The following is a 57,671-nucleotide window of genomic DNA, read 5'->3' on the forward strand; positions in this document are numbered from 1 at the left end:
GCCACACCCTTGAGCCTGCCGCCCGACGCAGCACCCGATCCGGCAATCGTCGAGGCAACATGCGTGCCATGACCGTGATGATCGACCGCATCGGGGTCATCGGTGAAGTTCTGCGCCTTCTTCACCCGCCCCGCCACATCCGGGTGGCCGGGATCGATACCGGTGTCGAGGACGGCCACCTTCATGCCGGTGCCGTCATAGCCGGCCGCCCACGCCTCCGGAGCACCGATCTGCCGCACACTCTGGTCCAGAGCGACATGCACCGGCTTGTCGAGCCAGAGCTTCTTGATCCCACCGGAAAGCCTCGGTGCCCTCCCCGCAGCGGCGCTGTCGTCATCGACCGCCTCCCAGAACGTCACCGCCTTCCTCTTGCCCGCGTGCAGCACCACCGCGTTCGCACTGGGCAGCTCGTCCATCTTCACCGAACCGGCCGGCGCAGCCTTCCCCAGCGCCTTACCAGCCCTGCCCGGCACACCCCCGTAAGTCGCGATCAGCGGCACGGCAGGACGGTGCGCGTCGTCGTACCCGTACTCGACCAGCCTGGTGACATTGAACAGCTCGCGGTCGAGCTCATTCGCGGCAAGGTACGGCTGCGCCTTCTCCGGGATGACATAGACCTCGTCACCCACCTTCAGGGTGGTGAACACCACCGGGGTGCCGTCGGCCGCAGGCTCGACCGTCGCAGCCTGCAAGCCGTTCGCATGGCGCTCCAGCGTCACCACCTCACCCGTGACGAGGGTGAGCTTGTGTGTGGCGACGACGGGGCTGTTCTGGTGCGGCCGGGCGGCCTTGGCTGTCGGCGGCTCGGCGGCGGTGGCAGCAGGGAGGGTGCCGAGCGTGCCGGCCACACAGGCCGCGGTGAGAATCCCCAGGGCGGTCCGCACTGGACGACGTGTCAGCCAGAAGGACACGGGGGCGGTCGGGCTGGCTGAGGATCTGTTCGGCCCAGTCGGTTGTGACTGTCTCATTGAGGCGATGACCTTCTCTGAGGGGGAACAAGGGCGCACGAAAGCCACGCGGTCACGGGAGTTCGGAGCCGCGTCGGATCACCGCGTCGAACATGGCGGGTGGTTGTGCCGGCCCTCCTGGGATGCCTTTCCATTCGGGTTCGCCGTGAGAATGACACGGTGGATGCATGAGCTTCTCCTGCTCTTCGTGAGAGCGAAGTACTTGCTGCATTCGGCAGATACTTTCGAGCTCTGCACGGACCGAGACAACCGATCGGCAGTGGCGGATTTCCTCCATGTCGCAGACCCGCCACGAAACTCGACCGGGAGACCGGCAGAGGAACGCCAAAACACCGGCGGGAAAAGATAATTGCCGAAGTTCCGTCCGGGAACGTGGAGCGGATCCCCTCTTCAAATCCGCTCAGGAACGGGGACAGTCCGGGATCCTGGAGAACGGTCTCTACTCGTGAACCGAGGGCGACCACCCTGCCCCCGATTTCGCCGCAGGACCGGACGGCCCCTTGCGGAGCGGTGGGCAGCATGTCTGAGACGCCCAGGCGCTCCGCCAGGACCTTGGTGGCCCCTTCACCCGCGTGAGTAGGAATTTCACCTGTCCCTTTGCGGATTTCGGCGCGGGCCGGGTGAAGACCTTCCGCTCCGCTCGCGTGAGGGGCTCCAGGACCTTGCCGCGGTGCGGGGCCGGATGCTGCTGCTCGTGATCGCTCATGCGGGCAGTCAGTCACGGAACTTCTGTGGAAACAGAGGAGAGCATGTCGGCAGGCGGTGAGGGCGGTCGGTGTCCGTCCGTACGGTGGGAGGCATGACGACGTCTGGGTGCTGCTGTGCCTGGGAACCAGGAGGTTGCCGCGCACGATGACCCCGGCATCAGGTACGCGACAGCTATACGTACGAGGTCGGCCTCCTGGCGAACCGCAACAGCCCTGCGCTCGGTGGAGCCTGACGAATACCGGGTCTGGGGGCACGCCCCTGTGCGAAGAGGCACCGGCCGGAGCGCCGGTGCTGACGCTGGTGCAGGCGCTGATGCAGCCGGGTGTCCGGCTGTGCGGCGCTGCCGCCGAGCTCACCCGGGTCCTCCGCGGCTTCGACTGCGGTTTCGAGGACGGCGAGTAGGCCCGCTCTCACCTGTCCCAGGGGCGCGACCAGCGCAAGGCCGGCGGCACCCCGCTGGGCTCGCATCAACTTCGCCGCCGCCGACTGCGCGGCCTCTCCGCTGAGGGCCGAGTGCACCACGGCCAACGGCAAGCGTGGCCGAAGCCTGCCCCCTCCCGCCCTGCGGCACGGCCCGGAGATCACGTGTGGGCCCTCCGGATCCTCGACGGTTTTGGTGTACTCCGCCGGCAGAAGACGAATTCCACAGATTGATCACGACTCGATACGCGCCCCAGAAGCCGACGCTCATCACTACTACGGCGGCGCTGCGAACTGCTCGGGCGCCGCCGGGTGGTTTCCCAGCGGCGCCCGGGACTGGTGTCAATTGGCGGCTACGGGACTCTCCGCCGACTGGAGGTGGGCTGCCATGGCCGGGTCGCTGATCCCGTCCCTGCCGGATTCCACACGACCCGCGAATCGGCGCTTCAGCGATGAGCCGTCCATGGTGACGGTGAAGTCGTACCAGTGACCGCTCGGGTTCAGCGACCAGCGCCGCTGGATTTCCTTGCGGGGCGGCACATGGACCGTCCGGGGCCCAGCGAAGCGGTAGGCGTGGGGCTCGACGTGCAGCGTGACCGCCTTCGGTCCGGGATTGTGCACGGTGAGGAAGACGGAATTGCCGGGACGGTCGTACCGAACCTGGAGTTCGGGGCCGGCCTCGGGGGCTGTACTCCCGGTGAAGGAACGGAAGAAGCCGCCCGGACCGTGGACCTCGAGGTCGTACGCACCGGAATCGGTCACCATGGTGTCCCACACGTCGGTGAGGTGTTTCCCGGCCTCGACGGTGTAACGCCGCGGGATCCGGTCGAGGTGCAGCCTGTCGTACACGTGGAAGACGGCGCCCTTGTGACCCCTGTTGAGGAATCGGAGGGTGACCGTGCCCGCGCCGTGGTCGGTGGAGGCGTCGGTGTGGAGTTCGTACGGCAGCGCACGGGAGTAGCGCGTCCCGCGCTCCTGGAACAGCGGCTCCGGTGCCGTCGGAGCCTTCGGTGACGGCAGGGTGCGCTGGTGGGCGTCGGAGTCGGCCCAGTCGCTCTGGTCGGGAAGTTCCGGGAACCGCTGCTTGTTGGGGTGCTTGAAGTCGAACGCCGAGGTGAGGTCACCGGAGACGGCGCGGTGCCACGGGCTGATGGCGTCGATCCGGACACCGAAGCGCTGCTCGAGGAACATGCCGACCGAGGTGTGGTCGAACACCTCGGAGTCGACCCAGCCGCCCCGGCTCCACGGGGAGACGACGTAGAGCGGCACGCGCGGGCCCATGCCCCAAGGTCGGGTCGTCCCGGTGACCGTGTCGTCGGCCTTGAGCCACGACGACGGCTTGCCGGACGCGTCGAAGTACTCGCCGTCCACCGGGACCGTCGACTTGCCGGCGAGGGTGCCGTCGAGGTTGTACGACGGAACGGCCGGTGCGGGGACGTGGTCGAAGAGGCCGTCGTTCTCGTCGAAGGTGAGCAGGAAGACGGTCTTGCTCCACACCTCCGGGTTGGCGGTCAGCGCGTCCAGCACATCGGCGGTGAAGTTGCCGCCGTGCGTCGGGCTGGAACCCGCGCCGGGGTGCTCGGAGTTGGAAGCGGTCGTCAGCACCCAGGAGACCTGCGGCAGGGTGCCCTCGAGCACGTCCTGGCGGAGCCGGTCCAGGAAGTCGGGACCACCGGTCATGCCGTGCTCGTACACCGGCGTGCCCGGCTGGGCGTTGCGGAAGCTCTCGAACGCCAGGCAGCCGTTCATCGCACCGGTCCAGTTGTCGTTCATGTCCTGGTAGATGTGCCAGCTGATGCCGGCGTGCTCCAGCACGTCCGGGATGGTGTCCCAGGTGAACGCATTGCTCGCGTACTTGTAGGTCTGCGGCCACGCGTCCGGCACCCACTTGCCGGTGATCCAGCACCGGAGGTTGTTGGGCTCGGACTGGTCGGGGCCGGAGTTGACGCCCTGGCGGCCGAGTTCGGGGTTGAAGTTGGAACCCGACCAGAACGTGATGCGGTTGGGGTCGGTGCCGGTGGTGATGGAGCAGTGGTAGGAGTCGCAGATGGTGAACGCTTCGGCGAGGGCGAACTGGAAGGGGATGTCGTCGCGCCGGTAGTACCCCATGGAGTATTCGGTCTTGTACTTCGGCCAGTGGCCGAGCTTGCCCTGGTTCCACGCGGCCTGCGCGTCGGCGAAAGAGTGCGGCGTCGAAGGGATGAGCAGGGCGCTGGAGCGCTCGGGGTCGAGGTGGTACGGCGGGATCTCCCGCGCGCCGTCGGACTGGTACCAGACCGGCTTGCCGCTCTCGAGCGGGATCGGGAACCGGTCGCCGAAGCCGCGCACGCCGCGCATAGTGCCGAAGTAGTGGTTGAAGCCACGGTTCTCCTGCATCAGGATCACGACATGCTCGATGTCCTTGATGGTTCCCGTGCGGACGGTTGCGTCGACGGCAAGGGCCCGGCTGATGGATCCGGGGACCACGGACGCGGCGGCCGCCGCCCCCAGAGTCGTCGCCGACCTGCGGAGAAAGTCGCGTCGGCTGGTTGGTGAGGGCATGACATATTCCTTCGCTCGGCGGACAGGGCTGCGCCCGGACAAGGACCGTCTCCGGGAATCACGTCGACCTCCAGGGCCGTACGTTTCCCGTACGGTGACGGCCGCGGCCAGCACAACCTAGGAAGGCACGATGAACCCGGGCCGACCGCGCAGAAGATCTGCGTGAACAGCGCCGGACACGACGCCTGGCTCGCGGTGCGTGACCTGCGAAAAGGCGGCGGGGTGCGCAAGCACGGAGACCGGTTGGTGCTCGACTCGGTGCTCTACGTGCTGCGGCCGGGCCGCCAGTGGCGGATCGCGGAGGCGTACTTCGCTGAGCTGCAGGCGTCCGGGAATCCCGCCTCGACATTGCCGTCGTACGGGATGGACCTGCTGCGGTGGTGGCGGCTTCTGTGGGCTCTGGGCATCACCTGGGACCGCGCACCCCAGGCGGAGGGACGTGACTTCGCCCGGCGGATGCAGCTGGCCAACAAGCCGGTGCCGGTGCGCTGGCGCCACCGGCAGGCGGGCCGGGAGGCCGAGCGGCCACCCCCGCCGTGGCCGGCGCCCGGTACACCGAACCCGGTGACCCGCAAAGTACGCGGGAGCCTCCGGTGACCACAATCCGATGCACATCGACCTCGACGTGGAAGGCGATGCGGTTCAGGCGCTGGTGCCACCACTGAAGGCGCTTGTGGTTGACTCGGGGGACCGCGGCACGGTGGTGAGGCGGAACAGCGCCGCGCCCTGCGGGGTGGTCAGGTGCTCGATCAGATCCAGCAGGGTCTGGCGCAGGTCGGTGGCGAAATCGCCGGCGAGCCCGGGCGTCCCTCATCGCCCTGAGGGCGAGGACGGGCGAGGACACCCCCCGTGCCCCTCTCAGCGCCTGCTGCAGGCGGGATGGCCCTCGCCACGCAGACGGTTCGCGCGAGCACCAGCGCTCGTTTAAGGGTTGTCCCGGCACCTCGGGGTGATGACAAGGCCTGGCCCGCCCCGGCAAGCTCCGGCAGGACCAGGCCGTGCGACGGCTGGTGCCGGGCCCTAGGCTGCGACCATGACCGAGATCAAGACCCCGACGCCCCGCGACGCCTTTGAGCTGCTGCTGGCCGGTAACCAGCGCTTCGTCGCAGGCATCCCCGAGCATCCCAACCAGGACGCCACCCGCCGCACCGAGATCGCACCATCCCAACAGCCCTTCGCCGTGCTTTTCGGTTGCTCCGACTCCCGGCTGGCCGCAGAGATCATCTTCGACCGCGGCCTGGGAGACCTGTTCGTGGTGCGCACCGCAGGCCACGTCATGGGCCCGGAGGTGCTGGGGAGCATCGAGTACGGCGTGGACGTCCTGAGCTGCCCGCTGGTCGTGGTCCTCGGCCACGACTCGTGCGGCGCGGTAGGCGCAGCGTGCGCCGCCCTGGAGAACGGTATGACACCGGCCGGATACATCCGGGACGTCGTCGAGCGCGTGACCCCCAGCGTGCTCGCAGCACGGGCCGCCGGACAGGTTGAGCCCGAGGAGATCCTCGCCGAGCACGTGCGGCACACCGTCGACCTGCTACTGGACCGCTCCCGGGTACTCGCCGAGAAGGTCGCCGTCGGACAGGCCGCCGTGGTGGGCCTGTGCTACCGCCTGGCCGACGGCAGTGCACAACTCGTCGCCTCTCGCGGTCTCGATGCACAGGTCCCCGCCGCGTCCTGACAGTCCCGTCCGTATCTGCTCGGCGCGATCTCCCACGGTCGGAGGACCCCGTACGTATTCGTGGATGAGGCGCCCATCGGGTTCACCGCGTGCCCACAGAGCCGGCCGCTGACTGCGAGATGTGTCGGGCATGGTGAACGGTGGTCACCGACGGCTGGCGGCACAAACTGTGCCCGGTGTCCGCCAGACCGGTGGGCACTCAGCCGAGCCATCACGATCCGCCCTGCCTCCGTCTCCGGGAGCAGTAAAGGCACCGCACAGCCTCGGTGCTGGTCACGCGGAGGTCCGGGGCCCCGCGGCGCGGCGGAGCCGGTCGGCGATCGCCAGTCCCAGCCCCTCCTCCACCGGCAAGGAGGCGACGATGAGGTCGCACCCCCGCCGGTCGAGGTCGCGCAGGAACCCGTACAGCCCGCGCGCATAGGCGGCCATCGAACCGGGAACCGTCACCACGGCGTGCGCCTTCACCGGGACGCCGGTGAAGAAGGGGGGAAGAAGGACGCCCACCTGGTGCCCCAGCTCCTGCGCCAGCTCCGCTTCGGATACGACCTTCTCCGCCTCGACGAGCATGACCCGCGCACGCGGCGCGTAGTGCGACGGATGCTGGCCCGGCACGCGAACACTGCTCGTCGAGGGGACCGAGATCGGGCACCCCAGCACCGCTTCGAGGTCCTCGCGCGTCACCCCGCCGGGCCGAAGGATGCTCGGGGTGTCGCCCGTGGCGTCGACGATGGTCGACTCGACGCCGACCTCGCATGAGCCGCCGTCCAGCACGAAGTCGACGGCATCACCCAGCTCCGCACGGACATCGCTCGCGGTTGTGGGGCTGACCGAGCCGAAGCGGTTGGCGGACGGGGCCGTGACACCACCCCCGAAGGCCGACAGCAGCGCGAGTGCGACGGGGTGGTCGGGCACGCGCACGGCCACCGTCTGAAGGCCACCGGTCGCTTCGAGGGGCACCCGGTGACCGCGCCGCAGGACCAGCGTGAGCGGTCCCGGCCAGAAGCGTTCGGCCAGCAGGCGCGCCGTCGCCGGTACATCTTCGACCCAGTCGTCCAGCAGCTCCGCGCTGCCGATGTGGACGATGAGCGGGTGGGAGGGCGGACGTCCCTTGACCTGAAAGATGCGCGAGACAGCAGCAGGATCCTCGGCGTTGGCGCCCAGGCCGTAAACGGTTTCGGTCGGGAGGGCCACCAAGCCGCCGGCACGCAGTACACCTGCCGCCTTCTCGATCTCACTGGTACTTGCCGTCACCCTCGCAATTCTAGGAGCGTGGATCAGTAAACAACTCCTGGAATACCGCGCCTCGTGGTGGAGTGGGGCTTTCGGGCGCTGCTGTTGAAAAGGCGTGGCTGCCCGTCAGCCGTGATGCGACAATCAGTCCGCATCTTGATCCAAATCCGCGTCCCGGAGGTCCGCATGGACATCGCCTCGCTGCTGCCGATGACCACGCCCCGGTTGTCGCTGCGTCTGTTCACTCCCGGCGACGCCGACGACCTTTACGCCTACCAGAGCCTGCCGAGCGTGGCGCGCTACTTGTACCGGCCGGCGCACACGCGGGAGCGCAGCGAGCAGGTTGCGGCCGAGCGCGCGGCGCACTCGGTTTGGTGCGCCGACGGGGACAAGCTGGCGCTTGCTGTGTGCCGACGCGATGAGCCCGGCGTCCTTGGCGAGGTGACGCTCACCCTGGCCAATACCCACGCCGCCCAGGCCGAGATCGGCTGGACTCTCGACCCACGTCACCAGGGACACGGCTATGCGACCGAGGCGGCCGTGGCGCTGGCCGGGTTTGCCTTCGACAGGCTGGGCGTGCACCGGCTCTACGCACGGCTGGATGTGGAGAACACCGGTTCTGTGCGGGTCTGTGAGCGCCTCGGGATGCGTCGGGAGGCGCACCTGGTCGAGAACGACCTCGACGGGGATCGCTGGGGCAGCGAGTACATCTACGCGGCGCTGGCCGCGGACATTGGTGGTCAATCAGGCAGTTGAGCCCGACGCCGCCTCCTGTTCGTGATCTTCCATATGGAAGAGTCCTGGTACGTCCGGTGGGGATGGCCTGTTCGAGGTGGATACGGCGGCGGTGGTGGAGCCGCAGACCGCGCCGACGGTGCCGGTGAAGAAGACGTTCCGGGTGTTCGTCCCCCGATCAGATGATGTTGCTGCCGCCGTCGCTGGATGAGTGGTTGCCGCAGGACCATCTGGCGCGGTTCGTCGCCGAGTTGGTCGACGAGGTCCTGGACCTGGCCCCGATCCTGGGGCGGCCTATACCGAGAAGCGCGGGTTCCCGCCGTATGACCCGCGTCTGACGGTCCGGCTGCTGATCTACGGCTACACAACCGGGATGCGCTCGTCGCGGGCGAGGTGCCGTGGCTGTCGTCGCACGCCCACCAGGGACCACGGGACAGCCCTTAGGCGGTGCCGGGTCCGATCACGCCCATACACAGTCGGACGTTCAGCTCGGGTGACCCTTCCACGGTGAAGTAGTGGTCCCTCTTGTTGTGGGGGACTCGCTCGCAGTCACCCGAAGAGCTCCGGCCCTCGATACGGCTGATGACCACGAGGCCGGAGGGTCGGCACTGCTTCACGGTCCACGCCGTCCCCTCGGGTCCGCTGCCGACGCAATCGCCCCGGTCCGCGTTGTACGCGGCGCCGTCGCTGTGGCGGTACACCAGACAGACCGTCACGTCGGGATCGCGGGCGGAGTAGCGCCACTCGACGCGGTCGACGTAGTTGCACACGCTGCGGTCAGTGGTGTTGTCGAAAGCGCGCAGGACCTCGAACACGTCACCCCCACCGCACTTGGCCGGCTCGAAGTCCATGTCCTGCATGGTCCCGGTGTTGCGAAAGCAGTCGCCTCGAGATACGTCGACGAAGGCGTGGCCGGGTTCAGCCGGGTCACCGGACGGGCCGGCCTGGTGTGTGGCTCCGTCGCCGCCGGTACCGCCCCGGTCGGCCAGCGCGGTCGCGATCCACAAGGCGCCGAACATCACGACCGCTGCGAGGGCGAGGACGGCAAGCCGCACACGCCACGAACGCGAGGGTCGTGCACCTGGTTCCGGTTCTGGTTCCGGACTGTTCGTCGCTCCCGTCGTGAAGATCCGTGTCGGGTCGAGGTCGTGTGGTCCGGGAAGAACGGTGGTGGGTCCGGTCTCGGTGTAGCGGCGTAGTTCGGTGTGTTGTTGTCGGGTCAGCGTGTGGACGGCTTCGGGCCAGAGGGGCGGGGTCGGGGGTGGTGTGCCGATGGTGGTCAGGAGGGTTTGTGCGTCGGGTCGTCGGGCGGGGTCGCGGGCCAGGCAGGATTCGATGACGCACCGTAGTGCGGAGGGGATCCGGTCCAGGTCCGCGGCGGCCATCATGACGTTGAAGCGGGTCTGTTCGCTGGTTGTGCCCTGGAAGGGGTTGCGGCCGGTGGCTGCTGTCGCGAGCAGGGTTCCCAGGGAGAAGATGTCGCTGGCGGGGGTGAGGTCGGACATCCCCATTGCCTGTTCGGGCGACATGAACCCCGGATTGCCGATCACCATGCCGGTGCGAGTCACGGTGACGAGTTGGGTCCGGTCGGGTGCTCCGCCTGCCGGGCCGGCTGATCTGGCGATACCGAAATCGATCACCACGGGACCGTCATCGGCCAGCAGGACGTTGGCGGTTGACAGATCGCGATGGATGAACTGGGCTGCGTGGATATCGCGCAATGCGGTGGCGAGTCCCGCCGCGAGGTGCAGCACGGTACTCTCCGGCAGCGCCGCGGTCGTGGCCAGAACGCGGTGGAGAGTCGGCCCGTGATGGAACTCGTAAGCCAGCCACGGGACCCCGGCATCAGCGTCGGCGTTCACCACCCGGGCAGTACGGGGGCTGCGAACCCTTTGTGCGGCAACGGCCTCACGGCGCAAACGCTGCCGGAAGGTGCTGTCATAGGCCGCGAAAGCATCGCGCACGAGCTTGACCGCAACGAGGCCGCCAGCGGGATCGGAGGCCAGTAACACCCGGCCCATACCCCCCTCGCCCAGCACCGCACAGGTCCGGTACGGCCCGACCACGCGCGGATCAGACAGCGCCAGTTCCCACACAGACAGCCTCCCGCAGCAATCCTGATCGATTCAGTGAAACGTGCTATTCCACAGGGCCGACCATGTACAGCAACGTGTAGACCCCTGTGTCCTCCGTGGTTGGCTCCCCCTTCTTGTCCATCGGGGCAGCAGTGAGATCAACCTGCCATTTCTCGTTCACGAAACGGAAGAGGCCTCTTTCGTTCATGGCCTTACTGAGGCCTTTCTGGGTAAATCCGTTGGACTCGAACTCGCCGAGCGTGGCCGTCACTGCCTTCTTGGGCAAACCGATGACCTGCGCGCTGTGGATTTCGGCCTGAGTGGGTTCCGAGACCGCACTGATCTTGTATCCGAGAGGCAAGGGGATTTCCGGAGGCCACTCGTCGGGGATCTCGTCCTGTTTCTCCAGGTCCCCTTCCGACGCTTCGGCGGAGGGGGCTGAGGAATCAGCGCTGCTGCCGGCCCGGGCCGGGGCATCCTCCTGCTGATCGGAACAAGCGGTCAGCAGGGCCAAGGAGACAAGGCCGGCTGCGAGCGCGGCGCTGGGACGGAGCATGGGAGGCAGGTCCTTCCGTTGATGCGAGTGGGGGAAACGCAGGGTCAGTTGGCGACTGCCTCCGCCTTCTCCAGGGACTTGGCCAGCACCGGCATTCCGCCGGGCCAGCGGATCGACAGCACCGTCGGTGAGGCGGCCGAGGCAAACTCGTCGGTGCCGAACAGCTGAGCGATCCGCCCTGCCTCGAAGGCCGGCAGCGCGTTCAGTTCCTCGTCGGCCAGATCCCGTTCGGCCGACTCGGATGTAGTGGAATACAGGACGATGACATCGGATTCGAGCCGGTCCAGATCCTCGTAGTCCAGGGTGTACATCATGCCGTCGCCGTCGGAATCCAGCTTGGCCACCGAGTCCGCCAGCCGCAGGCCCAACCCTTCGAGCACCCGGACGACCGGGCTGGCATCGGAGAAGACGTGGACCCTGCTCCGAGGTGGATCGTTGACGACCGCCGCGAAGGACAACCCGGTGAGCCCGTGCTGCTCACCGAGTTCAGCCAGCTGGGCGTCGGACTCCGCGAGCAACTCCTTGCCCTCCGTGGCCACGCCCAACGCTCTCGCGGTCGTGGCGACGACGCCCTCCCACGGTTCCACCGAGGCACCCACAGGGCGGGCCACGACCGGGGCGATCGCGCTGAGTTGCTCGTACTGCTCCTCGGTAAGGCCCGAGTACGGAGCGAGAATGAGGTCAGGGTCGGTCGCGGCGATCTGTTCCACGGGTAACGTCAAGCTCGCCGAGCCGCCCTCACTGAAGAGGACGGGGTCGTCGAGACCTTCGTCCTCGTAGGCTTGCGCGACCCAGGGCAGCATTCCCCTACCGGATTCGGACTCCTCCTCAACGATGCCGACCGGGAACGTGCCCAGCGCGATCGCGACCTCGGCAGCGCCCCAGCCCCAGGTGGCCACCCGTTGCGGCCTGGACCGGACAACCGTCTCCCCGTAGTCGTGCTTGATCCTGACGGGAAAGGCGTCGGCTGTGGCCGCGGCTGCGGTCGGCTTCTCCGGCGCTGCTTCACTGTCGTCACCGGTCGGCCAGGGGACAGCGACGGCTACGGCTACGGCTGCTACTGCGGCGGCCAGCACGTACAGGCCGGTGCGCCAATTCCTCCCGGGTGTCCCGGGCGCCTCGTCCGGGGACGGACTGGAACTGGCGCTCGGTTCCGCTCCCGTCGTGAAGATCCGTGTCGGGTCGAGGTCGTGTGGTCCGGGAAGGACGGTGGTGGGTCCGGTCTCGGTGTAGCGGCGTAGTTCGGTGTGTTGTTGTCGGGTCAGCGTGTGGACGGCTTCGGGCCAGAGGGGCGGGGTCGGGGGTGGTGCGCCGATGGTGGTCAGGAGGGTTTGTGCGTCGGGTCGTCGGGCGGGGTCGCGGGCCAGGCAGGATTCGATGACGCACCGTAGTGCGGAGGGGATCCGGTCCAGGTCCGCGGCGGCCATCATGACGTTGAAGCGGGTCTGCTCGCTGGTTGTGCCCTGGAAGGGGTTGCGGCCGGTGGCTGCTGTCGCGAGCAGGGTTCCCAGGGAGAAGATGTCGCTGGCGGGGGTGAGGTCGGACATCCCCATTGCCTGTTCGGGCGACATGAACCCCGGATTGCCGATCACCATGCCGGTGCGAGTCACGGTGACGAGTTGGGTCCGGTCGGGTGCTCCGCCTGCCGGGCCGGCTGATCTGGCGATACCGAAATCGATCACCACGGGACCGTCATCGGCCAGCAGGACGTTGGCGGTTGACAGATCGCGGTGGATGAACTGGGCTGCGTGGATATCGCGCAATGCGGTGGCGAGTCCCGCCGCGAGGTGCAGCACGGTACTCTCCGGCAGCGCCGCGGTCGTGGCCAGAACGCGGTGGAGAGTCGGCCCGTGATGGAACTCGTAAGCCAGCCACGGGACCCCGGCATCAGCGTCGGCGTTCACCACCCGGGCAGTACGGGGGCTGCGGACCCTTTGTGCGGCAACGGCCTCACGGCGCAAACGCTGCCGGAAGGTGCTGTCATAGGCCGCGAAAGCATCGCGCACGAGCTTGACCGCAACGAGGCCGCCAGCGGGATCGGAGGCCAGTAACACCCGGCCCATACCCCCCTCGCCCAGCACCGCACAGGTCCGGTACGGCCCGACCACACGCGGATCAGACAGCGCCAGTTCCCACACAGACAGCCTCTCCCTGATGCAGGTAGTGCGACTTGACTTCGTTCCTGAGGATCGCAGCCGGTTTTCCTGTAACCGGGAGTGTGCGTCACTATAGTTGATGACGGCCAGGGCTCGTTGAGGTTCTGACAAGGTGTGGATCGCCCGGCGAAGTCAGTCAGGAACAATCCGCATATCGCTGAGGAACGTGCGCACCTGGCCGTGGCCTTGTCGCTGCGTGTCGTTCCCGGTGCCGACCTCGTCACCCGCCGAGTAGATCAATGCCAGCGACCTCAAGCCCGGAATGGCCCTCAGCACCCAGCAAAGCGGCTCCGGAGAACCGGGAGGCCGGCGCTGCGGAGACACCACAACACCCTGTTCAGTGATCAGCTTGTTGGCCCTGGTTGGCCAGTGAGAACCGCACGGCTCGAATCCCGCGCCCCGCACTCCGGCCATGAGGGGGCGTCATCCACGACACCCGCACTTGACATTTCGTCAGCAAACTCAGCAAAAGGTCAGCATCACCCCGCTGAGAACCGCCTCGGACCGCCAAGAAGCGCCAAGGTCGACAAGGTCGACAAGGCGACGAACCAACCGTGACCTGGGAAGAAGCAGGTAGCAGGCCCAGCGCGAGCATCACTTGCCAGCCCTCGTGAAGATGGTGCACAACGGCATCGAGTACGCGGACATGCAGCTGATCGCGGAGGCATACGATCTGCTGCGCTCCGTGGCCGGGTACTCCCACGCGAAGATCGCCGAGACCTTCCGCGGCTGGAACACCGGCCGCCTCGGGCGGCGCGGGAGCTTCCGGGTCCGTCACCGACGCCGCTCGGCGAGGAAACGGCCGCCGCCTTCGCCACCCGGGTGGAGCAGGCCCTGTACGCGTCCGAGATCGTCTCGTACACGCAGGGTTCCACCAGATCCGGGCGGGCAGTGAGGCGTACGACTGGAAGATCGACCTCGGTGCGGTGGCGGCGATCTGGCGGGCCGGATGCATCATCCGGGCCGCGTTCCTGGACCGGATCCGGGCGGCCTACGACGACCGTCCGGACCTGCTGAGCCTGCTGTCCGACCGGCAGTTCGCCGAGGAGATCGGCGCGGCCCAGGACGACTGGCGCGCGGTGGTCGCCGAAGCCGTCCGTCAGGGGGTGCCGACACCGGGTTCGCCGCCGCGCTCGCGTACTACGACGGGCTGCGCGCCGACCGGCTGCCCGCGGCCCTCACCCAGGGGCAGCGCGACTTCTTCGGCGCGCACACCTACCGTCGCACCGACCGCGAGGGTTCCTTCCACACGCTCTGGGGCGGCGACCGGTCGGAGGTCGTCGCGGGCTGACGCGCGGACGGCGGGGGCGGATCGCCGGACCGCCCTGCGTTCGCCCGGCCGGGTGGCCCCGGTTGCGGCCCCTTCGCGGCCGTGCGTAAGTGGCAACGGACCCCCGCCCCGTCCCGCACCACAAGGCCACTGTCCCTTCCCGACGTCGCCGCCCCTGGAGCCCTGCTATGCCCGACGCCACCACGGAGCCGGATCCGGATCCGGCCGCGGCCCAGCCCGTAGTCGCGCCGCTGACCAGCGCCGCGCTCATCCTGGTCGCCACGATCGAGCCCGGTGGCGAGCCCGCGGTGCGCAAGGTGCTGCCCGGTCTCGCGGCCTTCGCCCGCTCCATCGGATTCCGGTTCCCCGACGCCGGGCTGGCCTGTGTGACGGCCATCGGGTCCGGTGCCTGGGACCGGCTGTTCGACGGGCCGAGGCCGAAGCAGCTCCACCCGTTCCAGGAACTCCACGGTGCCCGCCACCACGCGCCCGCCACCCCGGGGGACCTGCTGTTCCACATCCGGGCCGAGCGGATGGACGTGTGCTACGAGTGGGCGGCCCAACTGCTCGACCGGCTCGACGGCGCGGTGAACGTCGTCGACGAGACGCAGGGGTTCCGCTACTTCGACCACCGGGACCTGCTCGGATTCGTCGACGGCACGGAGAACCCGGTGGGGACGGACGCCGTCTCGGCGGCCCTGGTGGGCGCCGAGGATCCCTCGTTCGCGGGCGGCAGTTACGTCATCGTGCAGAAGTACCTGCACGACCTCACGTCGTGGAACGCGCTGAGCACCGAGGAGCAGGAGCGGGTCATCGGCCGTACGAAGTTCGACGACATCGAGTTCGCCGACGACGTCAAGCCCGCCGACTCGCACATCGCCCTCAACACGATCACCGACCCGGACGGCACGGAGCACGACATCCTGCGGGCCAACATGCCGTTCGGCAGCTTCGGACAGGGCGAGTTCGGCACGTACTTCATCGGTTACGCGGCCGATCCCGGCGTCACCGAGCAGATGCTCCGCAACATGTTCCTCGGCAGTCCGCCCGCCACCCACGACCGCATTCTCGACTTCTCGACCGCGGTCACCGGCACCCTCTTCTACGCCCCCAGCGCCGACTTCCTCGACGCCCCGCCGCCTCCGCCCTCCTCGGCCGGGACCGATGCCGTGCCGGAACCCGCGTCCGCGCCGGTGACGGCGAAGACCTCGGCCCCGGCCGCCCCTGCCGACGGTTCGCTGCACATCGGCAGCCTGCAAGAAAGCGCCCAGTGATGAACAATCTGCACCGCGAACTCGCCCCTGTCACGGAAGCCGCCTGGGACCAGATCGAAGAGGAGGCCCGGCGCACCTTCAGCCGCCATGTGGCGGGCCGCCGGGTCGTCGATGTCACCGGCCCGGACGGGCCCGAACTGGCGGCCATCGGCGACGGTCATCTGCGCGACATCGATCCGCCCGCTCCCGACGTCATCGCACGGGCCCGCACCTCGGTGCCGGTCATCGAGTGGCGCGTGCCGTTCACGGTGACCCGGTCGGCCGTGGACGATGTCGAGCGCGGTTCGGACGACAGCGACTGGCAGCCCGTCAAGGACGCCGCCCGCACCTGTGCGTTCGCGGAGGACATGGCGATCATCGACGGGTATGCGTCGGCCGGGATCACCGGGCTCCGGGACGGCTCCTCGCACTCGCCGCTGGCGCTGCCCGCCGACGCCCGGGACTACCCGGCCACCGTCAGCCAGGCGCTGACACAGCTGCGGCTGTCCGGTGTCGACGGCCCGTACCGGCTGCTGCTGGGTGCCGACGCGTACACCGAGGCCACCGAGACCTCCGACCACGGGTATCCGGTCGCCACCCATCTGGCCCGGCTGCTCGACGACCAGATCCTGTGGGCGCCCGCGGTCACGGGCGGGGTGCTGTTGTCCACCCGTGGCGGCGACTTCGAACTGCGCCTGGGCCAGGACCTGTCGATCGGCTATCAGGACCACGACGCGACGAGCATCCGGCTCTACTTCCATCAGGCGTTCACCTTCCGGATGCTGACGCCGGAGGCCGTGGTCCCGATCATCGCCTGAGCGGCTACCGCCTGTGACCGGTCGCCCTGACGTTCCAGGTCAGGGTGTCGGTGGCCAGGGCGCGGACGGCGGGGTCGCGGACGGCGTCCGTACGGTCCACGGCCTCCGCGGTCACCCGGTGGCCGCGGCCGTCCGCGCGGACGCCGAGCGCCGCGGGCGTGACGGCGGTGCGCCCACGGGCGGACACCTTCTCGACGCCGTCCACGTACCAGCGCAGCTCGGTCCTGGCGAGACCGGTGGCGACACCGGGGCGGTGCGGGTGCGTTCCGGCGACAGCGCTGCCGAGGTCCGCCAGGCTCACGGCGATCCGCCGGCCTGGTCCGACGGCGACGCCGGTGTCGACGGAGCTGCTCAGCGCGTTGCCCGCGCGGTAGAACCCGGCGATCATCGCCTCGCGCCCCGGCAGGTTGAACTCGGTGTTGCTCAGCTCCCGCATGATCGACGACTCGGTGGGGCGGCTGAGCCCGAGCGGGTAGTAGGCGCTGCCCTCGAACGTACCGACCGTGCCGCCCGCGGGGTCGGTCCGGCCCAGCCAGCGGTACCACTTGGCCTGCTTCTCGGTGAGCTGCGCGGCCGTGTAGGTGGTGGAGTTGATCCCGCCCGGCTCGCCGCCGGTCCACGTCCCGTACTCGGGATAGGTGTACTCGTCGTCGAGCAGGCCGACCGAGTGCCCTATCTCGTGGGCGGCGATCAGGCTGGACGAGGCGTGGTCGGAAGAGAGGGTGGAGACCCCGTTGAAGGGATGGCCCTCGGCCTGGAGCCCGGAGTAGCCCGCGCCTCCGTACTTGGTGGAGTTGGCGATGACGACCACGAGGTCGGCGGCGGGGGCCTGGGCGGCGTACGCGGCCACCTTGTCGATGTCGGTACAGATCAGCCGCTCGATGTCGGAGCACCAGAAGTAGCTGCCGAGCGCGGTGTCCCTGACGGTGTCCGGACCGGGATCGCCGCTGATGCCGGACTCGTTGGAGACCGCGTCGACGGTCCACACGTTGAACAGGCCCTGGTAGCTCTTGTACGGCTCCAGGGCGGTGATGTCGGCCCACTTGGCGGTGGCGTCGGCGTGGAAGTCGTCCTGCTGTTCCGCCGTGTAGCCGTCGCCGGTGATCACGATGTCCAGCCGGTCGTCGGACGGACCGGTCACCGCCTGTTCGCCCACCGTGCCGTCGACGGCGGCCTCCGCCGCGCTCAGCAACGACGCGGTCTCACCCTTCCGTACGGGGGCGGCGACGGGGACCTCGACCGTGCGGCCCGAGCCGCCAGGATCGGGGAAGTACTCGACGGCCACGCGGCGGTCACCGCCGGCACCCGTGGGGGCAGCCGAGGCCGGTGCGGTGGCGGCGGTCGCGGCCAGGAGGCTGACGAGGGCGAGCCCCGCCACAGCTCCTGCCGTGCGGCGCGCGTGGGGGCGTCTGCGCATGGACAACTCCTTCTGATCCAAGGGAACTTGCCGAACATCACGGGCACTTGCGAGTGCTTGCGGGTACTCGCAGGGACTATCGGAGGCTCGCGCGGGCTCACAGGGCACGGCCATCACATAAATCGAGAGTTAACTCGACTTAATGCAACGCTTAACCTAGAGGCGGACGGGTCCTCGAACAAGGCCCGGATGCCTGGTGGTTGAGGTTCACAACAGGGCATTTACGATGCATGGACCGCATTTCGGAGCGGGGCGAGGCGGAAGGGGCGGTGCGATGGACGAGGGGCGCGCAGCGAGAAGGGGCGCAGGGCCGGCCGACGACCCCGGCGCCGTCGGCCGCCGGGTCCAACGGCTGCGCACAAAACGCGGCCTGACGCAGCGACAGCTGGCCGAACCCGCCTACACCCCCGCCTACATCTCCACGCTGGAGGCCGGCCGGGTGCGCCCCTCGGAGGCGGCCGTGCGCCACCTCGCGGACCGGCTCGGCGTCACGTACGAGGAACTGGCGACGGGGCGCCCCGCCCATCTCGCGACCGGTCTGCGGCTGAAACTCGTCGAGGCCCAGCGGACCCTGGCCACCGGCGCCGCCGAGGACGCCGCCGGCGCCTACGCCGGTCTGCTCGCCGAGGCCGTACGGCACGGGCTCGACGACGAACGCGCCGCGGCGACGCTCGGGCTGGGCCACTGCGCACTGGAGACGGGCGATCTGCCCGCGGCCCGCGAGCACTTCGAGGCGGCGGAGAGGCTGCTCGCCGACGCCCCGCTCCCCCGGCGCGCCCCGGCCGTCCGGGGCAGAGCGGTCGCGCACCTCCTGGCCGGCGAACTCCGGTACGCCTGCTACCTGTTGGAGAGCGCGATCGACGAACTCAACACCTCCGGCCTCCAGGACCCGGGCGCGCTACTGCTCCTGTACACGGCCGCGATCGCCCCGTACATGGACATGGGCGCGCACGCCCGCGCCGCCCAGGCGGGCGAGCTGGCGCTGGCCCTCGCGCCACAGGTGTCCGATCCGGAGCTGGTCGCCGGACTGCACCGGAGCGTCGCCCGTACGCTCATAGCGGCGGGCCGCACCGCGGAGGCGGACGCCTCGCTGGCCCGCGCGGCCGAGATCTACCAGCAGCTACAGATCCGTACGGAGCTCGCGCACTGCCACTGGATGCGCGGCTACGTACACGCGCAGGACGGCGACCTGTCCGGCGCCGAGGCCGAACTGCGCGCCGCCCGCGACATGCTGGCGTCGAAGCGCGCCGCCCTGTACACCGCTCAGGTCGAGGTGGAGCTGGCCGATGTGCTGCGCCGGGGCGGCAGGACCGCCGAGGCCCGGGAGCTGCTGCACAGGCTCCTCGGCGAACTGCACCCGGAGCGGGGGGCGGTCCACGCAGGCGGCGCGCATCGGCTGCTGGGTCTGATCCACGAGGAACGGGGCGAGCTCGATTCGGCCGAGGAGCACTACGTCACCGCACTGGCCCTGCTGGAACGGGCGGGTGCCGCCGGGGATCTCGCGGACATCTGCCGGCTGCTGGGCGATCTGCTGCGGCGGATGGGCCGGACCGAGGCGGCGATGGACGCCTACCGGACCGGGCTCGGCCATCGGGCCTCACCCGGCAGCACCACACTGGGCCCGGCACCGGTCCGCCCGCCCACCGCCTGAGCCCGGTCCGGTGGCCGGGCCGCCCGACCCGTCGGGCTGGTCCACGCCCAGGTGAATGCCGCCTTGTTCGCCCGCCCCGTCACCAGCCCCGCTGGGGTGCGGGCTCCGGTACCGGCTCGGGGCGTGGTTCGGGCGGCTGCGGGATCGGGTCCGGCGCGGGGCCGGGAGGGACGGGGCCGGGTGGCGGAGGCGGCGGCTCCGGCAGCGGCGACGGCGGCCCGGGCATCGGTCCGGGGGTGGGCGCCGGCGGCACGGGGTCGGGGTACGGGTTCGTCATCGGGGGGCCTCCGAACGGTTCGGGTGGATCTGCTTCCACCGTCTCCCGGAGCAGCGGCGCGCGCCTGGTGAGTCCGGGCCCGCGGGTTCGGGATGACCGGCCGGGGGCCGGGGCCGTACGGAGGTCAGCGCGCTGCGGCCGCCGCGGCGGCGAGACCCGGGCCGGGGCTGGAGAGCACCGGAATGCGGGTGCCCGTACGGGTGACCGCGTCGGCCATGGACGCCTGTGCCAGCACGATCGCGTCGGCGTCGGTGACCGCGTCGGCCGCGGCCGCGACGAGGTCCAGATAGCCGTCGCGGTCACCGGCCTCGAAGCGTGCCCAGGCCCCGTCCACCACGACGGTGCGCACGTCGACGGGCCGGTCCCCCGCCTCTTCGGCGAGCAGCGCGAGGGTCGGCGCCAGAGTGCTGGCGATCGCCGCGAGCACCACCACGCGGTCCTGCGCCGCGGCGGCGGCCGCCATCGGGCGGTCGACGCGCAGCACCGGGACTCCGAGCGTCGCCGACTCCGCCTCGGCGACGGCACCGATCGTCGAACAGGTGCAGAGCACGGCGCGGGCACCGTCCGCGACGGCGCCCGCGAGCAGGGCCCCGATCTCGCCCGCCACCGCTTCGGGGCCCGATTCCCTGGCCCTGGCGAGCAGGTCCTCGTGCACGAGATGGCGCAGCGCGAGTCCGGGATGGCCGGCGTCCCGGAGCGCGTCGAAGACAGGTACGTGGACCGGGGAGGTGTGCAGCAGCGCGAGCGTCATCCGCCGAACGGTACCGCCCCGGCCCACCTCGGTCAGTACAGCTCGGGGTGAGCCTCGAGCTGCGTCTTCGCCCGCTCCACCAGTTCGGCCGGGGCCTCGGGAGCCTGGTCGGGGTGGCGCGCCGCCCACTCCGCGGCGTACGGGCAGAGCGGCACGACGGGCACACCCTCGCGCACCGCCATGGCGTAGAACTCCCGGACCAGGGCGCCCGCGATGCCCCTGCCCTCGTGTCCGGGCTCGACGACCGTGTGGACGGCGACGAGCGCGGCGGGTTCACCGTCCATCACGAAGTACGCGACGACTCCGGCGGCCCTGCCGTTCTCGTACGCGAGCAGGTTCCCGCTCGCGCGGTCGTCGCGGATGTCGAGTTCGACGCGTTCTGCCGGCTCTGCCATGACGATGCTCTCTTGGGTGTCCGAACCGGGTCAGCGCGCCGCGGGAACGGCGTGCGGGCTCCGTTCGGTGGCGGTGCCGGGTACGGGTGCCGACGCGTCGGAGCCGAGTCCGATGATCCTGTTGCCGGCGTCGACGTGCACGACGCGCGGCTCCAGGTCACGGGCCACGGCGTCGTCGACCTGGGCGTAACTGATCAGGATGACCAGGTCACCGGGGTGGACGAGGTGGGCGGCGGCGCCGTTGATGCCGATGACACCGGAGCCGCGCTCCCCCTCGATGACGTACGTCTCCAGACGGGCGCCGTTGTCGATGTCGACGATGTGCACCAGCTCCCCGGGCAGCAGATCCGCCGCCTCCATCAGCTCGGCGTCGATGGTAACGGAACCCACGTAGTGCAGGTCGGCCTGGGTCACGGTGGCCCTGTGGATCTTTGACTTGAACATCGTGCGCAGCATCGAGGTACTCCTGAACATAGGCTCCCTGCCTGCGTTTTTGCAGGTCAAGGGCGGTTTCCCTACCATACAACCAATCGCTAGTCCGGGCAGCATTCCCCAGGTTCTCCAGGACTCGTGCTGACCACTTGCCGACTTTTCTGACGCACCATCAGGTGACTGCTGGAGAGCTTCGCCCGCTCTCCCTGACCCCACCGCGCTCCTCGATCTCCATGAAGAGCCGTGCGGCCTTCGCCTGGGCGTCCAACAGCCGTGCCGAGCGGGTGGATTCGTCATCAGGCATGGGGCCGGCCGTAGCCATGCGGATCACCTCGGGCAACGGGCTTCCGGTGCGGGTAGGGTCCTGGCACGTGAGTGAGGCGATGCGCAACAGGGCTCAGGTCGATCCCGGTCTTCACGAGCGTCGAGGCTGCCGCGTTCGGTGAGAACGAGTTCCCGGACACCCCTCTTCCCCTGGTGACGGAGTGGATCCTCGCGGCGGCTGCGGCCGGACAGTTGGAGCCGCATGCCATGAGCCTGTGCATGGTCGGCCCGTCGGGCATCCCGTCGAGCCGGATCCTGATCGTCAAGGACATCGACGACGGATACGTGCATTCCGCGACCCCCGCCGACAGCCGCAAGGTCCTGGGGATCGCCGAGAATCCGCATGTGTCGGCCCACTTCCACTGGACCTCCGTGGGACGACAGGTACGGATCGTGGGGACCGCCGCCGACCGCGGCCGGACTGCCTCCGAGGGCGACTTCGCCGAGCGCGGCCGTGGCTCCCGCCTCGCTGCCCACCTGCACCGTCCGGGCCCGCTCGCCGACCGGCAGGAAGTGCCGGCCGCGTTCGAGCGCCTCGGCGCGGCCCATCCGGACGAAGTGCCGTGCCCGCCGAGCTGGACGCTCCACGCCATCACCCCCACCGAGGTGGAGTTCTGGCAGGCGAGCATCGACCGTGTCCACCACCGGGTGTTGTACCGCCGGGACGAGGCCCGACAGTCCGCCTGGCGCCACGGACTGCTCTGGCCCTGACGGCGCGCGGCGGCGGACGGGGCCCGTCGGACGCGGGCGGGGTCGTCACGCCCAGGAGGCGTAGCCGCCGTCCACGCGAATCGCGTCGATGCCGCTGATGTGCCGGGCGCCGCAGCGGTCCTGGGGCAGGACGAGCTGGGCGCCGGCGCGGTCGAGCAGCGTGCCGTCGACGGTGACGGCGAGCAGTACGGGCGCGCGGCCGAAATCGGGGTCGATCTCCGCCCAGGACAGCAGGGTGTGGTGGCCGTCCGCGCCGGACACCGCGATCAGGAAACGCAGGCGGTCCTTGCGCCGCGCGGGGTCGAAGACAGGACCGGCCGCCGACAGGACGTCGTGCAGGAGCGGCCCGGTGAAGCGGTGGTGCTGGGTGCCGCTGGTGGCGCACTCGAAGCTGACGTCGGCCTCGTGCTGCGGCCAGGCGAGCAGATCGGGCACCGTCAGGCGGGCCGGACGGGTCAGATCTCCGGTGAGGGCGAGTTCCGCCATCGTGTCCGCCGATGCAGGGGACTGGCTCATGGGCTACCACCTCCCGGGTGCCCCTACCCGGATGCCCATCCCGTACAAACGCACATGCAATCCAGAAAGATCAGTACTCCGGCTCATGCAAAGACACAGAAGACTTTCACCTCGCATCTGCGGCATTATCATCAGCGCATGCACACCTACCGGATCGGGGACGCGGCCGCCTTGCTCGGCGTCAGTGCCGACACCGTGAGGCGTCTGGTCGATGGCGGGAAGATCACCGCCGAACGCGACGGGACCGGCCGCCGGATCATCCCCGGGCCGGCCCTCGCGGCCTACGCCCGGCAGTTGCACCGTGCGGAGCGGGATTCCACGGGCTCATCGGCCCGCAACCGCTTCTCCGGCATCGTCACCGATGTGATCCTCGGCGACATGTCGGCGCAGGTGGAAATCCAGTGCCGGGCCGTTCCGGGTGGTGGCGACGGTCAGCCGCGAGTCGGCTGAGGAGCTGAAGCCGGAGCCCGGTGTTCCGGCGGATGCCGTGATCAAGTCGACCAACGTGGTCGTCGACAGACCGTAGACATGTCCGTCAGGACCAGAGGGAGTGGACCCGTGATAACCCGTACCGCACGCCGGACCCTGCAGGTGACCGGTGCAGGCACCGCCGCGCTGCTGGCACTGAGCGCCTGCTCCTCGTCCGACGATTCCTCGTCGGTGAAGTCGGACTCCTCCGCCTCGGACAAGCTGTCCGGCACGGTCACCGTGTTCGCCGCGGCCTCGCTGAAGGAGAGCTTCACGACCCTGGGCAAGGAGTTCGAGAAGCAGCACCCGGGGACGAAGGTGACCTTCAGCTTCGGCGGCAGCGACTCCCTGGCCGCGAGCATCACCGGCGGCGCACCTGCCGACGTGTTCGCCGCGGCCAGCCCCAAGACGATGAAGATCGTCACCGACGCGGGCGACGCCTCCGGCACGCCCGCCACCTTCGTCCGCAACCAGCTGGAGATCGCCACCCTGCCGGGCAACCCCGACAAGATCTCCTCTCTCAAGGACCTCACCAAGTCGAGCCTGAAGGTCGTGCTCTGCGACAAGGAGGTGCCGTGCGGCACCGCCGCCCAGAAGGCCCTCGACGCCAGCGGTCTCAAGCTCACCCCGGTCTCGTACGAGCAAGACGTCAAGAGCGCCCTGACCAAGGTCGAGCTGAAGGAGGCCGACGCGGCAGTCGTGTACAAGACCGATGTGAAGGCAGCCGGTGACAAGGTGGAGGGCGTGGAGTTCCCCGAGTCGGCCGACGCCGTCAACGACTACCCGATCACCCTGCTCAAGGACGCCCCCAACGCCGATGCCTCCAAGGCATTCATCGAGCTGGTGCAGTCCGCCCAGGGCCAGAAGGTCCTGACCGGGGCCGGGTTCCTGAAGCCGTGACCTCGACCGCGAAGTCCGACGCCGCGACCGGCACCCTCCGGGGTGGGCCGCGGCGTCGGCGCGTCCGGACGGGTGGCGGCCGCGGTGCACCGCTGCCTCTGCTCGTGCCCGCGCTGATCGGCCTGGCGTTCCTGATCGTGCCACTGATCGCCCTGCTCGTACGGGCCCCGTGGCGCAGCATGCCCGAGCAGCTGACCAGCGCCGAGGTGTGGCAGGCGCTCCGGCTGTCCCTGATCTGTGCCACCGCCGCCACCGCCGTGAGCCTGGTCATCGGGGTACCGCTGGCCTGGCTGCTGGCCCGGGTCGAGTTCCGCGGCCGTGGCCTCGTGCGCGCTCTCGTCACGCTCCCGCTGGTGCTGCCGCCGGTCGTCGGCGGTGTGGCGCTGCTGACCTCGCTCGGCCGCAACGGCATCGTCGGCAAGTGGCTGGACTCCTGGTTCGGCATCACATTGCCGTTCACCACGGCGGGGGTCGTGGTGGCGGAGGCGTTCGTGGCGATGCCGTTCCTCGTCATCAGCGTCGAGGGCACACTCCGGGCCGCCGACCCGCGGTACGAGGAAGCGGCAACCACTCTGGGCGCGTCCCGCTTCACCGCGTTCCGCCGGGTCACACTCCCGCTGATCGCGCCGGGCATCGCGGCCGGAGCGGTCCTGGCGTGGGCCCGCGCGCTCGGCGAGTTCGGCGCGACCATCACCTTCGCCGGTAACTTTCCCGGCCGTACCCAGACCATGCCCCTCGCCGTCTACCTCGCCCTGCAGAGCGACCCGGAGGCGGCGATCGCCCTCAGCCTGGTGCTGCTTGCCGTGTCCGTCGCGGTACTGGCCGGACTGCGCGACCGTTGGATGACCGCCGGATGACCGAGACTCACGACCTCCACACCGGCACTGCCCCGAACGGGCTCGACGCCCGCCTCGTGGTGGACCGCGGTGCCTTCCGACTCGACGTGGCGCTCACCGTCGCGCCCGGCGAGGTGGTCGCCCTGCTCGGCCCGAACGGCGCCGGCAAGACCACCGCGCTGCGCACGCTGGCCGGCCTGACACCGCTCACCGGCGGTCATCTGCGGCTGGACGGTACGACGCTGGAGCGTACGCCGCCGGAGTCCCGCCCGGTCGGCGTCGTCTTCCAGGACTACCTGCTCTTCCCCCACCTGACCGCCCTGGACAACGTGGCATTCGGGCCCCGCTGCCAGGGGGCGACCAAGGCGGAGGCGCGCGCGCAGGCCGCCGAGTGGCTCGACCGCCTGGGACTGGCGGATCACACCGGCGCCAAGCCCCGGCGGCTCTCCGGCGGCCAGGCGCAACGTGTCGCCCTCGCCCGCGCCCTCGCCACCCGCCCACGCCTGCTCCTCCTCGACGAACCCCTGGCCGCACTCGACGCCCGCACCCGCCTGGAGGTCCGCACCCAACTCCGCCGCCACCTGGCAGAGTTCGAAGCAGTGGCCGTACTCGTCACGCACGACCCGCTCGACGCCATGGTCCTCGCCGACCGCCTGGTCGTCGTCGAGCACGGCGAAGTCGTCCAGGAGGGCAGCCCGGCCGACATCGCCCGCCACCCCCGTACGGACTACATCGCGCAGCTCGTCGGCCTCAACCTCTACCGGGGCCACGCGGACGGCCACACGGTCCGCCTCGACACCGGCCCTGCCATCACCACCGCGGAGGTCCTGTCCGGACCGGTCTTCGTGGCGTTCCCCCCGAGCGCCATCACCCTCTACCGCGGCCGCCCCAGCGGCTCCAGCGCCCGCAACCTCTGGCGCTGCGAGGTCGCCGGCCTGGAGACCCACGGCGACCAGATCCGCGCCGCTCTGACCGGCGATCTCCCGCTCGCCGCCGATCTCACCGCGGTCGCCGCTGCCGAGCTCGACCTGCATCCGGGCGCGGAGGTCTGGGCGACGGTGAAGGCGGCGCAGACCCACGCGTACGCCGTCTGAGAACACGCAATCAGGTCGATGACGTGGCCGGCCCATGTCGCCGGTAACCGGAGGCGTCACGGTCCGGCTCGGGTAACAGTCCCTTGTCGTGGTAGATCTCTGATGCTGCTGTCGATGCGCGGTCGGGATGCTGGTGCAGCGCTTGACCGGAGGCCGACGTCTGCGGCGTAGAGGGCCCGGTCTCAGTCCTGCTTCTTCGTGGGAGGAAGCCTGGACATCGAGATGACAGGTAGGCGCCCGTCGCCCGCAGCGGGCCGGATCAGGATCGCGTCAAGGTGGCCGCGCCTGGCCCCTCGTCCGCCGCTCACGGCCGATGCTGATCAGCAGCACCCGTCGCCCGGCCGCGCAGGAAGGCCCCCGTGACCAGGCGTGCGTGCGGCGGGAGGAGGCGCGTGCCGTGACGGAATCAGATGTGGGACGGGGAAGGCTCAAGGTCTTCCTCGGGGCGGCCCCGGGCGTCGGCAAGACCTACCGGATGCTCGACGAGGCACACCGCAGAGCACGGCGGGGCATCGACGTCGTAGCAGCTGCCGTGGAATGCCACCAGCGGCCACTCACGGAGGAGCGGCTCAAGGGCCTGGAGGTCCTTCCCCCTGTCGCACGCTTCCACCGGGGCGCAGAACCCGGCGAGATGGACCTCGACGCGCTGCTGCGCCGACGCCCTCAAGTGGCGCTCGTCGACGAACTCGCTCACACCAATGTGCTCGGCGGACGGCACAGCAGGCGCTGGCAGGACATCGAGGAGGTCCTCGCCGCCGGCATCGATGTCGTCACCACCGTCAACATCCAGCACCTGGAGTCCCTCAAAGACGTCGTCGAGAGGATCACCGATGTGCCGCAGCGGGAGACCGTCCCCGACGAGGTGGTGCGCCGTGCCGATCAGATCGAACTCGTCGACCTGCCGGCCGAGGCGCTGCGTCGCCGGATGGCGCACGGGAACATCTACGCACCGGAGAAGGTCGACGCCGCGCTGTCCAACTACTTCCGTCCCGGAAACCTCACCGCGCTACGAGAGTTGGCCCTGCTGTGGGTGGCGGGACGAGTCGACGAAGCGCTGCAGAAGTACCGCTCCGAACATGGCATAGGACGTGTCTGGGAAACGCGCGAGCGAGTCGTGGTGGCCCTCACCGGTGGCGCCGAGGGCGAGACACTCATCCGTCGCGCGACCCGGATCGCCGACCGCAGCGCGGGCGGCGACTTGCTGGCCGTGCACATCGTGCGCAGCGACGGACTGACGGGCGGCGCTTCATCGGCTTCACTCGCCCGCCAGCGGGCGCTCGTCGAGAGCCTCGGTGGCAGCTACCACTCCGTCGTGGGCGACGACGTGGCCACCGCGCTCACCGAGTTCGCACACGCTGAGAACGCCACGCAACTGGTACTGGGCACCAGCAGGCGGAGGCGGCTGGAGCGGCTCATCTCAGGCCGGGGCATCGGCGAAACGATCGTCGAACTGTCACAGGACATCGACGTTCACATGGTTACCCACGAGCGTGCCGGCGGAGGCCGGCTCCTGCCGTCGCGGCGGCGCACCCTGCCAGTCGTACGGCTCATCGCGGGGCCGGTGTCCGGTCTGTTCCTTCCGATAGCTCTCACGTTCCTGCTGGACAACACCCGGGACAGCCTCAACCTGACGAGTGAGGCACTGCTGTTCCTCGTGGTGGTGGTCGGGGTTGCCTGTGTCGGCGGGGTCGTGTCCGCGCTCGTCGCCTCGGTGACGGCATCGCTGCTGCTCAACTACTGGTTCATACCGCCGATCAGAGAGTTCACCATCGCCGAGCCCAACAACATCCTGGCGCTGTTGGTGTTCGCGATCGTCGCAGCCACTGTGGCCGCGATCGTCGACCGGTCGCTGCGGTTGTCGCGCCGCGCCGCCAGGGCCACTGCCGAGGCGGAGACGCTGTCCTCGTTGGCCGGGTCGATCGTCCGCGGGGACCAGGCGATCCCGGCGCTGCTCGAACGTACGAGAGAGACCTTCTCGATGGCTTCGGCCGAGCTGCTCACGCAGCCTGCGACGGACGACGACGCCATCCACGTACCGGTCGGTCCTGACGCCCATCTGGTGTTGCGGGGCCGCACTCTGCCTGCATCCGAGCTGCGTGTCCTGACGGCCTTCACCGCTCATGTCGCCGCCGCCCTCGAACGCGCACGCCTCGCCGAGGCCGCTGCCGAAGTTGAGCCCGTGAGGGCTGCCGACCGGATGCGTACGGCACTGCTCGCCGCCGTCAGCCACGACCTGCGCACCCCGCTGGCCGCCGGCTGGGCCGCCATCAGCTCCCTGCGCAGCACCGAGGTCGAGTTCAGCGAGGAGGACCGGGGTGAGCTGCTGGCGACGGCCGAGGAGTCCATGGCCCGTCTGAACCGGCTGGTGGACAACCTTCTCGACATGAGCCGGCTCCAGGCGGGGGCCCTCACCTTGAATCTGAGGGCCACCACCCTCGACGAAGTACTTCCGGCTGCCCTGGACTCGTTGCCCTGCGACCCGAGCACCGTGGAGGTCCGGATCTCCGAGGGCGTGCCCGCCGTCCTTGCGGATCCGCCCCTGCTGGAACGCATCATCGCCAATCTCGTCGGAAACGCCGTCCGCTACACCCCACCGGACCGGCCTGTCGTGATCACCGCGAGCGCGCTCGCCGACCGGGTCGAGTTCCGCATCATCGACCGCGGCCCCGGTCTGCCTGCCACGGACCGTGAGCGAGCCTTCGTACCGTTCCAGAGGCTGGGTGACACCGACAACACGACCGGGGTCGGACTCGGCCTCGCACTCGCCCGTGGCCTGGCCGAGGCGATGGGCGGCAGCCTCGCGCCGGAGGACACCCCTGGCGGAGGCCTGACCATGGCGTTGTCGCTTCCCGCCGTCGCACGGGACTTCTCGTGAAACGCGTGCTCGGTGTCGCGCCTCGCCGCAGGGCGCCAGGTCGACGCGATGTTCCTCGACCTGGTGTCCTGCCCGTCGGCGCACGCCGGGCGCCGGTCCAGTCCTTCAGCCTCCCTCCCCATACGGAACTTTGATGCCGAACTTCCGTACGAACGGGATTCAGTCGCTTCCAGAGCGGCAGGCTGGCGAGCGTGACCTCAACTTCCCCATCTGCGACGCAAGTTGTACCCCGCTCACAGCACATGGTGATCTGTGGTGACGACGGACTGGCCCGCCGTCTCGCGGTCGAGCTCGACGCCGTCTGCGGTGAGACCGTCACCGTCGTCCTGCCGTCCCGCCACGACGAGCACGGCAGTGAGATCGACACACTCCACCGGGACCCGCGCTCCCCCGTCGAACTGCTGATCGCGGCACGTCCCGACGAACAGACGCTGCGAGCCGCCGGGGTCGAACGGGCTGCCGCCCTCGCTCTCGCCTACGGTGACGACCAGACCAACATGATGGCGGCCCTGCTTGCCCGCAGCCTCAATCCGTCCATCCGGCTGGTCATCCGGATGTACAACCGCGAGCGCGGCCGTCACCTCGAACAGCTCCTGGACCGCGCCGTCCTCGCCCGTCGCGACCGCTCCGACGTGAGTGCCGGCCGGCCCCGGGACGCCCTGCCCTTCGACACGTCGACGACCGTGCTCTCGGACGCCGACACCGCAGTTCCCGAGCTGGTCGCCGCAGCCGCGCTCGGCCCCGGACACACCCTCCAGGTCGCGGGCAAGGTCTTCCGAGGCGTGGTGCGCCCGGCCGGAACGCCACCCCATGCGTCAGACCTCGCCACCCTGGCCGTGTTCTCCGGCACGGACAGGGACGATCCACTCAGCGAGGACAGTGCGGAGACGCCCGGCGAGGACGGCACTCGGCTGCTGCCGGACACTGTCACCTCCTACCACAGCCAGTTCACGCACGGCAGGCTGATGCTGGAGGAAGTCACCCACGACCATGTCCTGGAGACTCCCGCAGACTCGCGTACGGTCGGCGGGTGGCTGCGCGACCGGTTCACGCATCTGCCGTGGAAGGTGTTCGTCTCCCGCGAAATGATGTCCGTCTTCGGTGTGCTGGCAGCGGTGGTGACGCTTCTGTCACTCGCCACTTACTGCACGGTCGACGACATACCGCTGTGGAAGGCGGTCTACCTGCCCCTGCTGGACATCTTCACCATGGGTGATCCGGCCACCGACGAATCCCGGGCTCGCAAGGTCCTTCAGCTGATCGCGGGCTTCACCGGCCTCGCGATACTGCCCCTTGTCGTTGCCGCCACACTCAACGCCACCGGCGCCTTCCGCACCGCCTCGATCAGTCACCCGCCCACCGACGACTTCAGCGACCACATCGTGCTCGTCGGCCTCGGCAAGGTCGGCACCCGCGTCCTTGTCCGACTGCGCTCCACCCAGCACCGGATCGTCGTCGTCGAACGCGACCCGGGCGCCCGCGGCGTCGCCGTGGCCCGGGAACTCGGCGTGCCACTGATCCTGGAGGACGCCACTGATCCCCGCGTCCTTGACCTGGCCCGGATCAGGCAGAGCGCCTCCATGCTCGTCCTGACCAGCGACGACAGCGCCAATCTCGACATCGTGATGGCCGCACGGGAGGTCAACCCCGGTGTACGAGCGGTGATGCGGCTGTACGACGACGACTTCGCGGCCACGGTCTCGCTCACGCTGCGCGCTTCCTACCCGGATGCGCTCACCCGCAGCCGCAGCGTCTCAGCGCTTGCCTCACCCGCCTTCGCAGCCGCGATGATGGGCCGCCACGTCCTGGGCGTGATGCCGGTCGAACGCGGAGTGCTGCTCTTCACCGCGGTCGATGTGGCCGGACACCCGGCGCTGGAGGGCTTCTCCATCCACCAGGCCTTCGCCCGGAACGAGTGGCGGGTCCTGGCCGTGGGAGCCGCCGGTTCGGCAGCGGTCCGCTTCTCGTCCTCGGACACCCTCGGCGGCCTGCATCTGCCGAACCGCCCCGATTTCGACTGGCGCCCCTCGCACGGCCGCGTTCTGCGTGCCGGCGACCGGGTGGTGCTGGCGACGACCCGGCGGGGACTGGACATCCTCATACGAGGGGCGATGCCGGCTCCGGGCCACACCTGACATTTCCGGGGGCGAGGCGGGCGGTCAGCCGATACCCGGCACCATGGAGATCGCCAGGTCGATCAGTTTGATGCCGGCGAAGGGAAGAACCAGCCCGCCCAGACCGTAGAGCGCAAGGTTGCGGCGCAGCAGGTCGTGGGCCGAGGCCGGGGTGTATCGCACGCCGCGCAGCGCGAGCGGTATGAGCGCCACGATGATCAGTGCGTTGAAGATGATCGCCGAGGTGACGGCGGAGGTCGGGCTGTGCAGGCCCATGATGTTCAGCGCGTCGAGACCGGGATAGGCGCTCGCGAACATCGCGGGGATGATCGCGAAGTACTTCGCGACGTCGTTCGTGATGGAGAAGGTGGTCAACGCACCCCGGGTGATCAGGAGTTGCTTTCCGATCTCGACGATCTCGATCAGCTTGGTCGGGTCGGAGTCCAGGTCCACCATGTTCCCGGCCTCCTTCGCGGCCGAGGTCCCGGTGTTCATCGCGACGCCGACATCCGCCTGCGCGAGAGCAGGGGCGTCGTTGGTGCCGTCCCCGGTCATCGCGACGAGCTTCCCGCCCTCCTGCTCCCGCTTGATGAGCGCGAGCTTGTCCTCGGGTGTGGCCTCGGCGAGGAAGTCGTCGACACCGGCCTCCCTGGCGATGGCCCGGGCGGTAAGCGGGTTGTCACCCGTGATCATGACTGTACGGATGCCCATGCGGCGCAGCTGCGCGAAGCGCTCTGCGATGCCTTCCTTGACGACATCCTTGAGATGGATGACACCGAGGATCCGCGGACCGTTCCAGTCGTGCACCGCGACCACGAGCGGAGTCCCTCCGCCGGCGGCGATGGACTCGGTGTACCGCAGCGCCTCTCCAGGGACATGGCCCCCGTAGGAGCGCACCCAGTCGATCACCTGCGCCGCTGCGCCTTTACGGATGTGGGACGCGGCGCCGTTGTCCCAGCGCAGGTCGATACCGCTCATCCTGGTCCGGGCGCTGAAGCCGATGAACCTGGCCCGGTTCAGCTCCGTGCCGGTGGGTTCGCGCAATGCGTAGCGCTGCTTCGCGAGGACCACCACGGAGCGGCCCTCGGGTGTCTCGTCGGCCAGCGAGGCGAGCCGGGAGGCGTCGGCGAGATGGATCTCCTCGACGCCGGGCATCGGTACGAAGCTGACGGCTTCCCGGTTGCCCAGGGTGATCGTGCCGGTCTTGTCGAGGAGCAGCGTGTTGACGTCACCTGCCGCCTCGACGGCCCGGCCCGACATCGCGAGCACATTGCGCTGGACGAGCCGGTCCATCCCCGCGATCCCGATCGCGGAGAGCAGGGCTCCGATGGTGGTCGGGATGAGGGTGACCAGCAGCGCGACCAGGACCGTCGTGGACTGGGCGGCGTTCGCGTACGAAGCCATCGGCTGAACCGCGACCACGACCAGCACGAAGACCAGAGTCAGTGCGGCCAGCAGGATGTTGAGCGCGATCTCGTTCGGCGTCTTCTGTCGGGCGGCCCCTTCCACCAGGGCGATCATCCGGTCCAGGAACGAGTGGCCGGGGCGTGAGGTGACCCGGACGACGATGCGGTCGGAGAGCACCGCCGTCCCCCCGGTGACGCCGCTGCGATCCCCACCGGACTCCCGGATGACCGGCGCGGACTCACCGGTCACGGCCGACTCGTCGACTGCCGCGACGCCGTCGACGACATCGCCGTCCGCCGGGATCACGTCCCCGGCCGCGACCACAACGAAGTCGAAGAGCCGAAGTTCGGTCGCGGGTACCGTCTCGGTCTCCGCGTACCGCAGGTCCATGCCGAAGTGCCATCCCCGCAACCGCAGCGCGACTGTGTCGGTACGCGCCCTGCGCAAGGACTCGGCCTGCGCCCTGCCTCGCCCCTCGGCGACGGCCTCGGCGAGATTGGCGAAGATCACAGTCAGCCAGAGCCAGCAGCTGACCACCCAGGTGAAGACAGAAGGGTGGACGAGCGCGGAGAGCGTGGTCAGCACCGAGCCGATGGCTACGACGAAGAGCACGGGGCTTCTCACCAGGGTCCGCGGATGCAGCTTGCGCAGGGCTTCGGGGAACGACTTCAGGAGCTGCACCGGGTCGAACGGGCCGCCCGGCCGAATAGCCCTGCCGGATGCGCGCGCCTTCGGAGAGGGGAGAACCACTGACGAGGGCGGGCTCTGGTGAGGTGCGGCGGGATGCATCGAGGAAGACCTTCTGAGAAGACCGGACCGGTCGACGGGGGAACCATGGGTCCCTGCCGGTGCGGGATTCCGGCACCGGCAGGGACGTACGCGAACGCAGTGCGGGGAGACGCCGCCGCGTTCCACCGCCGGCGACGCCGAGAGCGAGGAGGGAAGGATCCCGGCACTCGGCGATGTCGTCGGCGTTCGCCACCTTGAGCGGCATACGGAATCTAGGCGACCGTCAGGAGCCCTCCCTGCTGCGGAGATGAGTATTGACACCCTTCTGACAACCCGGGCGGACGAGTGTGAGGACAACGTCAGGCCCTCCCCGATGGCCTGACGGGGGGAATGGCCGGGATGTGCCTGTGGCGGAGGTCGGACGCTCCGGGCGGACTGCGTTTTCACAGGTGGGCGTAGTGGCGTATGGGTCTCGTCAAAGACGCGCCAATGGCCGTAAAGGACCTGTCAACAGAAGGTACGGACGCGCGGCATGGGTCTTTGCTCATGGGGTCCGAGTGTCGATATATCTCAAACCAGGAGCACACGATGGCCGATGTGGCCTTCGTCGTCATCACGATCGCGGTGTTCGCGCTGGTGGCTCTCGTCGCAAAGGAGGTGGCGAGGCTGTGACTGCCGAGAACATCGTCGGTCTGGTAGTCCGTCGCCCTGCTGGGCTGTCTCGTCCTCGCCCTTCTGTACCCGGAGAGGTTCTGAGCGCGATATGAGCCCCGTCCTCGCTGGTGTGCTTTGCTCCGGGTCCTCGACATCGCACCCCGTGATCTCGTCGAACGCCCAGGCTGTGAGCACAAGCCCTGGCTCCCTGGGACCCGCCCTCCTTCCCAGGCGCCGCAGCTCGCACACGACAGGAAAGGCGGCACGCCGATGACTCGGGTGCTGGTGGTGGAGGACGAACCGCAGCTCGTTCGGGCCATCGCGATCAATCTGCAGGCCCGCAAGTACGAGGTGGACGCCGCGCCCAACGGTGACACGGCTCTACGGCTGGCTGCCGCGCATCCTCCTGATGCCGTCCTCCTGGACCTCGGGCTTCCGGACATGGACGGCGCCGAGGTGATGCGGGGCTTGCGGCGGTGGTCCCGGGCACCGATTCTGGTGGTCTCCGCACGGAGCGCGTCCGATGAGAAGGTCAGAGCACTCGATGCGGGTGCCGACGACTACATCACCAAACCATTCAGCATGGTCGAACTCCTCGCCCGTTTGCAGGTCGCGACCCGGCGTACGGGCTCCGCGTCCTCATGACCCGGTCGAAGCGGAAGCCCGACCCCGGCCCTGCGCACCCCCGTCACTTCATCACCGCTCCAGGCAAGGGATACCGCTTCGAGAAGTGAGCACTGCGCGAATGCCCTCGAAGCTTCCCCCTCCTGTCCAGTCGACTTCAGAGAACGGAACCTGTCGGAACCATGGGACGCGGGAAGCTTCGGATCTACCTGGGTGCGGCACCCGGCGTCGGCAAGACGTACGCGATGCTCTCCGAGGCCCATCGACGGGTGGAGCGCGGCACCGACTGCGTCGTCGCCCTTGTGGAACACCACGACCGCCCCCGCACAGAAGTGATGCTGCACGGCCTGGAGCAGGTCCGGCGCCGTACGATGCAGTACCGCTCAGCCGTCTTCACCGAGATGGACGTAGATGCCGTTCTGGAGCGCAACCCAGCAGTCGCTCTGGTGGACGAGCTCGCCCACACCAACGTGCCGGGCTGCCGAAACGCCAAGCGCTGGCAGGACGTGGAGGAGCTGCTCGAAGCCGGGATCGACGTCATCTCGACCGTCAACATCCAGCACCTGGAGTCGCTCGGCGACGTCGTCGAGGCGATAACCGGCGTGCGGCAGCGCGAGACCGTGCCCGACGAGGTCGTCCGCAGGGCGGATCAGATCGAGCTGGTCGACATGTCACCCCAGGCCCTGCGCCGCCGCATGGCCCACGGCAACATCTACAAGTCCGACAAGCTCGACGCCGCCCTGTCGAACTACTTCCGCCCCGGCAACCTGACCGCCCTGCGCGAGCTGGCCCTGCTCTGGGTCGCCGACCGGGTCGACGAATACCTCCACCAGTACCGCGGCGAGCACAACATCCGCACCACCTGGCAGGCCCGCGAACGCATCGTCGTCGGACTCACCGGCGGGCCCGAAGGTGCCACGCTGATCCGCCGGGCCGCACGGCTGGCCGAGAAAGGGGCCGGTGGCGAAGTACTCGCGGTGTACATCACCAGAAGCGACGGCCTGGCCTCCGCCTCGCCCAAGGAGCTCGCCGTCCAGCGCACTCTGGTCGAGAACGTCGGCGGCACGTTCCACCACGTCATCGGCGACGATGTGCCGCAGTCCCTGCTCGAATTCGCGCGGGGCGTGAATGCCACCCAGATCATTCTCGGCTCCAGCCGCCGCAAGGCTTGGCAGTACGTCTTCGGACCGGGCGTCGGGGCGACGGTGGCCAGGGACTCCGGTCCGGATCTGGACGTCCACATCGTCACCCACGAGGAAGTCGCCCGCGGGCGGGGGCTGCCGGTGGCCCGGCAGGCACGTCTGAGTACGGCCCGGAGCGTCTGGGGGTGGGTGGTCGGCCTGGCAGGCCCGGCCCTGCTGGTCGCACTGCTCACCAACGTCGATGCAGGTCTCGGCCTCGCCAACGACATGCTGCTGTTCCTGTCGCTGACGGTGGCCGCCGCACTGGTGGGCGGGCTGTTTCCGGCGCTGGGTTCCGCAGCACTCGGATCGCTTCTGCTGAACTACTACTTCACACCGCCGTTGCACCGGCTGACCATCGCCGATCCGAAGAATGTCATCGCCATCGCGATCTTTGTGAGTGTGGCGGTCTCGGTGGCTTCCGTAGTGGATCTGGCGGCCCGCCGCACGCACCAGGCGGCGCGGCTTCGCGCCGAGTCGGAGATCCTCTCCTTCCTCGCAGGCAGTGTGCTGCGTGGCGAGACCACACTGGACGCTCTGCTGGAGCGGGTACGAGTGACCTTCGCCATGGAGTCCGTCGCATTGCTGGAGCGGCAGAGCGAGGTCGAGCCGTGGACCTGTGCGGGGAGTGTCGGACCGACGCCCGTCGCTCGTCCCGAGGACGCGGACGTGGACATGCCGATCGGCAGCCACATGGCACTGGCCCTCTCGGGGCGTGTGCTGCCGGCCGAGGACCGTCGGGTGCTCGGTGCGTTCGCCGCCCAGGCCACGGTCGTACTCGACCGGCAGCGGCTGCGGGGCGAGGCGGAACAGGCTCACAAGCATGCGGAGGGTGACCGGATCCGCACGGCGCTGCTGGCCGCGGTCAGCCATGACCTGCGGACTCCCCTGGCTACTGTCAAGGTGTCGGTCACGTCCCTGCGGTCCGCCGACGTGGAATGGTCCGAGGAGAACCGGGCCGAACTGCTGGCCGGAATCGAGGAGGGCGCCGACCGCCTCGACCATCTGATCGGGAACCTTCTGGACATGTCCCGGCTGGAGACCGGGACAGTACAGCCGCTGATCCGCGCGACGGACCTCGACGAGGTGGTTCCCATGGCGCTCGGTGGTGTGCCGGACGGAAGCGTCCGGCTGGACATCCCGGAGGATCTGCCGCTGGTGGCCGTCGACCCGGGGCTGCTGGAGCGCGCCGTCGCCAATGTCGTCGAGAACGCGGTGAAATACAGCCCGGTCGGTGAACCCGTGCGGGTGTCGGTCAGCGCTATGGCCGACCGCGTCGAAGTCCGTGTGATCGACCGCGGGCCGGGCGTACCGGACGAGGCCAAGGAACGGATCTTCGCCCCCTTCCAACGCTATGGAGACACCCCACGCGGCGCCGGTGTCGGCCTGGGCCTCGCGGTGGCCCGTGGCTTCGTGGAGGCGATGGGAGGAGTACTCGCAGCCGAGGACACCCCCGGCGGGGGCTTCACCATGGTGCTCACCCTGCGCGCCGCGAGCGGCCATCCCCCGGTCCGCCCCGACCTTCCGGCCACGGTGACGTCATGACACGTTCCCCCTGCCGGTCAACGGGGGCACAGGACCGGTCAGCTCCCGGGCGTCCAGCGGCAGCCGCCAGGCGATCCTGCGTCGAACGGCACTGAGTTCCTTCTCCAGGGGTGAAGGCGGAACAGCAAGCACCGGACAGGACGCGCGTGCGAGGCAGTAGCGTGCCACGGACGGGCACAACGCACGGTGCGGCCATCGGCGCGATCCTGTGCCGACAACCAGGAGGTCGCCGGCACGGCCTGCGGTCTCCACCAGCGCCCGTCCCGGTGAACCACGAACGACCATACGCTGCAACGGGACATCAGGACCGGCGCCGCCGAAAGCGGCGTCGAGCGCCATGAGCAGCTGCTCTCCCGCCGATCTGCCGCACTCGGCCAACTGCGGAGGGCAGTACAAGCTGCGGTGACCGAGTTCGCCACCGGGCGGCTCCCAGGCCAGCACGGCCCACAGCTCGGCCTCGATACGCCTGGCCTCGGCCGCGGCCAGGTGCAGCGGGGCCAGGCTTCCCTGTGGGCCGCTCACACCGACCACAACACGTCGGCATACGGTCTCATCCATGGGCCACCACTTCCGCATCGCGTTCCTTTCCTCTCATCGAAGCGCCAACAGGTCTTTCGTTCACGGCCTGTTCACGCTTCTCTGACGGAGGCGCCGGAGACCATGACGGCCCCCTGACGGGTGTGTGACGCACTCAGCCCGCGGCCCGCCATGTCGATGCGACAGACACACCGCTCGGCCGCCTGCCGGTCCGACAGGCGGCCGAGCGGCAACCTCAGCGCACGGAGGGGTGGCCATCCGGCCGGGCGAGAGCGCCCGGACGCCCGTCGCACGGGTACCGGTCGGCGAAGTCCCCGTCGCGCCACAGCCCGTCCAGCCGGACTCTCGCCCACATCGCCGTCGTACCGCCCGGATTGCTCACCCGCACAACCTGCACAGTCAGAGGCGGAACCTGCTCACCGGAGCAAGGGCGAGCGACAACGGAGGCAAGCTCATGCGCGGTGGGACGATGCGTGTCTAGGGCCGGTAGATGAGGTCGATCATCATGGCGATGATCAACGCCCATACGCCGATGCCGAGGAGCCACAGGGCTTCGAGCAGTGCGCCCACGGCGATGACGGTCAGACCGGCCGTACCGAGTGCGAGTACGTTCCGGCGCATCCCGGGGTCAGGGAACCAATCGGTGGTCACAGTCCAACAATCCCGCAGCTTGCCCGCCGTCGCGAGCGGCCCGCGGGATTTCTGTCGGCTTCTTGACGTCCGGTGGCGTGCGCGTGGGCAGGGTCGGGTTCTGTGCGTACCGTCGCGTGCGTCCACGCCCCTGTACCCGCTTGTCCGCCCCCGGACGTGGCCGCTGATCAGATCCTGTCCTCGGCGCGCGGCGAGTGTCCGGGGTTCGGGAGGCGCGACGCCGTAGGCGTCCCGGTTGTGCAGTGGGCGTACTCGCGTTGCAGCCGGAATCCGGCGGTCCAGGCCAGGAGGCGGGTGCGTCGGTCGCCGGGTGAGCAGGACAGGCTCGCGGTGCGGCCGCGGGCGGCGATGTCCCCGCACAGACCGGTCACGCAGGCGTGGGCGAGGTACTCGCGTCGGCGGTCGGGGACGGTGGCGCATGCGATGTCCTCGTACACGCTGCCGCGGAAGTACGTGCAGGCCACGGCGAGGATCCTGCCCTTGTGGAAGGCGGCCCAGCCGTACCCGGAAGCAGCGAGCCCCGCCGGGCCGTCCCAACTTGCGTGGATCCATGCCGCTGCCGGCCCCACCGCGGCGAGTGCCCGCGCGTCCTCGCGTACGAGCGGGCGCACCGTCACGCCATGCCAGGACCGCGGCGCCGGTGGGGATGCGGGCGCGCAGTGGACGTACACCATCCGATTCCCCGGCACGATCCGGTCGAAGGAGGAGCCCAGGACCCGCAGGAAACGGGACGGCGCCTCCACGAGACTGCCGGCGAAAGGGGCGAGAGAACCCGGGGCAAGAGCGTACGGATCGCCACGCAGGAGTACGTGCTTCGCACAGCTCACGGCAACGACCTGTGGCTGGAGCGCGCTGTCCGCCCACCAACTGCCGATTCCGGTACCGAGAACGTGCTCGGCCAGAGTGGCGGGTCCCGCTGTCCTGGCAGGAAACCACCCGGCGAGCCCGGAGAGGCTGTTCGGCTGGACCTGGATCATGAGAGGCACCACCTGATTCGGGTGCGGGGCGGCCCTGATCGGACCTCCCGCGGCGGATTCGGCGTCGAGCGACCTTATGCCCCGGACAGCACGTGCTTTCGGCGCATCCCGTACGCCGGTCCGACTCGCATATCGGGTCCTCGGCACGCCGCCCCGGGGCACGCAACGACGCTATCCCGCCTCTACCGGCCCGTATGTCCCCGTTAGCGACCCCTTGATCCCGTACGTCCGGCCCTTGACGCACGATTGACGACGGCCATTCCTGCACCCCCTTCGGACGCGAGTCCCTCATACAGAGATCCATGCCCGAACAGCAGGTCGTCGAGTTCGTTCCTGCCACTGATCAGCGGCGAACGTTGTACCACCGCGAAGGGCTCAGGGCTGGCCCAGTCCGATTGGGGTGTCCACCAGCACCCGCGTCATCAAGGCCGCATCAAAGCCGGACGGAAACCGGACACGGGAGCGTCCGTCCCGGTTACACCTGAGGTGGAGGTGGGGCTCATGCTCAATTACCTCACCAGGGGTCAAGTGGCGGTCGGAGCCGCCCTCGCGCTGCCGCCGGCCGTGTGCGCGGTGCTGGTGCCCTTCCGGGCCGACATGTCCGACACCAACACGGTCCTGGTACTCGTCGTCGCCGTGGTTGCCGTGGCCGCCCTGGGAAGTCGTCTGGCCGGTGCGCTCACAGCCGTGTCCGCAGCAGTGTGGTTCGACTTCTTCCTCACCCGCCCCTACGGACAATTCACCATCGCCGACCCCGCCGATGTCATCACAGCCGTGCTGTTCCTCGTCGTCGGCATCATCATCTCCCAGCTGGCGGCCCGGGCCCGGGAACTTAAGGTGATCGCCCTCACCGACGACGACTATCTGGCGCAGATCCACCACGCTGCCCGGCTGGCCGAGACGAGCGCCGACCCGCACACCGTGATCGACCATGTGGGCCGGCAGCTCGTGGGGCTGCTCGGGCTGAGTGGCTGCCGCTTCGAATACGGCACCCTCATAGGACGCCCACCTCGTCTGGAGGAGGACGGCACCATTGCCTGGGGCGACCGGTGCTGGGATGCGGACCGCGACGGTCTGCCCCCGGAGGAGCTGGAACTGCGGGTCTTCCACAATGGACACTTCTACGGCCGGTTCATGCTTCAGCCCAGGCCCGGAGCGGCGCCCCCACTCGCTGCGCGCCTGGTCGCCGTGACCCTGGCCAACCAGGTCGGGGCAGAGCTCGACGCGACCGGCCACGCCCACGCCTGACGGCGAGAGGGCGCTGCGGGCCTGTCACCGACTCGCGACTGCGACGAGAAGAAGCGCGATCGAAAACAGCACGACGAGGGCACCCCCGGCGATGAACGCGCGTTCTAGACCCAAGCGGTCCCAGCCGTGGACCACGACGTTTCGCGGGTCGGCCGGATCGTAGGAGACAAGCACATGGTCACCATGGCTGAGCGGGTGTCGCCGGGTGGCGGGAACAGGAGAGACGACTTCCATCACCCTGTCGTCCTCCGTCACGAACTGGAGGAGCGGCTGCGGCGGGGACGACTCCTCATGAGCCGCTCCCGGTCGTCGCTTGACCAGGGCCTGGACCCGCACGCCGGTCTCTCTCACCCGCCGCGCCTGGTACAGGCCGTAGGCCCCCGCAAGGACGGCAAGCATCCCGCCGAACGTGGTGATCCCCGCAAGTACGACCACGGCCCCCACGTCCACGTCACACCTCCTCGCAGCTGCATGCCCTCGCCTCGGCCGCCCTCACATCAGCACCCCCACATTCTGGTCACGTCAGCCTGGCCAGATCGTGGTTGAGTTCGACGACATTGACGCGTTCCTGACCCAGAAATCCGAGAACACGTCCCTGAACGTGTCGGGCGACCAGTGTCCTCACCTTGGTGGGAGCGAGGTGGCGGGCCTTCGCAACACGGTCCACCTGCTGATAGGCATACGCCGGGGAGATCGCCGGGTCGAGTCCCGAGCCGCTCGCGGTGACGGCGTCCGCGGGGACGGACGCGGGCGGGACCCCGTCGAAGGCGGCGACGGCAGCGCGGCGGTCCTTGACGGTCCTGATCAGGTCGGTGTTGTTCGGGCCCAGATTGGAGGCGCCGGAGACCGTGGGGTCGTAGCCGCCGGCGGACGGGCGGGGCTGGAACCACTTGGGGTCGGGGCGCGGTGTCTCTGTCTCGTCCTGGGGATTCCGCTTCGGCAGGGAGAAGTTCTGGCCGATCAGGCTGGAGGCCACCGGCGTGCCGTTCGTCTTCAGCAGGGAGCCGTTGGCCTGGTGGGAGAGTCCGGCCTGGGAGATGCCGGTGACGAGCAGCGGATAGGCGATGCCGGTGATCACGGTGAAAACCAGCAGCATCCGCAAGGCGGTCAGATGGTGCCGGAGTACAGGGGGAAGGTGGGTGCGCACCCTGGGATCGCCTTCTTCTCTCGTCGGTCCGTCTGTCAGCGCAGGCCGGGGATGAACTGGATGAGGAGGTCGATCAGCTTGATGCCCACGAAGGGCAGGACCAGCCCGCCGAGCCCGTACATCCAGATGTTGCGGCTGAGCAGTGTCGCCGCGGAGGACGGCCGGTAGCGCACGCCGCGCAGCGCCAGCGGGATCAGGGCGATGATGATCAGCGCGTTGAAGACGATCGCGGAGGCGATCGCCGAGGTCGGGCTGTGCAGTCGCATGATGTTGAGTTTGTCCAGGCCGGGATAGACCACGGCGAACATCGCGGGGATGATCGCGAAGTACTTCGCAACGTCGTTGGCGATCGAGAACGTCGTCAGCGCACCACGGGTGATGAGCAGCTGCTTGCCGATCTCGACGATCTCGATCAGCTTCGTGGGGTTGGAGTCCAGGTCCACCATGTTCCCGGCCTCCTTGGCGGCCGAGGTGCCGGTGTTCATGGCCACGCCGACATCCGCCTGGGCGAGCGCCGGGGCGTCGTTCGTGCCGTCGCCGGTCATCGCGACGAGCTTGCCGCCCGCCTGCTCCCGCTTGATGAGGGCCATCTTGTCCTCGGGCGTGGCCTCGGCGAGGAAGTCGTCCACGCCGGCCTCCTGAGCGATGGCGCGTGCGGTCAGAGGGTTGTCACCGGTGATCATGACCGTACGGATACCCATCCGGCGCAGCTCGTCGAACCGCTCCCGCATGCCCTCCTTCACGACGTCCTTGAGGTGGATGACACCGAGGATTCGGGCGCCGGGTGCGTCGCCGTGCCGGGTCACCTGGCCGACGACCAGCGGGGTGCCTCCGCTCGCGGAGATGCCGTCGACGATGCCTCCGACCTCTGCCGTGGGGTGGCCGCCGTTGTCACGGACCCAGCGCATCACCGCCGTCGCCGCTCCCTTACGCAGAGAAAGGTTCTCCTGAGAGTCGTTGAGGTCGACACCGCTCATCCGGCTCTGAGCGGTGAAGGGTACGAACCGTGCCTGGGCCAGTTCTCCTTCGCCACGTCCTCGCAGGGCGTACTGCTGCTTGGCGAGGACGACGATCGAGCGGCCCTCCGGCGTCTCGTCGGCGATCGACGACAGCTGGGAGGCGTCCGCGAGTTCCTCGGTGCTCACCCCGTTCACCGGCAGGAATTCGGCGGCCTGGCGGTTGCCGAGGGTGATGGTGCCGGTCTTGTCGAGCAGGAGGGTGTTGACGTCGCCCGCGGCCTCCACCGCGCGCCCGGACATCGCCAGCACGTTGCGCTGCACGAGCCGGTCCATGCCCGCGATGCCGATCGCCGAGAGCAGCGCACCGATCGTCGTGGGGATGAGGGCCACCACGAGGGCGACAAGGACGACGATGGTCTGTTCGGCCCCGGCGAAGACGGCGAAGGGTTGCAGCGTCGCCACCGCGATCAGGAAGATGATCGTGAGGGATGCCAGCAGGATGTTGAGCGCGATCTCGTTCGGTGTCTTCTGCCGTGCGGCCCCCTCCACGAGTGCGATCATCCGGTCGATGAAGGTCTCCCCCGGCTTGGAGGTGATCTTCACGACGATCCGGTCCGAGAGCACCTTGGTACCGCCCGTGACGGCCGACCGGTCACCACCGGACTCGCGGATCACCGGCGCCGACTCACCCGTGATGGCCGATTCGTCGACGCTGGCGATGCCCTCGACCACGTCTCCGTCGCCGGGGATGGTCTGCCCGGCCTCGACGACGACATGATCGCCCAGACGGAGAGCGACGCCCGGAACTTCCTGCTCCGAGGCGTCGGCCGCGCCCGGCTGCCAGCCGGTGAGACGACGGGCCATGGTCGTCGTCCTGGCCCGGCGGAGCGTCTCCGCCTGGGCCTTGCCCCGCCCCTCGGCCACTGCTTCGGCAAGGTTGGCGAAGACGGATGTCAGCCAGAGCCACCCCGTGATCACCCAGGCGAAAACACTTGGTGCTCCGATGGCGGACAGCGTGGTCAGCGCCGCCCCGACCTCCACCACGAACATGACGGGGTTGTGGACCATCACTCGCGGATCCAGCTTGCGCAGGGCGCCGGGGAAGGATGTCAGGAGCTGCCTGGGATCGAGCAGTCCGCCCGAGACCCGGTGCTGCTGACGCCCGGTGCCCGGCGGGGTGGGAGCGGGAGTGGCGGTCGTGGTCATCAGTGCAGGCCCTCCGCAAGGGGTCCGAGCGCGAGCGCGGGAAAGTAGGTCAGCCCGACAACGATGAGAATCACTGCGGTCAACATCCCGACGAACTGCGGCCGGTGGGTGGGCAGGGTGCCCGCCGTGACCGGAACGGGTTGTTGTTCTGCGAGAGAGCCGGCGAGCGCCAGGACGAACACCATCGGCAGGAACCGGCCGACGAGCATGACCACACCGAGTGCGGTGTTGTACCAGACGGTGTTCGCGCTCAGCCCTGCGAACGCCGAGCCGTTGTTGTTCGCAGCCGACGCGAAGGCGTACAGGACCTCGGAGAAGCCGTGCGGACCGGAATTGAGCATGGCCGCCCTCTCCCCCGGGAGCGCCATCGCCAGCCCCGCGCCCACCAGTGCGACCACGGGCGTGGTCAGGATGTAGAGCGAGGCGAACTTCATCTCCCGGCCCCGGAGCTTCTTGCCCAGGTACTCGGGGGTCCGGCCGACCATCAGTCCGGCGACGAAGACCGCGACGATCGCCAGGATCAGGATTCCGTAGAGCCCGGATCCGGCGCCACCGGGCGCGATCTCCCCCAGCATCATGTTGAAGATCGTCATTCCGCCGCCACCCGGCGTGTACGAGTCGTGGGAGGAGTTGACCGCTCCGCACGACGTGAGGGTGGTGGACACGGCGAACAGGGCCGAGGCCCAGATCCCGAACCGCGTTTCCTTGCCCTCCGTCATTCCGCCGGCCGCGTGACCGGCGGTGCTGCTGACGCTGTGCAGCTCGTTGGCGGTGACGATGGCGACCGATGCGCCCCAGATCAATGCCATCACGGCGACGACGGCGTATCCCTGGCGGTTGTCGCCGACCATCGTCCCGAATGTCCGCGGGAGCGAGGACGCGATGACCAGCATGAGGTAGATCTCGATCAGGTTGGTGAAGGCGTTGGGGTTCTCGAAGGGGTGCGCGGAGTTCGCGTTGTAGAAACCACCGCCGTTGGTGCCCAGTTCCTTGATGGACTCCTGGGAGGCGACGGGGCCTCCGGTCAGGCTCTGGTGCCCGCCCGCGATGGTGGTGATGTCATGGATTCCGTGGAAATTCTGAACGGCACCGGCGGCCACCAGAACGATCGCGAAGACGAAAGCCAGTGGCAGCAGAACGCGAAGCACGATCCGTGTCAGGTCCACCCAGAAGTTTCCGACGCGATCGGTCTTCTTCCGGTTGAAGCCCCGGATCAGTGTGGCGACGACGGCGATGCCCACGGCCGCGGAGACGAAGTTCTGCACAGCGAGGCCCGCCATCTGGACCAGATGCCCCATCGCCGACTCACCTGAATACGACTGCCAGTTGGTGTTGGTGACGAAGGATGCCGCGGTGTTGAACGACTGGTCCGTGGAAACCGGCTTCATTCCCAGGGACAGCAGGAGATGGTTCTGCAGGCGCAGAAACGCGTACAGGAACAGCACCGATACAGCTGAGAAGGCCAGGATGCTCCGCAGGTAGACCGACCACTTCTGGTCGGCGTCGCAGTTCACTCCACCTGCCCGGTAGATCAAGCGTTCGGCCCGCCAATGGCGATCAGTGGTCAGGACGCGGGCGATGTAGCCGCCCAGCGGGCGGAATGAAAGACCTAGCGCGACCACCAGGGCAAGCACCTGGAGCCAGCCCGCGAGGGTGTCGTCCATCCGGGATTTCTCCTAGAACTTCTCGGGGAAGATCAGGCAGATGACCAGGTAGATCACCAGGCACGCGGCAACGGCCAGGCCGACGATGTTTTCCACGCTCACAGGCGCCCGACCCCCTTGGCAGCCAGGACGAGAAAGGCAAACACCACTACCGTGAGGCCGATGTACGCGATGTCCGACATACGGCGAAGCACCCCGCAGAGTCATGAGGGACGGGACTTCCAGGCCCTTCTGGCCGGCATATGGAGTTGATCCGGAAAACGAGATCGACCCTCTTCTGACGCTATATCAGTTGGTGTCGGAATTGCTTTGCAGCCCTGTGCGCCGATGGGATGACCGTGAAGTGCGTGGATTCACTCGTTGTGGCCGGATGTCGCAAAGCCGCCGGGCGCGGAACTCGGAAGAGTGAGCATCACCGAGAATTCGCGGCTCTCCGCGGCCGTCTCCATGGTCCCGTCCATGGCCTCGGCCAAGTCGCGCGACAGCCGTACAGCCAGGCTGTCGGCCCTGGCACCCGGAGCCCGAAAAGCCTTGGGGCTCAGTTCCGGGCCCCGGTCGGGCGTGCCGTCCTCCACTCGAATCCTCACGCGGCCGGCCTGGACCTCGGCGGTGACGACGGGGGGCCGGTCCGACGGGCTGTGACGCAACGCATCGGCACCCAGGGCGGTCAGGGCACGGGTGAGGAGAGCGGCGTCGGCGATCACGTCGGGCAGCTGTTCCGGCAGGCGCAGAATGATCGAGTGGCCGCCGGGCCCCAGGTCGTCCAAGGCGGCGCCCAGCATCTCGTTGAGGTCGACCGGGCGGAGGTAGAGATCGAGTGCCCCGGCGTGCAGACGACTCACATCGTCGAGATCAGTGACCAACTGCGCCGCACGGTGCACCGCCGCGCAGGCAGAGTCCAACAACTGTGCCTCTTCCGGGACAGTCGCGCCGGATCCTCGACGCCTCAGGCGTACGAGCGCTTCTTCGGCCGTGTGCAGCGGAGCACGCAGATCGCGCCCCGCCGCGAGAAGCAGGGATGCCCGGGTACGTTCGGCGTCGGCGAAGATGTTCGTGCCGTCGGAACACCCGGCGATCCGCCCTCGGGCATGTGCCAGCCCCAGTTCGGCGGCGCATGCAGCGAGGACGCTTCGGTCCTGTGTACTCAGTCCTGAGCCACGCACGGCCAGCATGAGGTTGTCGTCGACGGGGCTTTCCGCATCCGCCTCGTAGGGCTTCTCCGGTGGCCGCTCCCCGGCGCTGGCGATCACGTACCAATGGGGCGCGGGAGATGCTTCCGGATCCCTTTCGAGCAGGCTGATCGCACTGAGACCGAAATTTTCCCGGATCTGCTCCACCAATGCCGTCAGATCCTGGCCACGCATCATGGCGGCGGCCAGGCGGCTCAGCGCCCTCGCCTCGGATGTCGCGCGTACGGCCTGGTGCGTGCGCTGGGCAGCCGTGCCCGCAGCCGTGCCGACGAGAGCGGCCGTGGCGATGAACACGACGAGTGCGGTGATCGCGTCGGGGCGCGCGATGGCCAGTGAATGCACCGGGGCCATGAAGTAGTAGTCGGCGAGCAGTGCGGCGGCAACGGCGGCGAGCAGCGCGGGATAGAGCCCTCCGACCAGGGCGACCACGATGACGGCGAGCAGATAGACGACCAGGACGCCCGAGAGGTCGAGGTGGGCGCGCATCGCGGTCAGCACGAGTGTCAGTGCGGGAAGCAGCACCACAGCACCGATCAGCGCGGCCCAGTACCGTCTTCGGCCCGTGCCACGGCTCGGATGCGGAAGCCTCAGCACAGCGGCCCCTGCCGCCTCCCTGTGGGTGACGATGTGCACGTCGATGGGACCGGACCCCTTGATCGTCCGCTCTCCCACACCTGCTCTCAGGAGGGAGGCGAGGCGACCGTGCCGGCTCGCGCCCAGCACGATCTGGGTGACGTTCTCCGCCTCGGCGAACTGGAGCAGGGCATCGACGACATCCTCGCCCGTGATCTGGTGGTAGCTGCCGCCGAGCGACTCCAGAAGGGTGCGCTGGGCGTCCAGTACTGCCGGTTCGACGCCGGCGAGTCCGTCCTCCAGGACCACGTGGAGGGCCAGCAGCTCCGTGCCGGGGGTACGAGCACTGATCCTCGCGGCACGGCGGATGAGCGTCTCGCCCTCCGGTCCGCCGCTCAGGGACACCAGGATGCGCTCCCGCGTCTCCCAGGGGGCGACGATGCCGTGTTCCGCGCGGTAGCGCTGCAGCCCTTCCTCCACCCGGTCGGCCAGCCACAGCAAGGCGATCTCGCGCAGGGCGGTGAGGTTGCCGACCCGGAAGTAGTGCGTGAGGGCGGACTCGATGCGATCCGGCGCATAGATGTCGCCATGGACCATGCGGCGGCGGAGCACCTCCGGTGACAGGTCGACCAGTTCGATCTGGTCGGCCCGGCGGGCCACCTCGTCGGGCAGGGTCTCCCGCTGCGTGACCCCCGTGATCTGCCGTACCACGTCGTTGAGGGACTCCAGGTGCTGGACATTGAGCGTGGTGACAACATCGATGCCGGCGTCCAGGAGCTCCTCCACGTCCTGCCACCGCTTGGCGTTGCGGGCCCCCGGAACGTTGGAGTGGGCCAGCTCGTCGACCAGTGCGACCTGGGGGCGGCGGGCCACCACGGCGTCGAGATCCATCTCGGTGAAGAGCGCACCGCGGTGGCTCAGCGTACGGCGGGCCACCGTCTCCAGGCCGTCCGCCATCGCCGCGGTCGGCCGACGGCCATGCGGCTCGACGAAGCCGACGACCACATCCGCACCCCGCGCACGCAGTCGCTGGCCCTCGGCAAGCATGGCGTACGTCTTCCCGACCCCGGGGGCGGCCCCGAGGTAGATCCGCAACCGTCCACGTGCCACCGGCGGACTCCTGCCCAGGTCACCCCCATGTCACGTTCGCGCCCTTCCATGGTGCGCCCGTCACGGGCGTTCCACTCGACGACCCCGGCAATGCCGGCGGAGATGTCCGGCTGTTGTCCGCGCCGGGGCCGCAGCGCCTGTACGGATCGTCGTCAGCGGCCCCGGTACGCATACCCCCGCCGCCCATGAGCCCCTGTCCAGGGCGTTCGCGCCGACCTCACCGGGGCGTTCGCACACTTCGAGACCGAGCGCAGCGTGCCGGGCGGGGACACGTCTGCGCCCGGTACGGGAAGCCCTCGGTTGCGGATCCTTCCGTGCGTACGCTGAGGCAGCCGTCTCGTCGATGGCCTGCACCGTCGCTTCGCCGCACGTCAGGAGCACAACGATGGCCACTCCCGCCCATGAGCCTCCGGGTCGCCTGCGCGCATGGATGCTGGAGGGCCTGTCCGACATCGCCGGACACCAGCAGGGGCCGCATGCCAAGCCCGAGCCCGCGGGCAGGGGGCAGCGGTGGTGGCGGGTGATGTGCCTGACCGGCGTCGACTACTTCTCCACGCTGGGCTATCAGCCGGGCATCGCCGCCCTCGCAGCCGGACTGCTGTCCCCCGTGGCTACCATCGTGCTCGTGATCGTCACGCTGGCGGGGGCACTGCCGGTCTACCGACGGGTGGCCGAGGAGAGCCCGCACGGCGAGGGCTCGATCGCGATGCTGGAGCGGCTGCTCTCGTTCTGGAAGGGCAAGCTCTTCGTCCTGACACTGCTCGGCTTCGCTGCCACCGACTTCCTGATCACCATCACACTGTCGGCTGCGGACGCCTCCACCCACCTGGTGGAGAACCCGCACCTGAACGATGCGCTGCACAACAAGCAGATGCTGATCACACTGCTGCTGATCGCGCTGCTCGGAGCGGTGTTCCTCAAGGGCTTCCTGGAGGCCATCGGCGTCGCCGTCGTCCTGGTCGGGATCTACCTGACCCTGAACGTCGTCGTCGTGGTGTCGGGTCTGTGGCACGTCGCCACAGCCACCCACGTGGTCACCGACTGGACGAGCGCCCTGACCACCGAGCACGGCAACGTCCTGGCCATGGTGGGCATCGCCTTGCTGGTCTTCCCGAAGCTGGCCCTCGGCCTGTCCGGCTTCGAGACCGGAGTCGCGGTCATGCCTCATGTCGCGGGCGACCCCGGCGACACCGAGGAGAAACCCACCGGCCGTATCCGCGACACGAAGAAGCTGCTGACCACCGCTGCGACGATCATGAGCGTGTTCCTGATCGCCACCAGTTTCATCACCACCGTGCTCATCCCGGCCAAGGAGTTCGAGTCGGGCGGTCGGGCGAACGGCCGCGCACTGGCGTATCTGGCGCACGAGTACCTCGGAAACACCTTCGGCACCGTCTACGACGTCTCCACCATCGCCATCCTGTGGTTCGCCGGCGCCTCCGCCATGGCCGGCCTGCTCAACCTGATGCCCCGCTACCTGCCCCGGTACGGTATGGCGCCGCACTGGGCACGCGCCGTGCGCCCGATGGTGATCGTGTTCATCCTCGTGGCGTTCCTGGTCACCTGGATCTTCGATGCCGACGTCGACGCCCAGGGCGGCGCCTACGCCACCGGCGTCCTCGTCCTGATCAGCTCCGCCGCCATCGCCGTCACGATCGCCGCGCGCAAGGCCGGCCAGCACAACTGGACCATCGCCTTCGCCGTCATCTCGGCGGTCTTCCTCTACACCACCGTGGCGAATGTGATCGAGCGCCCCGACGGGGTGAAGATCGGTGCCTGCTTCATCGCCGGGATCATCCTCGTCTCGCTCCTTTCACGGCTCGCGCGCGCCTTCGAGCTGCGGGTCACCAGCGTGACCCTGGACGGCGTGGCGGAGCGCTTCGTACGGGACGCCGCCAGCCGCAGGATCCGGTTCATCGCCAATGAGCCCGACAGCCGCGACATCGCCGAGTACCGCGACAAGATCGAACAGATCCGTCACGACAACGACGTCCCCGTCCAGGAGGACTTCGTCTTCGTCGAGGTCACCGTCCTCGACCCCTCGGAGTTCGAATCGGGCCTGAACGTACGCGGCGAAGTCCTGCACAGCCGCTACCGCGTTCTGACCCTGGAGAGCTCCTCCGTCCCCAACGCCCTGGCCGCCCTGCTCCTGCACGTCCGCGACCTCACCGGCCACAACCCGCACATCTACTTCGAGTGGACCGAAGGCAACCCCTTCACCAACTTCCTGCGGTTCTTCCTCTTCGGCCAGGGCGAGGTCGCCCCCGTCACCCGCGAGGTCCTCCGCGAGGCCGAACCCGACCGGGCCCGCCGCCCCCGCGTCCACGTCGGATGAACCCGCCTCGCACCCGGGGCCGGGCCGACGCCTCCGCACTCACCTCGCCCTCCCGGCCGGATCAGCCCAGCAGCGCGCTCAAGGAACCCTCGGCGGTGTGCTGTTCGCGGCGCATCGCGCCCCGGGCCAGACGTACCAGCTCCTGTGGCGTGAGGCCGGTGAGCGTGCGGCGAAAATGCGCGATGAGGTCGTTCGTGGCCCCGGTCAGCGCTGCGTCGTCGTTGGGCCGGGCGGGCAGTCCGTCGCCGTCCAGCAGGAGTGCCTCAAGAACGGCGTACAGGTGGGCGGAGCCGGCCTCGCGGACCGTGAACGAGAGGTGAGCGGAAGAGCTTCCCCCGGTGGCTTCGGCCGCATGCGCGAACCCCCGCGGCACGTAAAGGACTTCGCCCCGACGCAGAACCACGTCGAGCAGCGGATCCCCCGGGTCGCCGTCCACGCGCTCGGGCTGCCAGTTCCCGTCGGGCGGTCCCGGATACACACGCCACCGCTTCGAGCCGTGCATCTGAACGGCCAGCACGTCGGCGTCGTCGCGGTGCACAGGACGGCCCTGCGTCCCCGGCGGGGTGAGGAAGAAGAACGCCTCCACCTGACGTTGAAAACACTCCGCGAGCCCATCGGCCATTTCCCGCACGCCTGCGTGCCACTGGTCGACGTACCGCAGAAGGAGCGTGGCTCCCTCCTTGCCGATCAGTCGGCGCACCGCCCCGGCATCCACGTAGCGGTTGTCGATCCCGCCCAGGACGACACGGGGGGAACAGTAACGCTCCTCCGGTACCGGACCGCCCTCGTGCACGAGCGTCGCGTACGGGGTGGTGAGGAGACCTGCGTCCAGGATCCTGTCCAGCTCGGCGACCGTCAGCGTCTCCGTCAGGGGGGTGCAGGGATGCAGTACGGCGGGTGTGCGGCGCCACAGGGTGCGATGGAACACCTGCTCGTCGCCCACATATCGTGCAAGCGGGCCCATCGTTGCCTCTCCATGTTCCATGCCGTCGGCCTGATCAGACGGTCTGACGGTTGCTGTACGCACGCGGTCGTGCCCGGCCGATGACATCATCCGGGGTGACCGCGTCGAGCCGTGCGCCGAGATGGCCCAGGAGTTCGGCCGCGGTGCGCAGCAGGGCGTCATCGTCCAGCGGACGGCCCGGCAGTGTCAGGCCGTCGACGATCCCCGTCAGCAGAGCGGTGCGCAGATGCTCCGCGCCGGCTTCTCTCACCACCACTGTCAGATGAGCCGACGAGGCGTCGCCCACGGCCGTGGCGGTGTGCGCGAAACCTCGCGGCACATACAACACTTCACCGGCCTCAAGGACCGTGTCCAGCAGCGGCGTCCCCGGATTCTCCTCGCGGACCGGCGCCCAGTCGCCGTCGGCCGGACCTGCGTACACCTGCCAGTGCTTGGCACCGCTGAGCTGGATCGCCAGCAGGTCCCCGTCGTCCCGATGCACCGGACCCCGGCGGCCGGGACGACTCAGGAAGAAGAAGGCCTCGGCGAGCCGGCCGAGCCGCTGGGCAACGCCCCTCGTGAGTTCACGCACCGGGGGATGCCATTGGTCGACGTATCGGAACTGCAGGGTCGCCCGTTCCTCATCGATCAGTCGTCGGACCGCCGCCGCGTCGACGTACCCCTGGACAGGGTTCCCGGTGATGACGCGCATCGGACAGAAACGCTCGTCGGCGATGCTCCCCTGCGCGGCGTACAGGCCGAGATACGGAACGCGCAACAGCCCCGCGTCGAGAAGCGCGTCCACGTCCGAGAGTGTCAGCACCTCCAACGGCGGGTCCTGCGGCCGCAGAAGCACCGGTTCCTTCCGCCAATACGTACCCAGGAGCTGCTCCACGTCCGGTACGCACCGTTCCAGCCAGTCCATTGTTCCGTCCCTCTCCGAGCGGACCCGCCGGTGTGAGCACCGGCGGGTCCCGGACGCGCTTGCGCGCACCCGCGTGCGCTTCGGTCAGCCGATCAGATGACGTCGGGGTAGCAGTCCCCGCACCCGGCCTCGATCTTCTGGTCCGAGGACGGGGACTCGGCGGCATGCCCGACGGACGGCACGAAGAACGCCCCTCCGGCAACGGCGAGCGCCGCCACGCTCAACGCGGCACGCTTGGAGATCTCCGCACGCTTCGACGGCTCGACGGCCTGGGAATACGACATGACCACTCCCTTCCCCGGCAGCGGTTTCCGCCGCATCCGGGTGTCCACTCGACCCCGGTTCCGAGGCCGGGACTGATCTTGCGTCGGCCCGCGTGCGGAGGAGAAGCAGCGCTGACGCGTTCCATACGCCACTTACGGATCTCTGATGCGCCCTCCCCTCCCCGGCCGGTGCGAGTACATCGGCCCCATGCGCTCGGAGCTCACCATCCAGTTCCGCCGCCCCTCCGAACTGGGCTCCGACACCAGCCGCTTCGCCCAGTCCGATATCGGCGCCCACGCGTGTGTGATCGAGCGTGACGCCAGACGGTTAAGGAATCGGCCCCTGCGCCCGTACAACCCATTCGGACACCGACAACGGGATTGCTGAGGACGAGTCGGGCGCCTGCCGACACACAGCCCGTGCACCTCGTGCTGCAGGAAGTGCGGCCCGGCAGCGGCGCCGGCCGGGGACCGGCGGGCGCCGGTGACTATCACCTCTCTGGAAGGACCGAACCACGTCAGGTGCCGCACCGCACGAGAACTGACGGGCCGGCCCCGGCACAGGTCATGCCGCCGCATGAGTCCGGTTGTTGCTGACTCTTCGCAACAAAGGCATGGGCTGTCCCCGGACGGTCACCGCAGGGAAAGGGGACGTGCCTGGGGTCTAGACGGCACGATTCATCGGATGTATGACTGGGTTCCTCGGCGAGACTCCAGCGAGTCTTCCGCCGGGTTCCCTGACGTCCATGGATGAGGACGCGATGAATAACCCGATGTTTGTTTCGACCCTTCTACGCAATGCGGCAATTGGCCTCGTCACCGCTGCGGTCTCCGTGACGGCGGCGTTAGCCGCAGTTGCGCCCGCTCAGGCAGCAACCATCCGCGTCGTCGCGGCGCCCGATGGAAAGGGTTTGGACTGCACCGCCACTGCTCCCTGCGATCTCGACGGCGCCCAGGCGAAGGCGCGGCGCCTCGCGAGTAAGGGAGCAGCAGTTACGGTGGAGTTGCTGGACGGCCGCTACGAGCTGTCCGAGACGCTGCGCTACACCGCTGAGGACTCCGGCACGGCCGAGCACCCGGTGGTGTGGCGGGCTGCAGACCCCGGCAAGGTCGTCATCTCCGGCGGCACTCGGGTGACCGGGTGGACCGAGCACGACGACGAGCGCGGAATCTGGGTCGCCGACGTCCCGGCCGGGAGCCAGTCGCGCCAGCTCTACGTGAACGGCGCCTGGGCCCCGGTCGCGCAGGCCGGGGCCGGCGAACTCGGCTTCCCGTCCTCGTGGACGGGCACGTCCACCGGGTACGAGGTCACCCACGACGCCTCGCGCAAGTGGCTCGACGCGCTCTCGCCCGAGGACGCAGGCAAGGTCGAGTTCGTCTATACCGGCAAGACCGGACCGTGGACCCAATCACGGTGCCTGGTCGACTCGGTCGCTCCCAAAGAGGGCAGCACCACGGTCACCATGCTCGACACCTGCTGGGACGGGATGACCAAGCGACCCCCGCGTGCCCCGGTCGAAAGCGGCGGCCTGCCCAACATGAGTACCTCGACCGTGCCGACACGCGTCGAGAACCACTACTCACTGCTGTCGACCGGTGAGTGGTTCCTCGACTCCGACGCAGGAAAGCTCTACTACGCCCCCAAGACCGGGGTCGACATGAAGACCCTCGACGTCACGCTTCCCCGCCTCGAGCGGCTGATGACGGTCGGCGGCACCCTCGCCGAGCCCGTACACGACCTGGTCTTCGAGGGGTTGCAGTTCTCCTACGCGACCTGGCTCGGTCCCTCGCGGACCGGTTTCGCCGAGGTGCAGTCCAACCTGCACATCACCGGCGCACCCAACCAGGGCAAGTGCGCGGTGACCACACCGGCGGGCAGCTGCCCATACGGCGCGCTGAGCCAGCCGCTGGGCAATGTGGACGTGACCGCGAGTCGCGACATCCGGTTCGTCGGCAACACCTTCCGCGCGCTCGGCGGCGCCGGGCTTGGCGTGCGCTACGGCGCCACCGGCACCGTGATCGAGGGCAATCACATCACCGACACCTCATCGACCGGCATCTACCTGGGCTGCACCTACGATCCCCAGCCGTGGGACGCCGGCACGCATTCAGGCATCAAACAGCACTGCACCCCGGACGCGGCAGCGGTGGCCGGGGACACGATCGACACCAACGAGGTCGTCAAGGGCACACGAGTCTCCAACAACGTGATCCACGCGGTCGGACGGGACTACAAGGCTGCTCCGGGCGTCACGATCCTGTTCGGGCAGGACCTGCGGATGGATCACAACGAGGTCTTCGACACCCCGTACACGGGCATCACCGCGGGCATCGTCCAGGGACACGCCACCGACGCGGACAATCCGGGCAACAACCCGAATGTCAACGCACGGAACGTGATCAGCGACAACCTGATCTACAACTACATGCAGGAACTGCGCGACGGCGGGGCGATATACGTCGAGGGCCACCAGGCACAGTACATCGAGAAGGCCGATGGCACCCTCGACATCGCCGCCACGCGAGCCAACGGGTTCCGTGCGTCGGGGAACGTGGCCTTCAACGACCATCCGGACACGAACTTCACCTACTACGACGATGCCGGCTCGCAGTTCATCACCTGGGACGGCAACGTGGCGTTCAAGACCGCCGGGGCCTCGCAAGGAGGCTGCTCGCCGGCCGGCTACCTGTGGACGGAGAACAACTACCTGTCGGGCCGCGTCGGCCGATACCCCTGCCCACCGGACCCGCTGGCCGTCGTCACGGGGAACAACACCAAGATCCCCGGTTCGCCCACGCTCGCCGACGTCCCCGAGGCCAAGTTCGCCGAGGCCGGGCTGGAGCGGACCCACCGGGCTCTCTCCCGGACCGGCCCGCTGGAGCTCCGCTACGAATCCCCGCGCTCGGCCGACGGCACGCGGCTGCTGGCCGTGAGCGGCCTGACCGACCGCACCCGGATCTACGCCGGTCGTACCCTGCTGGAGCAGCGCCGTATCAACAGCACCTTCGTCGAGGTGGCCGTCCCGGACGCCGTCGCCTCGCATCCGATCTCCGTCGGACGGCCGGCCGATCCGCACCGGTGGACCCGGGTGAACGAGACCGACCCGAGCACGACCAGTTCCGGTTGGTCGCTCTCCTCCGGTCGTGGACTCGGGGACTTCCACGACGATCTCCTCCACGCCAAGGAGAACGGATCCACCGTCTCCTTCCGGTTCACCGGTTCCCGGGTTCGCATCTACGGGGAGACCAACGCCGACCAGGGCGAGCTGGCCATCACCGTCGACGGCGGCAAGGCGGTGACCGTCGACACCCGTTCGCCCTCGCGTCGGAGCAACACCGTCGTCTACGAGACCCCTCGGCTGGGCGACGGGGAGCACGCCGTGACCATCACCAAGGTGAGCGGCACCTACGGCACGTTCGACGGCTACGAGTATCTGGACCGTTGGTGAGCCCGACGGCCTCGACCGGCACCGTCGCCGTGCCCGACCGTCGTGGCGGCCAGCCCGCCACGACGGTCGGCGCGGCCCATGCCCGGCCGAGTCACCTGATGCGCCGCCGCCCTGCCTGAAGGCCGAGCGAGGTCACCGGGCCGGGATCGGCTGAGTGATGTTCACCGGGTTGCCGTCGGGGTCCTGAATGTGGGCGACGCGCTGTCCCCACGGCATGTCGTTGGGGCCGCTGCGGACCGTGCCGCCCGACGCCGCCACCCGGCCGAGCGTCTCCTCGACGTCGTCGACACCGATGCTGAGCAGGATCCGCGGCGCCGCACCGGTCCCCGGGTTCGTCTTGGCCACCAATCCGAGGTCGGTGTCGCCAATGCGCAAGCCGAGGTAGAAGGTCGGGCCTTCCGCCGGTTCCCGGAAGATCTCCTGACCGCCGAACAGTTTCGTATAGAAGTCGAGCAGAACGTCCTGGTCGGCGGTCAGGATCACTGGCTGGATGGTGGACATGGCACTCCTGTCGTGAACGGTCGTGTCGCTGGGCAGACCGTTCGAGGACGGTGAACTCATCGGCAAAACCATCCCGCCGTACGATCTGCGACACGGACTTGGACCGGGACACCGGCGAGGCTCTTCGCCGCTACGGACACGCCCGGCCCGGCGAACTGGTCCACATCGATGTCAAGAAGCTCGGCCGCCCAGCCAGAGCCTGATGGTGTTCAGCTTCATGACGCAGCTCGGATCACGTGCTCCGGTCCCGCGCCCGGGTCAGCTGCTTCAGTTCGACAATGGTCGCGACGGCGCGCAGCCAGGTGGCCGCGGTGTCGTCGGCGGCGATCCCGCCCATGAGTTCGGTACCCGCTTGCAGCCACTCCCGTACCACGTCGGCCGCCTCTGGGCGGGGCAGGGGCTCGGGCAGCTCCGCGGCGAGGGCGAGCCCTCCGGCGCGCACAATGTCGGCGAGGAAAGCGACCGAGCGCGGCTCGGTGCCGAGGCGGTCGAGGATGACGGCTGCGGCCGCGGCGCCGTCGCCGAACAGGGCGGTGCGCCGGTTGCCGGGCTCGGCGGTGAGGCCGTAGCGCAGCAGGACGGTGATGTCGAGCCGGGCCAGCTCGTCGTCCGTGAGGTCCGGCGGGTACGGGGCGTTGTCGTTCATGGCGGGGCCTCTGGTGTCTCGTCTCGTCCGACTGGTCCGCT

The 57,671-nt window shown here is 69.0% G+C and carries 45 protein-coding genes and 5 pseudogenes; 22 read left to right on the plus strand and 28 right to left on the minus strand.

The features are described from left to right. Together ACFYY7_RS30555 and ACFYY7_RS30560 are read right to left on the minus strand one after the other, a co-directional pair. The coding region (locus ACFYY7_RS30555; RefSeq protein WP_388666663.1) for a S8 family serine peptidase at positions 1-884 on the minus strand (884 nt) is incomplete at its 3' end. Between the two features lie 1,554 nt (positions 885-2,438). Further along, positions 2,439-4,637, minus strand: coding sequence for a phosphocholine-specific phospholipase C (locus ACFYY7_RS30560; RefSeq protein ID WP_388666666.1), 2,199 nt, complete (start codon positions 4,635-4,637; stop codon positions 2,439-2,441). Between the two features lie 162 nt (positions 4,638-4,799). Between ACFYY7_RS30560 and ACFYY7_RS30565 the strand changes: the two genes are divergently transcribed. Together ACFYY7_RS30565 and ACFYY7_RS30570 are read left to right on the plus strand one after the other, a co-directional pair. Further along, positions 4,800-5,234, plus strand: a complete 435-nt coding sequence (locus ACFYY7_RS30565; protein WP_388666669.1) for a hypothetical protein — start codon at positions 4,800-4,802, stop codon at positions 5,232-5,234. A 436-nt stretch (positions 5,235-5,670) separates the two neighbouring features. Next, complete coding sequence (locus tag ACFYY7_RS30570; RefSeq protein ID WP_388666672.1) at positions 5,671-6,312, plus strand: carbonic anhydrase; 642 nt, start codon at positions 5,671-5,673, stop codon at positions 6,310-6,312. 273 nt (positions 6,313-6,585) lie between these two features. Here ACFYY7_RS30570 and ACFYY7_RS30575 read toward each other — a convergent pair whose 3' ends face one another. Next, positions 6,586-7,563 (minus strand): L-threonylcarbamoyladenylate synthase, encoded by a 978-nt coding sequence (locus ACFYY7_RS30575; protein WP_388666675.1) that lies wholly within the window; start codon positions 7,561-7,563, stop codon positions 6,586-6,588. 165 nt (positions 7,564-7,728) lie between these two features. On the opposite strand from ACFYY7_RS30575, the gene ACFYY7_RS30580 reads away from it, so the two are divergent. After that, positions 7,729-8,298 (plus strand): GNAT family N-acetyltransferase, encoded by a 570-nt coding sequence (locus ACFYY7_RS30580; protein ID WP_388666678.1) that lies wholly within the window; start codon positions 7,729-7,731, stop codon positions 8,296-8,298. Positions 8,299-8,374: 76 nt separating this feature from the next. Next, positions 8,375-8,683 (plus strand): annotated as a pseudogene (locus ACFYY7_RS30585) (IS1182 family transposase); the annotation flags it as partial. 34 nt (positions 8,684-8,717) lie between these two features. Here ACFYY7_RS30585 and ACFYY7_RS30590 read toward each other — a convergent pair. From ACFYY7_RS30590 to ACFYY7_RS30600, 3 genes are read right to left on the minus strand one after another with little or no spacing between them, the layout of a single operon-like run. Continuing rightward, positions 8,718-10,373, minus strand: coding sequence for a serine/threonine-protein kinase (locus ACFYY7_RS30590; protein WP_388666681.1), 1,656 nt, complete (start codon positions 10,371-10,373; stop codon positions 8,718-8,720). A gap of 43 nt (positions 10,374-10,416) precedes the next feature. Continuing rightward, positions 10,417-10,908: a hypothetical protein gene (locus ACFYY7_RS30595; protein ID WP_388666684.1), complete on the minus strand. Its 492-nt coding sequence runs from the start codon at positions 10,906-10,908 to the stop codon at positions 10,417-10,419. A 44-nt stretch (positions 10,909-10,952) separates the two neighbouring features. After that, positions 10,953-13,175: a serine/threonine-protein kinase gene (locus ACFYY7_RS30600; RefSeq protein WP_388666687.1), complete on the minus strand. Its 2,223-nt coding sequence runs from the start codon at positions 13,173-13,175 to the stop codon at positions 10,953-10,955. Between the two features lie 499 nt (positions 13,176-13,674). On the opposite strand from ACFYY7_RS30600, the pseudogene ACFYY7_RS30605 reads away from it, so the two are divergent. The 3 genes and pseudogenes from ACFYY7_RS30605 to ACFYY7_RS30615 form a co-directional block, all read left to right on the plus strand. Continuing rightward, positions 13,675-14,355, plus strand: a pseudogene (locus ACFYY7_RS30605) (NADP-dependent phosphogluconate dehydrogenase); the annotation flags it as partial. Positions 14,356-14,522: 167 nt separating this feature from the next. Further along, entirely contained in the window at positions 14,523-15,608 is a 1,086-nt protein-coding gene (locus ACFYY7_RS30610; protein WP_388666689.1) for a Dyp-type peroxidase, read from the plus strand. Continuing rightward, positions 15,608-16,405: a family 1 encapsulin nanocompartment shell protein gene (locus ACFYY7_RS30615; protein ID WP_388666691.1), complete on the plus strand. Its 798-nt coding sequence runs from the start codon at positions 15,608-15,610 to the stop codon at positions 16,403-16,405. The genes ACFYY7_RS30610 and ACFYY7_RS30615 overlap by 1 nt, the downstream gene beginning before the upstream one ends. A 4-nt stretch (positions 16,406-16,409) precedes the next feature. On the opposite strand, the gene ACFYY7_RS30620 is transcribed toward ACFYY7_RS30615, so the two are convergent. Beyond that, positions 16,410-17,822 (minus strand): M64 family metallopeptidase, encoded by a 1,413-nt coding sequence (locus tag ACFYY7_RS30620; RefSeq protein ID WP_388666694.1) that lies wholly within the window; start codon positions 17,820-17,822, stop codon positions 16,410-16,412. A 274-nt stretch (positions 17,823-18,096) separates the two neighbouring features. On the opposite strand from ACFYY7_RS30620, the gene ACFYY7_RS30625 reads away from it, so the two are divergent. After that, positions 18,097-19,473 (plus strand): tetratricopeptide repeat protein, encoded by a 1,377-nt coding sequence (locus ACFYY7_RS30625; protein WP_388666697.1) that lies wholly within the window; start codon positions 18,097-18,099, stop codon positions 19,471-19,473. Positions 19,474-19,874: 401 nt separating this feature from the next. Here ACFYY7_RS30625 and ACFYY7_RS30630 read toward each other — a convergent pair whose 3' ends face one another. The 4 genes from ACFYY7_RS30630 to ACFYY7_RS30645 form a co-directional block, all read right to left on the minus strand. Further along, positions 19,875-20,501 (minus strand): arylsulfatase, encoded by a 627-nt coding sequence (locus tag ACFYY7_RS30630; protein WP_388666700.1) that lies wholly within the window; start codon positions 20,499-20,501, stop codon positions 19,875-19,877. Between the two features lie 32 nt (positions 20,502-20,533). Further along, complete coding sequence (locus ACFYY7_RS30635; protein WP_388666703.1) at positions 20,534-20,896, minus strand: GNAT family N-acetyltransferase; 363 nt, start codon at positions 20,894-20,896, stop codon at positions 20,534-20,536. Between the two features lie 30 nt (positions 20,897-20,926). Continuing rightward, complete coding sequence (gene panD, locus ACFYY7_RS30640) at positions 20,927-21,352, minus strand: aspartate 1-decarboxylase (RefSeq protein WP_376632008.1); 426 nt, start codon at positions 21,350-21,352, stop codon at positions 20,927-20,929. A gap of 148 nt (positions 21,353-21,500) precedes the next feature. Then, the gene (locus tag ACFYY7_RS30645; protein ID WP_388666705.1) at positions 21,501-21,632 is read right to left on the minus strand and encodes a hypothetical protein; all 132 of its coding nucleotides are present in this window, start codon (positions 21,630-21,632) and stop codon (positions 21,501-21,503) included. 71 nt (positions 21,633-21,703) lie between these two features. On the opposite strand from ACFYY7_RS30645, the gene ACFYY7_RS30650 reads away from it, so the two are divergent. Then, a complete protein-coding gene (locus ACFYY7_RS30650; RefSeq protein ID WP_388666708.1) occupies positions 21,704-22,363 on the plus strand; it encodes a pyridoxal 5'-phosphate synthase in 660 nt (219 codons plus the stop codon). 45 nt (positions 22,364-22,408) lie between these two features. On the opposite strand, the gene ACFYY7_RS30655 is transcribed toward ACFYY7_RS30650, so the two are convergent. Further along, positions 22,409-22,879: a molybdopterin-dependent oxidoreductase gene (locus tag ACFYY7_RS30655; protein ID WP_388666711.1), complete on the minus strand. Its 471-nt coding sequence runs from the start codon at positions 22,877-22,879 to the stop codon at positions 22,409-22,411. A gap of 138 nt (positions 22,880-23,017) precedes the next feature. On the opposite strand from ACFYY7_RS30655, the pseudogene ACFYY7_RS30660 reads away from it, so the two are divergent. The 6 genes and pseudogenes from ACFYY7_RS30660 (at position 23,018) to ACFYY7_RS30685 (ending at position 31,187) form a co-directional block, all read left to right on the plus strand. Further along, positions 23,018-23,405, plus strand: a pseudogene (locus tag ACFYY7_RS30660) (molybdopterin-binding protein). Positions 23,406-23,440: 35 nt separating this feature from the next. Then, entirely contained in the window at positions 23,441-24,247 is an 807-nt protein-coding gene (gene modA, locus ACFYY7_RS30665) for a molybdate ABC transporter substrate-binding protein (protein WP_388667180.1), read from the plus strand. After that, positions 24,244-25,104, plus strand: a complete 861-nt coding sequence (gene modB / locus ACFYY7_RS30670; RefSeq protein WP_376424891.1) for a molybdate ABC transporter permease subunit — start codon at positions 24,244-24,246, stop codon at positions 25,102-25,104. Before modA ends, modB begins: the two co-directional genes overlap by 4 nt. Continuing rightward, the gene (locus tag ACFYY7_RS30675) at positions 25,101-26,177 is read left to right on the plus strand and encodes an ABC transporter ATP-binding protein (RefSeq protein WP_388666714.1); all 1,077 of its coding nucleotides are present in this window, start codon (positions 25,101-25,103) and stop codon (positions 26,175-26,177) included. Before modB ends, ACFYY7_RS30675 begins: the two co-directional genes overlap by 4 nt. A gap of 397 nt (positions 26,178-26,574) precedes the next feature. After that, the gene (locus ACFYY7_RS30680) at positions 26,575-29,052 is read left to right on the plus strand and encodes an ATP-binding protein (RefSeq protein WP_388666717.1); all 2,478 of its coding nucleotides are present in this window, start codon (positions 26,575-26,577) and stop codon (positions 29,050-29,052) included. A 242-nt stretch (positions 29,053-29,294) separates the two neighbouring features. Next, positions 29,295-31,187 carry an NAD-binding protein gene (locus tag ACFYY7_RS30685; protein ID WP_388666720.1) on the plus strand — a complete coding sequence of 631 codons (1,893 nt, stop codon included), beginning with the start codon at positions 29,295-29,297 and terminating at the stop codon, positions 31,185-31,187. A gap of 24 nt (positions 31,188-31,211) precedes the next feature. On the opposite strand, the gene kdpB (ACFYY7_RS30690) is transcribed toward ACFYY7_RS30685, so the two are convergent. Continuing rightward, positions 31,212-33,362, minus strand: coding sequence for a potassium-transporting ATPase subunit KdpB (kdpB, locus tag ACFYY7_RS30690; protein ID WP_388666723.1), 2,151 nt, complete (start codon positions 33,360-33,362; stop codon positions 31,212-31,214). Positions 33,363-33,970: 608 nt separating this feature from the next. On the opposite strand from kdpB (ACFYY7_RS30690), the pseudogene kdpF (ACFYY7_RS30695) reads away from it, so the two are divergent. The 3 genes and pseudogenes from kdpF (ACFYY7_RS30695) to ACFYY7_RS30705 all read left to right on the plus strand — a co-directional run bounded on the left by kdpF (ACFYY7_RS30695) (position 33,971) and on the right by ACFYY7_RS30705 (position 37,306). After that, a pseudogene (gene kdpF, locus ACFYY7_RS30695) lies at positions 33,971-34,058 on the plus strand (K(+)-transporting ATPase subunit F). 168 nt (positions 34,059-34,226) lie between these two features. Next, positions 34,227-34,690 (plus strand): annotated as a pseudogene (locus ACFYY7_RS30700) (response regulator transcription factor). A gap of 72 nt (positions 34,691-34,762) precedes the next feature. Next, positions 34,763-37,306, plus strand: coding sequence for an ATP-binding protein (locus ACFYY7_RS30705; protein ID WP_388666726.1), 2,544 nt, complete (start codon positions 34,763-34,765; stop codon positions 37,304-37,306). Here the strand turns inward: ACFYY7_RS30705 and ACFYY7_RS30710 are convergent. From ACFYY7_RS30710 to ACFYY7_RS30725, 4 genes are all read right to left on the minus strand, one after another. Next, positions 37,301-37,882, minus strand: coding sequence for a universal stress protein (locus tag ACFYY7_RS30710; RefSeq protein WP_388666729.1), 582 nt, complete (start codon positions 37,880-37,882; stop codon positions 37,301-37,303). The two genes, ACFYY7_RS30705 and ACFYY7_RS30710, sit on opposite strands and share 6 nt — an antisense overlap. A gap of 196 nt (positions 37,883-38,078) precedes the next feature. After that, a complete protein-coding gene (locus ACFYY7_RS30715) occupies positions 38,079-38,225 on the minus strand; it encodes a hypothetical protein (protein WP_388666731.1) in 147 nt (48 codons plus the stop codon). 95 nt (positions 38,226-38,320) lie between these two features. Further along, positions 38,321-38,494, minus strand: a complete 174-nt coding sequence (locus ACFYY7_RS30720) for a hypothetical protein (protein WP_388666733.1) — start codon at positions 38,492-38,494, stop codon at positions 38,321-38,323. A gap of 167 nt (positions 38,495-38,661) precedes the next feature. Then, positions 38,662-39,471 carry a GNAT family N-acetyltransferase gene (locus tag ACFYY7_RS30725; RefSeq protein WP_388666736.1) on the minus strand — a complete coding sequence of 270 codons (810 nt, stop codon included), beginning with the start codon at positions 39,469-39,471 and terminating at the stop codon, positions 38,662-38,664. 501 nt (positions 39,472-39,972) lie between these two features. Between ACFYY7_RS30725 and ACFYY7_RS30730 the strand changes: the two genes are divergently transcribed. Next, complete coding sequence (locus ACFYY7_RS30730; RefSeq protein WP_388666739.1) at positions 39,973-40,719, plus strand: DUF4118 domain-containing protein; 747 nt, start codon at positions 39,973-39,975, stop codon at positions 40,717-40,719. A 24-nt stretch (positions 40,720-40,743) separates the two neighbouring features. On the opposite strand, the gene ACFYY7_RS30735 is transcribed toward ACFYY7_RS30730, so the two are convergent. From ACFYY7_RS30735 to ACFYY7_RS30760, 6 genes are all read right to left on the minus strand, one after another. Then, entirely contained in the window at positions 40,744-41,169 is a 426-nt protein-coding gene (locus tag ACFYY7_RS30735; protein ID WP_388666742.1) for a DUF3592 domain-containing protein, read from the minus strand. Positions 41,170-41,236: 67 nt separating this feature from the next. After that, on the minus strand, positions 41,237-41,866 hold the full coding sequence (kdpC, locus tag ACFYY7_RS30740; RefSeq protein WP_388666745.1) for a potassium-transporting ATPase subunit KdpC: 630 nt from the start codon (positions 41,864-41,866) through the stop codon (positions 41,237-41,239). Between the two features lie 35 nt (positions 41,867-41,901). Next, positions 41,902-44,031, minus strand: a complete 2,130-nt coding sequence (kdpB, locus tag ACFYY7_RS30745) for a potassium-transporting ATPase subunit KdpB (RefSeq protein WP_388666747.1) — start codon at positions 44,029-44,031, stop codon at positions 41,902-41,904. Beyond that, positions 44,031-45,695, minus strand: a complete 1,665-nt coding sequence (kdpA, locus tag ACFYY7_RS30750; protein WP_388666750.1) for a potassium-transporting ATPase subunit KdpA — start codon at positions 45,693-45,695, stop codon at positions 44,031-44,033. The genes kdpB (ACFYY7_RS30745) and kdpA overlap by 1 nt, the downstream gene beginning before the upstream one ends. 12 nt (positions 45,696-45,707) lie before the next feature. Further along, positions 45,708-45,797, minus strand: coding sequence for a K(+)-transporting ATPase subunit F (kdpF, locus tag ACFYY7_RS30755; protein WP_124722469.1), 90 nt, complete (start codon positions 45,795-45,797; stop codon positions 45,708-45,710). Positions 45,798-46,048: 251 nt separating this feature from the next. Continuing rightward, the gene (locus ACFYY7_RS30760; RefSeq protein ID WP_388666753.1) at positions 46,049-48,568 is read right to left on the minus strand and encodes a DUF4118 domain-containing protein; all 2,520 of its coding nucleotides are present in this window, start codon (positions 48,566-48,568) and stop codon (positions 46,049-46,051) included. Positions 48,569-48,953: 385 nt separating this feature from the next. Here ACFYY7_RS30760 and ACFYY7_RS30765 point away from each other — a divergent pair, with 385 nt between their 5' ends. Further along, entirely contained in the window at positions 48,954-50,903 is a 1,950-nt protein-coding gene (locus ACFYY7_RS30765) for an amino acid transporter (protein ID WP_388666756.1), read from the plus strand. 61 nt (positions 50,904-50,964) lie between these two features. Here the strand turns inward: ACFYY7_RS30765 and ACFYY7_RS30770 are convergent, their stop codons facing one another. From ACFYY7_RS30770 to ACFYY7_RS30780, 3 genes are all read right to left on the minus strand, one after another. After that, entirely contained in the window at positions 50,965-51,867 is a 903-nt protein-coding gene (locus ACFYY7_RS30770; protein WP_388666758.1) for a JmjC domain-containing protein, read from the minus strand. Positions 51,868-51,901: 34 nt separating this feature from the next. Beyond that, on the minus strand, positions 51,902-52,771 hold the full coding sequence (locus tag ACFYY7_RS30775) for a JmjC domain-containing protein (protein WP_388666761.1): 870 nt from the start codon (positions 52,769-52,771) through the stop codon (positions 51,902-51,904). 92 nt (positions 52,772-52,863) lie between these two features. Then, a complete protein-coding gene (locus ACFYY7_RS30780) occupies positions 52,864-53,055 on the minus strand; it encodes a hypothetical protein (protein WP_388666763.1) in 192 nt (63 codons plus the stop codon). Between the two features lie 145 nt (positions 53,056-53,200). Between ACFYY7_RS30780 and ACFYY7_RS30785 the strand changes: the two genes are divergently transcribed. Further along, entirely contained in the window at positions 53,201-53,422 is a 222-nt protein-coding gene (locus tag ACFYY7_RS30785) for a DAPG hydrolase family protein (protein WP_388666766.1), read from the plus strand. A gap of 523 nt (positions 53,423-53,945) precedes the next feature. Then, positions 53,946-56,483: a hypothetical protein gene (locus tag ACFYY7_RS30790; RefSeq protein ID WP_388666769.1), complete on the plus strand. Its 2,538-nt coding sequence runs from the start codon at positions 53,946-53,948 to the stop codon at positions 56,481-56,483. 132 nt (positions 56,484-56,615) lie between these two features. Here the strand turns inward: ACFYY7_RS30790 and ACFYY7_RS30795 are convergent, their stop codons facing one another. Both ACFYY7_RS30795 and ACFYY7_RS30800 read right to left on the minus strand, forming a co-directional pair. Next, positions 56,616-56,984, minus strand: coding sequence for a VOC family protein (locus tag ACFYY7_RS30795; RefSeq protein WP_388666772.1), 369 nt, complete (start codon positions 56,982-56,984; stop codon positions 56,616-56,618). A gap of 232 nt (positions 56,985-57,216) precedes the next feature. Further along, positions 57,217-57,630 carry a hypothetical protein gene (locus ACFYY7_RS30800; protein ID WP_388666775.1) on the minus strand — a complete coding sequence of 138 codons (414 nt, stop codon included), beginning with the start codon at positions 57,628-57,630 and terminating at the stop codon, positions 57,217-57,219. Positions 57,631-57,671 lie beyond the last annotated feature (41 nt).

The sequence above is a fragment of the Streptomyces sp. NPDC001933 genome, assembly GCF_042890955.1.
GTDB lineage: Bacteria > Actinomycetota > Actinomycetes > Streptomycetales > Streptomycetaceae > Streptomyces.

Excerpts from the sequence above, each read along its gene's own strand:
- ACFYY7_RS30630 (WP_388666700.1), bottom strand. The coding sequence starts at position 20,501 with ATGACGCTCGCGCTGCTGCACACCTCCCCGGTCCACGTACCTGTCTTC.
- ACFYY7_RS30645 (WP_388666705.1), bottom strand. The coding sequence starts at position 21,632 with ATGCCTGATGACGAATCCACCCGCTCGGCACGGCTGTTGGACGCCCAG.
- ACFYY7_RS30775 (WP_388666761.1), bottom strand. The coding sequence starts at position 52,771 with ATGGACTGGCTGGAACGGTGCGTACCGGACGTGGAGCAGCTCCTGGGT.
- ACFYY7_RS30780 (WP_388666763.1), bottom strand. The coding sequence starts at position 53,055 with ATGTCGTATTCCCAGGCCGTCGAGCCGTCGAAGCGTGCGGAGATCTCC.
- ACFYY7_RS30625 (WP_388666697.1), top strand. The coding sequence starts at position 18,097 with ATGGACGAGGGGCGCGCAGCGAGAAGGGGCGCAGGGCCGGCCGACGAC.
- ACFYY7_RS30615 (WP_388666691.1), top strand. The coding sequence starts at position 15,608 with ATGAACAATCTGCACCGCGAACTCGCCCCTGTCACGGAAGCCGCCTGG.
- ACFYY7_RS30560 (WP_388666666.1), bottom strand. The coding sequence starts at position 4,637 with ATGCCCTCACCAACCAGCCGACGCGACTTTCTCCGCAGGTCGGCGACG.
- ACFYY7_RS30795 (WP_388666772.1), bottom strand. The coding sequence starts at position 56,984 with ATGTCCACCATCCAGCCAGTGATCCTGACCGCCGACCAGGACGTTCTG.
- ACFYY7_RS30580 (WP_388666678.1), top strand. The coding sequence starts at position 7,729 with ATGGACATCGCCTCGCTGCTGCCGATGACCACGCCCCGGTTGTCGCTG.
- ACFYY7_RS30635 (WP_388666703.1), bottom strand. The coding sequence starts at position 20,896 with ATGGCAGAGCCGGCAGAACGCGTCGAACTCGACATCCGCGACGACCGC.
- ACFYY7_RS30785 (WP_388666766.1), top strand. The coding sequence starts at position 53,201 with ATGCGCCCTCCCCTCCCCGGCCGGTGCGAGTACATCGGCCCCATGCGC.
- ACFYY7_RS30765 (WP_388666756.1), top strand. The coding sequence starts at position 48,954 with ATGGCCACTCCCGCCCATGAGCCTCCGGGTCGCCTGCGCGCATGGATG.
- panD (WP_376632008.1), bottom strand. The coding sequence starts at position 21,352 with ATGCTGCGCACGATGTTCAAGTCAAAGATCCACAGGGCCACCGTGACC.
- ACFYY7_RS30610 (WP_388666689.1), top strand. The coding sequence starts at position 14,523 with ATGCCCGACGCCACCACGGAGCCGGATCCGGATCCGGCCGCGGCCCAG.
- kdpA (WP_388666750.1), bottom strand. The coding sequence starts at position 45,695 with ATGGACGACACCCTCGCGGGCTGGCTCCAGGTGCTTGCCCTGGTGGTC.
- kdpB (WP_388666747.1), bottom strand. The coding sequence starts at position 44,031 with ATGACCACGACCGCCACTCCCGCTCCCACCCCGCCGGGCACCGGGCGT.
- ACFYY7_RS30620 (WP_388666694.1), bottom strand. The coding sequence starts at position 17,822 with ATGCGCAGACGCCCCCACGCGCGCCGCACGGCAGGAGCTGTGGCGGGG.
- kdpB (WP_388666723.1), bottom strand. The coding sequence starts at position 33,362 with ATGCATCCCGCCGCACCTCACCAGAGCCCGCCCTCGTCAGTGGTTCTC.
- ACFYY7_RS30770 (WP_388666758.1), bottom strand. The coding sequence starts at position 51,867 with ATGGGCCCGCTTGCACGATATGTGGGCGACGAGCAGGTGTTCCATCGC.
- ACFYY7_RS30675 (WP_388666714.1), top strand. The coding sequence starts at position 25,101 with ATGACCGAGACTCACGACCTCCACACCGGCACTGCCCCGAACGGGCTC.
- ACFYY7_RS30725 (WP_388666736.1), bottom strand. The coding sequence starts at position 39,471 with ATGATCCAGGTCCAGCCGAACAGCCTCTCCGGGCTCGCCGGGTGGTTT.
- ACFYY7_RS30730 (WP_388666739.1), top strand. The coding sequence starts at position 39,973 with ATGCTCAATTACCTCACCAGGGGTCAAGTGGCGGTCGGAGCCGCCCTC.
- ACFYY7_RS30570 (WP_388666672.1), top strand. The coding sequence starts at position 5,671 with ATGACCGAGATCAAGACCCCGACGCCCCGCGACGCCTTTGAGCTGCTG.
- ACFYY7_RS30595 (WP_388666684.1), bottom strand. The coding sequence starts at position 10,908 with ATGCTCCGTCCCAGCGCCGCGCTCGCAGCCGGCCTTGTCTCCTTGGCC.
- ACFYY7_RS30710 (WP_388666729.1), bottom strand. The coding sequence starts at position 37,882 with ATGCGGAAGTGGTGGCCCATGGATGAGACCGTATGCCGACGTGTTGTG.
- ACFYY7_RS30705 (WP_388666726.1), top strand. The coding sequence starts at position 34,763 with ATGGGACGCGGGAAGCTTCGGATCTACCTGGGTGCGGCACCCGGCGTC.
- ACFYY7_RS30800 (WP_388666775.1), bottom strand. The coding sequence starts at position 57,630 with ATGAACGACAACGCCCCGTACCCGCCGGACCTCACGGACGACGAGCTG.
- ACFYY7_RS30655 (WP_388666711.1), bottom strand. The coding sequence starts at position 22,879 with ATGAGCCAGTCCCCTGCATCGGCGGACACGATGGCGGAACTCGCCCTC.
- ACFYY7_RS30685 (WP_388666720.1), top strand. The coding sequence starts at position 29,295 with ATGGTGATCTGTGGTGACGACGGACTGGCCCGCCGTCTCGCGGTCGAG.